This is a genomic window from Tabrizicola sp., from assembly GCF_041911175.1.
GTDB lineage: Bacteria > Pseudomonadota > Alphaproteobacteria > Rhodobacterales > Rhodobacteraceae > Tabrizicola.
In genome coordinates, this window is sequence record NZ_JAYRPN010000029.1 from 1 (window position 1) to 56,442 (window position 56,442).

Sequence of the window (56,442 nt, forward strand, 5' to 3'; positions counted from 1 at the left end):
CGCTTTGACCCTCACGCTCGGCGCCGGGGTCGATCCCGCCATGACCGGGGTCAAGCACCACGACCAGCGGGCCGCTCCCTTCCTTCCGTGGCGGCGGCAGTTCGGCGGCCTCGGGCAAGGCCCAGTCCGGCAAGTCCGGTCGCGCCGCCTCACGCGCGAAACTGGCCGCGTCGGTCGGCGCCAGAACCAGTTCGATCCGCGGATCGTCGCCGGTGACCATCTCGGCGCGCTCCACCTTCAGCGGGCCGGCCAGTTCCATGACCAGCCTCGACCAGCCCGGTCGGAAGGCCCCGGCCCGCAAGCTGACGCCCGGCCGCACCACTGCCAGCGCCTCGACCCCGCGCCAGTCGATCTCGCGCGCGTCGATCACGAGGCGCGGCGGGTTGTCCATCAACCGAAGCCGCCAGGGCACCGGCTGGCTGAGCGCCACCTTCAGCTCCAGCCCGCCATCCGCCAGCGCGACGATGCCCGACCGCAGCGGGTTCACCTTGGCAAGCGCCGACAAATCCTGTGCCGCAGCCGACAAGGCAAGCAAGAGCAGCATGAGAAGCGGGCGGAGCAAGGTCATCGCCGCCTTATCCCCGCTTGATCGGGCTTTGTAAATTCCCGCAGGGTGCCGAAAGCGCAAGGCTTCTGCTCTCGGGTTCCCTCCGACGAGGAACGACGTCGAACGCGGAGGATAGCCCCGCATCACGAAACGGCGAGCGGCTTGTCTTGCCCGGACCCCGCCCCTATCCTGCCGCGCGCCGCCAAGCCTGCGGCCCGCAATGGAGACCGCATGACCCGCCTCGCCCTCGGCCTGATCGCCGGCCTTGCCAGCCTTCCCGCCTTTGCCGAAGACCTGTCCAAGACCGACCCGGCTTCGGCCAGCACGATGTCCGAGGCCGAGCGCAAGGCCTTCCGCGACGAGGTGCGGGCCTATCTCCTCGATCACCCGGAAGTGCTGATCGAGGCGATGGACGTGCTGCAGAAGCGCGAAGAGGACGCGGCGCTGGCGCGCGACAGCCAGTTCATCACCACGAACAGCGACACCATCTTCGCCAATGCGAACGACTGGGTCGGCGGCAACCCGCAGGGCGACATCACGCTGGTGGAGTTCATGGACTATCGCTGCGGCTACTGCCGCAAGGCCTATTCCGAGGTCGATCAGCTGATCAAGACCGACGGCAACATCCGCTTCGTGGTCAAGGAATTCCCGATCCTGGGCGAGGCATCGACCCTGTCGGCGCAATTCGCCATCGCGCTGCGACAGTTGCATGGCGACGAGGCCTACGGCCGTGCGCATGACGCGCTGATGACCCTGCGCGGCGAACCCACCCCCGAAACACTGGCGCGGGTGGCCACCGATCTGGGCCTTGACCCAAAGCCGATTCTCGACCGGATGGGTGCGCCCGAGGTGCAGGCGGTGATCGCCGCGAACTACGCGCTGGCCGAGAAGATGGAGATCACCGGCACTCCGGCTTTCGTGCTGAAGGATACCGTGCTGCGCGGCTATGCGCCGCTGGAGACGATGCAGGACTTCGTCAAGGACGCGCGGTCGGACGGCTAGGCTGCTGGTCCGGCAACCGGAAAGGGCGGCCTCGCTGGCCGCCCCTTCGCATCATGCCTCGATGGCCGAGGGTTCCGGTCGCACCGCATGGACGACCCATAGGCCGACGCCCAGCGTCAGCAGCGCCATGCCGACCGTCGCGAAGGTGCCCGGCAATCCGAACCAGGCGACCAGCGGGGCCGACACCAGGGGCGACGCGAACTGGCCGAGGAAGAAAGCGGTGGTCAGCAGGCCCGACGCCCGCCCCCGCATCGACGCGGGCACCCGTTCCATGAACCATGTCGTATAGTTCGGCATCGAGATCCCCATCCCGAGCCCCGCGATCAGCGACCCCAGCAGCACGCCGCGCCAGTCCGAGGCCGTGGCATGGGCCAGGAAACCAAGGCCGATCAGTACGAAGGACAGCCCGAAGATCGTCATCGCGCTCAGCCGCGCCCGGATGCGGCCATACATCAGCGCGACCGGGGCCGAGACGGTGACGAGCGCCGCCATCAGCGCACCCACGACCAGCGGGCTTGTCACCCCCAGCGCCTGCAGATGGAACGGGAGCCGGGTGGGCGTGACGTAGAAGGCGGTCTGGAACAGGAAGGCCAAGGGCGCGATGAAGGCATAGGCGGCCCAGGGGAAGCGGTCGGCCGTGGTCTGCACCGCTCGCGGTCGGTCCCGCTCTGCCGCGATCCGGCGGGCATGGGGGCCAAGCGCAAGGAAGGCCAGTGCGGCGATGGGCAGGATCAGCCCGTAGACCGCGAAGGCGCCGCGCCAGTGATAGCTGGCCAAAAGGCCCCCGAGCAGCATGAAGACGATCCCCGCGCCCGAGATCGCCGCGCCCTGCATCCCCAGGAACCGCGCCCGCGCCGGGCCCTGCCACAGGTCGCTGGCCCAGGTCATCCCCAGGTTCATCGTCCCCGCCACGCCCAGCCCCAGCGCCAGCCGACCGGCCAGCATCCCCCACAGGCTTTCCGCCCAGAGACCCGAGGTGCCGCCGATGGCATAAAGCCCCGCCGTCAGCAGCAACAGCTTCTGCCGGTCCCAGCGGTCGATCAGCACGCCCATCAGGCCTGCGGACAGCACGATGGCGAGCGAGGGCAGCGTCACGATCAGCCCGGCCAGCGTGTCGATATGCGGGACGGCGGCATAATGCTCCCGCAGCCCCGGCAGCGACGAGGCGACCGTGGCATTGGCCATGATCGTCATCGACGCCAGCCCCAGAACCGCCCCTGTCACCGCCCGGCCTGGCGGCGCTTCGCGTGTCTCGCTCATCTCGCATCCCTCGATTTGTCTTGCCGAAGATGCGGTATTCCACCATCATGGACAAGGCAGCCATTCTTGCAAGGTGTGTCCAGAATCATGGACAATGATCTCGACCTCTCCGCCCTCCGCGGCTTTCGCACCGTCCTGCGCGAGGGGTCGTTCTCCGCCGCCGCCCTTGCCCTGCGGGTGCCGAAATCCACCCTCTCCAAGCGCGTCGCCGATCTTGAGGCGCATCTCGGTGTCCGGCTCATCGAACGCTCCACCCGCACCCTGCGCCCCACGCAGGAAGGCGAGGTTCTTGCCGCCCGCGCCGACCGGCTTCTGGGCGAGGCCGAGGATATCCGGCGCGCGCTTGGCGAATCCGGTGGCACCCCGCGCGGGCATCTGCGGCTGGCGGTGCCGCAATCCATTGGCAACACGCTGATCGGCACCATCGCCGCCGGGTTCCGCCGCCTTTATCCCGACGTCACGTTGGAGGTGCATTTCCTCGACCGCGCACCGGACCTGCTGGAGGAAGGCTTCGACGGCTGCATCCGCTTCGGGCCGCTGGAGGATTCCAGCCAGGTCGCCCGTCGCCTGCTGCACGGCCAGGCGATGCTGGTCGCCAGTCCCGACCTGCCCGGTCTGGACAAGCTGACGCGCCCCGAGGATCTGCGGCAGGTCCCGTTCGTCGGGCTTGCCGCGCCCTGGCCCGGTGGCCTGCCCTTGCAGAACGGCAGCGAAGAGGTGGTCATCCCGCACGACCCGCCCCTGCGCCTCGGCTCGCATCTGGCGGTCCGCGACGCGGTGCTGGCCGGGGCCGGGATCGCCGCCCTGCCCGGCATCGTCGCCCGCCCCAACATCGCTGCCGGACGGCTGGTGCAGGTGCTGCCCGACTGGTCCACGCCACGCAAGGCGATCTACTTCGTCTACCCCTCGGCCCAATCCGTCACCGCAAGGCTGCGCGCCTTCATCGACCATCTGGCGCGCGAACTCGGGGATGACTAGGACGCTCGTCGCAGACTTCGTCACTCCTCGCTCCGCCCTCCGACGAGAAGACGAAGTCGCACGAGGAGGCGTCCACCCTACTCCGCCGCGAGCTTCTCCGCCGCCTCGATCTCGGCGGCCTTCGCCTCGACCAGTCCGACGATGTGGTCCACCATCGCCGCGTTCGACAGCGTGTGGTCCTGCTTGCCGGCGAGGTAAACCATGCCCTTGCCCGCCCCGCCGCCGGTGAAGCCGATGTCGGTCATCAAGGCCTCGCCCGGGCCGTTCACCACGCAACCGATGATCGAGAGGGACATGCTGGTCGTCACATGCGCCAGCCGCTCCTCCAGCGCCGCGACGGTCTTGATCACGTCGAACCCCTGCCGTGCGCAGCTGGGGCAGGAGATGATCGTCACCCCCCGGTGCCGCAGACCCAGCGACTTCAGGATCTCATAGCCGACCTTCACCTCTTCCACCGGGTCCGCGCTCAGGCTGACACGAATGGTATCGCCGATCCCCATCCACAGAAGGTTGCCCAGCCCGATGGCCGATTTCACCGTGCCCGACACCAGCCCCCCGGCCTCGGTGATCCCCAGATGGATCGGCGCGTCGGTGGCATCGGCGAGCTGCTGATAGGCGGCGGCGGCGAGGAATACGTCACTGGCCTTCACCGAAATCTTGAACTCGTGGAAATCGTTGTCCTGCAACAGCTTGATGTGGTCGAGGCCGGATTCCACCATCGCCTCGGGGCAAGGCTCGCCGTATTTCTCCAGCAGGTGCCGCTCCAGCGACCCCGCGTTCACCCCGATGCGGATGGAGCAACCGTGGTCCTTCGCCGCCCGCACCACCTCGGCCACGCGTTTCGCATCGCCGATGTTGCCGGGGTTGATCCGCAGGCAGGCGGCCCCCGCCTCGGCCGCCTCGATCGCGCGCTTGTAGTGGAAATGGATGTCCGCAACGATCGGCACCGGGCTTTCGGCGACGATTTCCTTCAGCGCCCGGGTGCTTTCCACATCCGGCGTGGAAATCCGCACGATGTCGGCCCCCGCCAAGGCGCAGCGCTGCACCTGGTCGATGGTCGCGGCCACGTCCGAGGTGATGGTGTTGGTCATCGTCTGCACCGAGATCGGCGCGTCGCCCCCGACCAGCACCTTGCCCACGCGAATCTGCCGCGACATCCGGCGCTGGATGTTGCGCCAGGGGCGGACGGGATTGTGGGTCATCGGTCAGGCTCCGTTACATGCCGCCCGAACATAGGCCGCAAGGCAGGCGCGGACAATGGGCCCCGGCAATGGGTCGCGGCTTACTCCGACGCGTCCGGCGCAGGTGCAGGCACCACGTCCGAGGCATCCGCCGTGGCGAAATTCGCCAGGTCCTGATCCTTGGTCAGATCGGCCTGCGCGAAGCTCTGGGTCAGCGCCTCGGGCGACAGCGGGATATCCTTGGCGATCTGCGCCCCCGGCGCGGCGGGGCCATAGGCAACGCCATCGACGACGAAGTAGATCGACCCGGAATTGCCGGTGCGGAAGACTGCAGCGGTTTCCAGCGGCGGCACGGCATAACGCTCGCCCGCGTCCAGGATCTTCTCGAACAGCACGGTGCCGTCGGCGGCGTTGACCCGCACCCAGGACGGGCGCACGGCCAGGACCTCGACGCCTTCCTTGGCATCGGCGATCACCTGCACGTCGCTGCCGACCGCCTGGTCGATGGCGGCGTCGACGGAATCGGTTTCGGCCACTTGCGCCAGCACGCCGGTATCGCGCGGGTTGATCGCGGCAATCGGCCCATCGCGCGAGGTCAGGACCGGCACGTCCAGCGCTTGCGGACGATACAGGCGGTCCAGCACGTCATCGGTCGCGGTGCCTTCGGCGCTGGCGACGGCCTCGGCTGCCGGTTCGGCCGGGCGCGTGGCCACGACGTTCGGCGCGGCTGCCCCGGCATTCGCCAGCGGGTCGATCTGGGCCACCACGGTCGGCGCCTCATCGACCGGGGCCAACTGCACGCGCTGCACTTCCTGCAGCACCGACCAGCCACCATAGCCGATGGCGCCGATCAGCGCGACCAGCACGGCGATGGAGCCAAGCGCACCGGGCTCGATATGCGAGAAGATCGCCTCGCCGCGCGGGATGAAGCTGGCGTTCGGGTCGCCCAGCGGATCAGAAAATTCCGACCGCGCCCGCGCCTTGACGATCTGCTGTGGGGAAGCGGCGGCGGAAAGCCCGTGCGAAACCTGGTAGCCGGCCTCGGCACAGAAACGCTCGAAGGCCCATTCCGGGTCCATCGCCAGGTAACGGGCATAGGAGCGGACATAGCCTGCCACGAAACCGGGGGTCTCGAAGGCCGAAAGGTCGGCGTTCTCGATGGCGGCGATGTAGGTGGCCTTGATCTTCAGCTCGCGCTGGACATCCAGCAGCGATTTCCCAAGCGTGGCCCTTTCGCCGCGCATGAGATCACCAAGACGCAACTCGAAGTCATCAAAGCCCTTTGGCTTGTCTTCTTCGGTTGTCGAAGGTTTCGACCTCCAACCGATCATCAGCGCCCTGTCCCCTTGGTGCACTACTCAATCGTGGCCGCCTTCCCCAGCGACTCACATGTGTTCTATTCGCGAAACCCTATCACAGGACAAGGGCTTTTCCACGGGCCAAGCCGCTTTAGGCGACCTGTTCGGCGCGATTCAGCGCACAATGTGCCCAGAGCTTGTCCATCGCCCGGACCAGCGCCTCGATCTCGCCCGTGTCATGCACCGGCGAGGGGGTGAAGCGCAGCCGTTCCGTCCCGCGCGGAACGGTCGGGAAGTTGATCGGCTGGACATAGATGCCGTGGTCTTCCAGCAGCATGTCCGACAGCATCTTGCAGTGCACCGGGTTGCCGACATGGACCGGCACGATATGGCTGCCGTGGTCGATGATCGGCAGGCCCATCGCCTTGAGCCGGGTCTTCAGGATCTTCGCCTGGGCCTGGTGCTTCTCGCGCAGGGCGCGGCCACCCTCGCCCTTCAGGAAGCGCACGGAGGCCGCGGCACCCGCCGCCACGGCGGGCGGCAGCGAGGTGGTGAAGATGAACCCCGGCGCGTAGGAGCGCACTGCATCCATCATCCGGGCCGAACCCGCGATATAGCCGCCGAAGACGCCGAAGGACTTCGACAGCGTGCCATTGACGATGTCGATCCGGTGCATGTGCCCGTCACGTTCCGCGACGCCCGCCCCGCGAGGCCCGTACATGCCGACGGCATGGACCTCGTCCAGGTAGGTCAGCGCGTCGAACTCGGCCGCGAGGTCGCAGATTTCCCCGATCGGGCCGAAGTCGCCGTCCATCGAATAGATCGATTCGAAGGCGATCAGCTTCGGCGCCTTGGGATCGTCCTTTTCCAGAAGCTCGCGCAGATGGGCCACGTCGTTGTGCCGGAAGATCCGCTTCTCGCCCCCGCCGCGCCGCACGCCCTCGATCATCGAGGCATGGTTCAGCGCGTCGGAATAGATGATCAGGCCGGGGAACAGCACCCGCAGCGTCGACAGCGTCGCGTCGTTGGCGATGTAGGCCGAGGTGAAGACCAGCGCGGCCTCTTTCCCGTGCAGGTCGGCCAGTTCCGCCTCCAGCCGCTTGTGCCAGACCGTGGTGCCCGAGATGTTCCGCGTGCCGCCCGAGCCCGCCCCGGTCGCGTCCAGCGCCTCGTGCATCGCCGCCAGCACTTCGGGGTGCTGGCCCATGCCCAGATAGTCGTTGCCGCACCAGACGGTGATGTCCTTCTGGCTGCCGTCGGGCTTCGTCCACACCGCATGGGGGTATTGCCCCTGCGCGCGGGCAATGTCGATGAAGGTGCGGTAGCGTCCCTCGTCGTGCAGGCGTTGCAGGCTGGCGTCGATTGCGTCGTCGTATCTGGTCATCGGCCTCGGTCCCTTTTGCGGCGGTTCTGCCCGACCCACCGCTTTGGTGCCTTGATTTCGGTCAAACGTCCCGGCGATCCAAGGGGGCGAATTGTCACCCCTCCGGCCCCGGTCCCCTTTCCCCTTAGCGCAAGCCTCCCGCTCTGGACAGTCCCTACCTGCCTGCTAGGCTCTGTCCCGATCACATCCCGGAGAGTGCCATGACCCTCGACGCCGTCCTTTCCCGCATCGACGAAACCCTGCCGCAGTCGCTGGACCGGCTGATGGCGCTGCTGCGCATCCCCTCGATCTCGACCGATCCCGCCTACAAGGCCGATTGCGCCCGCACCGCCGACCATCTCGCCGCCGACCTGGCCAGCCTCGGGTTCGAGGCCCGCGCGGCGGCGACGCCCGGGCATCCGATGGTGGTGGCGCATGGCGGCGAGGGCAAGCGCCATATCCTCTTCTACGGCCACTACGACGTGCAACCCGTTGACCCGCTGGAGCTTTGGGACCGCCCCCCCTTCGACCCGGAACTGCAGGACACGCCGAAAGGCAAGGTCATCCGCGCCCGTGGCGCGTCGGACGACAAGGGCCAGCTCATGACCTTCATCGAGGCCTGCCGCGCCTGGAAACATGTCCACGGCACGCTTCCGGCCAAGCTGACCATCTTCCTGGAGGGCGAGGAGGAATCGGGCTCCCCCTCGCTCGTCCCCTTCCTGGAAGCGAACCGGCAGGAACTCAGCTGCGACCTTGCGCTGATCTGCGACACCGGGCTGTTCGAGGAAGCCACCCCCGCGATCACCACCATGCTGCGGGGTCTTGCGAAATCCGAATTCACCATCCGCGCCGCTGCCCGCGACCTGCATTCCGGCATGTATGGCGGACTGGCGCAGAACCCGCTGCACCTGATGGCGCGGCTGCTGGCGAATCTCCACGATGCGCAGGGCCGGGTGCAGGTGCCGGGCTTCTACGACGATGTCGACGAACTGCCCGACGCGCTGCGGAGCCAATGGCAGGCGCTGGCCTTCGACCACGCGGGCTACCTGGGCGACGTGGGCCTCTCCGTCCCCGCGGGCGAGCAGGACCGCACGCCGCTGGAGAAGATCTGGTCCCGCCCGACGGCCGAGGTCAACGGCATGTGGGGCGGCTACAATGGCGCAGGCTTCAAGACCGTGCTGCCCTCCGAGGCGCACGCCAAGGTGTCCTTCCGTCTCGTCTCGCGGCAGGACCCGGAGAAGATCATCGCATCATTCAAGACATGGGCAAAGGCGCAGATGCCCGCCGATTGCGAGATCGTCTGGGAGGGTGGCAGCGACGGCGCCCCGGCCTCGGTAATGGAAATCGCCGACCCGGCCTTCGAAGCCGCCCGTGGCGCATTGACCGAAGAATGGGGCCGCCCCGCCGCCTTCGTCGGCTCGGGCGGGTCGATCCCGGTGGCGGGCTATTTCAAGACCATCCTCGGCATGGATGCGATGCTGATCGGCTTCGGCCGCGACGACGACCAGATCCACTCGCCGAACGAGAAATACGACCTGGAAAGCTTCCACAAGGGCATCCGCAGCTGGGCCCGCATCCTGGCCCGCATCGCGTGATGCTTGAACTTCGCGACGCAAGACCTTCGGACGAAACGGATTTCCGGCACCTCTGGCAGGGGTTCTGCGACGGCTACGGCCTGACCCTGCCGGAAGAGGTCACCGCCTTCACCTGGGCGCGGCTGATGGACCCCGGCAACGCGCTGACCGCCCGGCTGGCGGTGCTGGATGGCGTGCCGCAGGGCTTCGCGATCCACCAGCACCACCCCTCGACCTGGGTGCTGGGCGACGACGGCTATCTGGAGGACCTGTTCGTTGCGGAAGCGGCGCGGGGCAAGGGCCTTGGCCGCGCGCTGATCGAGGACCTGATCGCCATCGGGCGCAGGAATGGCTGGCGCAGGCTCTACTGGCTGACCGAGATCGAGAACCAGACCGCCCGCAGGCTCTATGACCAGTACTGCGAGAACGACGGCCACATCCGCTACCGCATGACCCTCTAGGCGCACAGGCCGGGCGAAAAGTCTTCGAAGACTTTTGCAAATTCCTTCGAAGGAATTTGGCCCACCGCAACGAAAACGGGGACCCGAAGGCCCCCGTCTCCAGTCCTGCCGATGCGGTCAGCTTGCCTTCAGCGCGGTCGCTTCCTTCAGCGTGCCCTTCATCTCCCAGCTCACCACGACCTTCTCGCCGACCTTGAACGGCTTCACGTCATAGCCCGCAGGCAGGTGATAGGTCGTGCCATCCTCCAGCACCACCGTCATCGTCTTGGCGTCGATCGACTTGATCACGCCCGAGGTGTCGGTCGAAGCGGCCAGCACGGCAGTGCCAAGGCCAAGGCTTGCGATCAGGGCCAGGGGCAGAATGTTCGAACGCATGATGCGTCTCCTGTTTCAGGAACGGGATTTCCCTTCCGTTCCAGTCACTTCCCGGCGCGCCGGGCCTGTCGCGTCGATGGTTTCCCATCCGGCAGGCTCTGGCCGGGATGGCAGGACGCTACTCCCCCCGCCCCGGTCTGCGAAGGGGGGCTCACCGCAAGGTTCCGCGCCGTGACAGGCTGTGCTGCACTGCGGAACCGGCGGCTTCCTGCCGAGGGGCGGCGACGGTCCAACTCACGGGATTTCAGTCCCTTGCCCGAACCCGCCGGTCCTTCGCCCGCGCTTGCCCCCCTCACTGATCGCCAAAACAAATCACAGTCGGGCGAGCCGCGCGCGAGCCTAGTCACACAGCGTCCAGATGGTCCGGTTTCCGTCCGGGTAGTCCAGCACCAGGACCTGCCCCTGCCCGTCCGACTCGCGCCGGATCACTGCCGACTCGACCCAGTCCTCGCCGCCGCCGCTGACCAGAAGCGAGACCTCCACCCGGTCCGGCTCGCCCGGGAACTCGATCAGGTCGGTGACGGTCATTCCCCATTCCATGCCGAAGATCGTACCGTCCCTCACCGTGATCCGCTCGCCCATGCCGCAGGGCATGCCTTCGCTGGCGTAGATGCCGTCGAATCCGGTGGGCAGCGCCACCCCTTCTTCGGCCCGGGCCGGGGTGGCGCAAAGCAGGATGGCAAGGCAGGCAAAGCGGGTCATCTGGGCACTCCCGGGGATCATGGCGCAGGAATATCCGCCACCGCCCCGTCGGGCGAGGTTGGAAAACATGACCTTCACAGGAGAAGCTGGCGCGGTGGACGGGGCTCGAACCCGCGACCCCCGGCGTGACAGGCCGGTACTCTAACCAACTGAGCTACCACCGCGCGCTTGAGGGGGCAGATACGGGGTTGTCGGAAGGGCGTCAAGCGGGAAACGCGCGGCCTCGCACCCGTGCCGGAGCCTGCTCTGGCAAACGCAGGCAACAAGCGCCTCCCTCCCCCTCCGCGGGGAGGGCTGGGGTGGGGGGCGGCGGGTGAGAAGGCAGGCCGGATCGGTCAATCAGCCCTAACGCTTGCTGAACGCCCACAGCCAACCCGTTGGAATCATTGCACCCCAAGGGCCTGTCCCGCGTGGACATCCCTGCAGTCACTGGAAGGAAGGGAAGGCTGGCGCGGTGGACGGGGCTCGAACCCGCGACCCCCGGCGTGACAGGCCGGTACTCTAACCAACTGAGCTACCACCGCGCGTGGAGGGCGGGATAGACGCTTCCCCCGGGGGCGTCAATGGGGGAAGCGCGGGTTTTTCAGCGGTCAGGGGCGGGGATGAACTCGCCATCGTCGCCCGGAGGCAGTTTGAAGCGGCCGTGCTGCCAGTCCCCCGCACGCCAGGCTTCCTTGGCCGCCTCGATCCGCTCGCGCGAGGAGGCGACGAAGTTCCACCAGATGAAGCGCGGCCCGTCCATCGTGGCGCCGCCGAGGAGCATCACCCTGGCCCCCTGCGGGCCGGCCTTGACCGAGACCCGGTCGCCCGGCCGGAAGACCAGCATCCGCCCGGCCTCGAAGACCTGCCCGCCGGACGCGACCTCGCCCTCCAGGATGTAGACCCCGCGGTCCTCGTGGTCGTCGGGCAGCGGGATCGCCGCCCCCGGCTGAAGGCGGGCGTCGGCGTAGAAGACCTCGGAGGGCATGGCGAGATCGACCTTCTCGCCCCAGGCATGGCCGAGGATCAGGCGGACCTCTTTTCCCTCGCCCTCCAGCTCCGGCAGCGCGTCGCGGCCGAGATGGGTGAAACCGGCGGTGTCGTCCTCGCGGTCCTTCGGCAGCGCGAGCCAGGTTTGCAAGCCGAACATCGAGAGGGGGGCCTTGCGGGCCTCGCCATCCGTCCGCTCTGAATGGGTGATCCCCTGCCCCGCCAGCATCCAGTTGACCGCGCCGGGTTCGATCCAGGCATCGGTGCCCAAGGAGTCGCGGTGGTGAAGGCGACCCCGCAGAAGATAGGTGACGGTCCCGAGGCCCACATGCGGGTGGGGGCGGACGTCGATGCCGTCCCCGGTCAGGAACTCGGCCGGGCCCATCTGGTCGAAGAAGATGAAGGGGCCGACCATCTGACGCTGGGCCGAGGGCAGCGCGCGGCGGACCTCGAAGCCGCCGAGATCACGGGCGCGGGGGATGATGACGGATTCGATCTGGTCGACCTGGTTTCCGATCGGGATCGAGGGGTCGAGAAGCGGGTTCCACATGGGCTGTCTCCTTTGGGGGGAAGGTAGAGCCGGGGGGCAGGAATTTCATCCCGATCTGTCCGCGCGGAGGATGTGCGGGGGTGAACAGCATGGGGTGTCCACGGTGGACAGAATTTTCAGGCCCATTGAATCAATAGGTTGCCTGCGGACGTTCAGGATTGATTAACTTCTGGCCCGCCCCCCACTGCAAATGGACGAGGAAGAGGTATCGCGCCGCTGTCCTGCTCCGGGCGTCAAGACTCTTGAATTGCACGGACGAATAATATCGGATGGAGACAGAGAATCGGAAGGGACCGAAGTTGACCATCCGCCTGAACTTTCCCGAAGCGATCACCGAAATCGAGGACCTGCGCATTCCGCTGCCGGACGGGACGCGGCTTTCCGCGCGGGTCTGGATGCCGGAGGGTGCCGCCACCCGCCCGGTCCCCGCCGTGCTGGAATACATCCCCTACCGCAAGCGCGACGGCACCCTGCCCCGCGACGAGCTGATGCATCCCTATGTGGCGGGCCACGGCTATGCCTGCGTCCGGGTCGACTTACGGGGCAACGGCGACAGCGAAGGGCTGATGGAGGACGAATATTCCGCGCAGGAGTTGCAGGACGCCTGCGACGTGATCGCCTGGCTGGCCCGGCAGGACTGGTGCAGCGGGACCGTGGGGATGATGGGAAAAAGCTGGGGCGGGTTCAATTGCCTGCAGACCGCCTTCCTGCAACCCCCGGCGCTGAAGGCCGTCATCAGCGTCTATTCCACCACCGACCGTTTTGCCGACGACATCCACTTCAAGGGCGGCGCGCTTCTGGGCGAAAACTTCGGCTGGGGTTCGGTGATGCTGTCCTATAGCTCGCGGCCGGGCGACCCGGTGCTGCACACCCATTGGCGCGAGGACTGGCTGAAGCGGCTGGAGGCGCAGCCCTTCCATGCCCCCGGCTGGGCCAGCCACCAGAGCCGCGACGCCTATTGGAAGCACGGCTCGATCTGCGAGGACTGGGACCGGATGGTCGTGCCGGTCCTGTCCTTCGGCGGCTGGAACGACAATTACATGAACACGGTCGCCGCGCTGATGGAGAATGCGCGCGGGCCGGTGAAGGGGATCATCGGGCCCTGGGTGCATCAATACCCCCATACCGCCGTGCCGGGGCCGAAGATCGGCTTCCTGCAACTGGCGATCCGATGGTGGGACCGCTGGCTGAAAGGGGTGGAGAACGGGGCCGAGGCTGACCCCGCCTTCCGCGCCTATATGCTGCATTCCGCGCCGCCGAACCCCAGTGCCGTGCATCGCGACGGACACTGGATCGCCGAAGCCGAATGGCCGACACCGCGCGTCAGCCGCCGGGTGCTTATGGTGTCGGACGAAGGCCTTGGCGTGACGGGACCGCTGTCAGCCAGCGTCTGCACGCCACAGCATCTGGGGATGACGGCGGGCGAGTTCTTCCCGATGGGCCTCAACGCCGAAATGGCGGGCGACCAGCGGGGGGATGACGCGCTGTCAGTCTGCTTTGACGCCGCAACGCTGGCGGCCCCGCTGGAGCTGATGGGGGCGGCGAAACTGTCGCTGCGGCTGTCGTCGGACAAGCCGCTGGCGGTGCTTGTCGCCCGGCTTTGCGATGTGGCACCGGATGGGTCCTCGACCCGGATCGCGCATGGCATGTTGAACCTGTGCCATCGCGCTGACCGGGAACATCCCGAACCGATGCGGCCCGGCGTGCCGGAAGACATCACGCTGAGCCTTGACCAGATGGGCTATCGCGTGGCGGCGGGCCACCGGCTGCGGCTGGCCTTGTCGACGACCTACTGGCCCTTCGTCTGGCCAAGCCCCGAGGCGGCAACGCTGGCGATCACTTCGGCCAGCCTGGACCTGCCGATCCACCAGGGCACGGGCGAGGCGGAATGGACCCCTCCCCCGGCCGAGACGGCCGCGCCGTGGAAGCACCGGCTGCTGCGGACGGGCAGCGCCTCGCGCCGGATCGAGACGGATCTCATCGCAGGCCGTCATGCGCTTGTGGTCGAGGACGACCAGGGCGACCCGGAGAACCTGTCGCATGGCCTGATCACCGGCGAACACACCACCGAGCGCTGGGAGATCGGGGCCGATCCCCTTTCCGCGCGGGCCGGGATCACCTGGGAACAGCGGCTTTCGCGCGGCGACTGGCGGGTGAGGACACGGGCCGAAACCGTGATGACTGCGAGTGTCACCCATCTGAGGATGCAGGCGACCCTGACCGCCTGGGAGGGCGAGACGGTGATCTTCCAGCGCGACTGGGACGAGGAGGTGGAACGCAAGTTTGTGTGACGGTCCGCGAAAAAACGTTTGCCGGATGGCAGGGTTCGCGGTTTATTGATTGTCGAGTCAATAAAAGAATCCCCAAGACGGGGACCACATAGGGAGACGAAGATGAACGACAAGCACAACCAGCTTGACTGGATGGTCGCGCAAGCTGCCAAGGGCCGGATGACCCGGCGCGAGTTCGTGGGCCGCACCACGGCGATGGGCATTTCGGCGGGCCTCGCCTCGGCGCTGTTCGGCAAGGCCGCGCTGGCCGACGAACCGAAGAAGGGCGGCGTGATCAAGCTTGGCATGTCCGGCGGCGAATCGACGAACAGCCTCGACCCGGCGATCGCGCTGTCGGAAGTGCCCTACCAGGTGAACATGACCTGGGGCGAGATGCTGTGCGACGTTCACCCCGATGGCACGCTTGACCTGCGCATCGCCGAGGAGGTCTCGTCCTCGCCGGATGCGACGGAATGGAAGTTCAAGATCCGCTCGGGCGTGGAATATCACGGTGGCGGCACGGTGACGGCGGAAGACGTGGTGGCGACGCTGAAGCGGCACACCGACGAGAAGTCGCAATCGGGCGCGCTGGGGATCGTGCAGGGCATCACCGACATGAAGGCCGAGGGTGACATGGTCACGCTGAAGCTGAATGCGGCGAACGCCGACCTGCCCTACCTGATGGCCGACTATCACCTGATGATCCAGCCCGGCGGCGGGGTGGACAATCCGGCGGCGGGGATCGGGGCGGGGCCCTACCAGGTCGTCGTGAACGAACCCGGCGTGCGCCACACCTTCAAGAAGCACGCCAACTATTTCGATTCCACCATCGGCCATGCCGACGAGATCGAAATCCTGGTGATCAACGACAACACGGCCCGGACCGCCGCGCTGCAATCGGGCCAGATCCACATGATCAACCGGGTCGACCCGAAGATCGTGGAACTGCTGAAGGGTGTCGCCGGCGTGCAGATCAAGGCCGTCGCCGGTCGCGGGCACTATGTCTTCATCATGCATTGCGACAAGGCGCCCTTCGACAACAACGACATGCGGATGGCCCTGAAACTTGCGATCAACCGCGAGGAGATGGTGCAGAAGATCCTCGGCGGGCTTGGGTCGGTCGGCAACGACTTCCCGATCAACGCGGCCTATCCGCTGTTCGACAACACGATCGAGCAGCGCACCTTCGATCCGGCCAAGGCGGCGGAGCACTACAAGGCCTCGGGACACGACGGCAGCCCGATCATCCTGCGCACGGCTCCGGGCGCCTTCCCCGGCGCGGTGGATGCGGCGAACCTGTTCGCGGCCAGCGCGAATGCGGCGGGCATCCCGCTGCAGGTCAAGCTGGAGCCCGACGACGGCTACTGGTCGAACGTCTGGAACGTCGAGCCCTTCTGCGCGAGCTACTGGGGCGGACGTCCGGTGCAGGACCAGATGTACTCGACCGCCTACCTGTCGACCGCCGACTGGAACGACACAAAGTTCAAGAACGCCCGCTTCGACGAGCTTTTGCTTGCCGCGCGGGGCGAGCTGGACGAGGCCAAGCGCAAGGCCGAGTATTCGGAGATGGCGCATATCGTCCGCGACGAGGGTGGCTTGATCCTGCCGATGTTCAACGACTTCGTGGCCGGGGTCAGCGACGCCATCGCGGGTTGGGTCGACGATCCGAACGGCGAGCTGATGAACGGGCGCGCCCAGGTCAAGTGCTGGCTGGCCTGAGGCCGGGCCGGTGCATCCGATCCTGAAACTCGTGGTCCAGCGCGTTGCGCTGGGCCTCCTGCTGCTTCTGGCGGTGTCGGCGGTGATCTTCCTTGGCGTCGAGGCGCTGCCGGGTGATACCGCGCAGGCGATCCTTGGCCAGTCGGCCACGCCCGAAGCGCTGGCGAACCTGCGCGAGAAGATGGGGCTGAACCAGCCGCCGCTGACGCGCTATTTCCAGTGGCTCGGCGGTATCCTGACCGGCGACCTGGGCCATGCGCTGACCAACGGCGCCGATATTGCCGAAGCCATCGGGCAGCGTCTGGGCAACACGCTGTTCCTGGCCGGGTGCGCCGCCGTCATCGCGGTGCCGCTGGCGATCCTCTTGGGCCTGATCGCCGCGCGCTATGCCGGGAAATGGCCGGACAAGCTGATCTCGGGCATCACGCTGACCACGATCAGCCTGCCGGAATTCGTCGCGGCCTATTTCGTGATCTATCTCCTTACCCAACTGGTGCCGATCTTCCAGCCGGTCGCGATGGTCTTTCCCGGCATGGGCTTCTGGGAGAAGCTGCACGCCGTCGCCCTTCCGGTGATCGTGCTGGTGCTGGTGGTGCTGGCCCACATGATGCGGATGACGCGGGCGGCGATCCTGAACGTGATGCAGTCGGCCTATATCGAGACGGCGGAGCTGAAGGGCCTGTCGCCGATGACGATCATCTGGAAGCACGCTTTCCCGAACGCCATCGCGCCGGTCGTCAGCGTGGTGATGCTGAACCTGGCCTACCTTGTCGTCGGCGTCGTCGTGGTCGAGGTGGTGTTCGGCTATAACGCGCTGGGGCAGTACCTGGTCGACCATGTGACCAAGCGCGACCTGCCGGTGGTGCAGGCGGTGGGGCTGATCTTTGCCGCGGTCTACATCTTCCTGAACATGCTGGCCGACATCATCGGCATCCTGGCCAACCCGCGACTGAGGCATCCGAAATGAGGCTTCCGCTTTCCGCCCTCATCGGACTGGTCCTGACCGGGACCTTTCTGTTCATCGCGGTCTTTGGCTACTGGATCGCGCCCTACCCGATCGACGACAGCAGCGGCGGCCAGTGGGAAGGCTGGTCTGCCGCGCATTGGCTGGGCACCGACACCATCGGCCGGGATATCCTGAGCCGGCTGATCTATGGCGCGCAGGTCACCATCTTCGTGGCGCTGGCCTCTTCGATCCTCGCCTTCTCGCTGGGGGCCTTCCTTGGCTTTCTGGCGGCGGTCAAGGGTGGCTGGGTCGACCAGATCCTGTCGCGGATCGTCGACCTGGTGATGGCGGTCCCCTCGCTGATCGTGGCGCTGGTCCTGCTGTCGGTCCTGCCGTTGAACCTGACCGTGCTGATCCTGGTCATGGGCATTCTCGATTCGACCCGCGTCTTCCGCCTGTCCCGCGCGGTCGCCGTCGACATCGCCGTCATGGATTATGTCGAAGCGGCGAAGCTGCGGGGTGAGAAGGGCGGCTGGATCATCTTCCGCGAGATCCTGCCGAATGCCCTGTCGCCGCTGGTCGCCGAATTCGGGCTGCGCTTCATCTTCGCGGTCCTGTTCATCTCGACCCTGTCGTTCCTGGGCCTTGGGGTGCAGCCGCCGCTGGCCGACTGGGGCGGGATGGTGAAGGAAAACAAGGACGGGCTGATCTACGGCAAATCCGCCGCCCTCCTGCCCGCCGCCGCGATTGCCGCGCTGGCGATCAGCGTGAACCTGGTGGCGGACTGGATCCTGACCCGCACCTCCAGCCTGAAGGGAGGCCGCGGTGGCTGAACCATTGCTTCAGATCAAGGGCCTGGTGATCGAGGCCACCTCCTACCCGCCGGGCGAGCCGCCGAAGAACGTGACGCTGGTGCATGGGGTGGACCTGACCCTGCAGAAAGGCCGCGTTCTGGGGCTGATCGGCGAATCCGGCGCGGGAAAGTCGACCATCGGCCTCTCTGCCATGTCCTACGGGCGCGGCGGGGTGCGGCTGACCGGGGGCACGATCCACCTGAACGAGCGGGAAATCCGGCTGGCCTCGCACCGCGAGCTGCGGGCGCTTCGGGGGCGAGAGGTCACCTACGTCTCGCAGTCGGCGGCGGCCAGCTTCAACCCGGCGAAGCAGATCATGGAGCAGGTGATCGAGTCCTGCCTGTCGCATGGACTGTGCAGCAAGACGGAAGCCGAGGCGCGGGCACGCGGGCTGTTCAGGAAGCTGGGCCTGCCGAACCCTGACACGATCGGCAACCGCTATCCGCACCAGGTTTCGGGCGGGCAGCTGCAGCGCTGCATGACGGCGATGGCCTTGTGCCCGAAGCCCGACCTGGTGATCTTCGACGAACCGACGACCGCGCTGGACGTGACCACGCAGATCGACGTGCTGGCCGCGATCAAGGAGGCGATCCGGGATACCCATGTCGCGGCGCTGTATATCACCCACGACCTTGCCGTGGTGGCGCAGGTGGCCGACGAGATCATGGTGCTGCGCCACGGCCGGATGGTGGAACTGGGCGAGACCGGGCAGGTGATCCATGCGCCAACGCAGGACTATACCCGCGCGCTGGTGTCGGTCCGGGGGCTGGACCATAGCGAGAAAGCCCCTGCCCCGCCCGTCCTGCAGGTGCAGAACATCACCGCGCGCTATCGGGGGACGAACTTCGATGTGCTGAAGAACGTCTCGGTCGACCTTCCCGCCGGGCAGACTTTGGCGGTGGTGGGGGAAAGCGGATCGGGCAAGTCGACGCTGGCCCGCGCGATCACCGGGCTGTTGCCACCATCGCAGGGACGGATCACCTTTGCCGGGCGGTCCTTGTCGGCGGACCTGGCGGGACGCACGAAGGACGACCTGCGCGAGATCCAGATGATCTACCAGATGGCCGATACCGCGATGAACCCGCGGCAGACGGTGGGCACGATCATCGGGCGGCCTTTGGAGTTCTACTTCGGCCTCAAGGGGGCCGAGCGGGACCGGCGGGTGCAGGAGCTTTTGGACCAGATCGAGATGGGCAAGGGCTTTGCCGAGCGCTATCCGGCGGAACTGTCGGGCGGGCAGAAGCAGCGGGTCTGCATCGCGCGGGCGCTGGCGGCAAAGCCACGGCTCATCATCTGCGACGAGGTGACTTCGGCGCTGGACCCGCTGGTGGCGGACGGCATCCTGAAGCTTCTGCTGAACCTGCAGGCCGAGGCGGGGGTGGCCTATCTCTTCATCACGCATGACCTGGCGACGGTGAAGGCCATCGCCGACAAGATCGCGGTGATGTTCAAGGGCGCGGTGGTGCGCTACGGGCAGAAGTCGGACGTGCTGACCCCGCCCTTCGACGACTACACCGATCTGCTCTTGTCTTCGGTGCCGGAGATGGAACTGGGCTGGCTGGAACAGGTGATCGCGCATCGCAGGATGGAGAGCGCGGGGAATTGACCGGGCGCCGATTTCTTCGAAGAAATCGGACCGGAGCCTTTGAAGGCTCCGAAGCGGAATTTTCGAAAATTCCGTTTTCTGACAGATATATGTGAGGCGAACTTCAGACATGACCAAACTTCTTCTCATCATCCTGGACGGGGTGCCGTACCGGAACTGGCGGCGGCTGTTCGGCAACCTGGAAGGCTGGGTCGAACAGGGCCAAGCCCAGGTGCGGCGGATGCGGGCGGTGCTGCCCTCGACCTCGGCCTCCTGCTATGCCTCGATCCACACCGGGGTCCCGCCGCAGAAGCACGGCATCTGGGACAATGCGGGCATCCGGCGGCTGGAGTTTCCCGATGTGTTCAGCGAGCTGACGAAGGCGGGGAAGAAGACCGGGGCCGTCACGCACAGCTACTGGTCGGAGTTCTTCAACCGCGCGCCCTTCGACGTGGTGCGCGACATCGAATACGACGAGCCGGAGGGGCCGATCACCCACGGGCGGTTCCACACCATGCATGGCTATGGCCGCGCGAACCAGATGACGCCGTCGGACTACGACCTGTTCGGGACGCTCACGCGGCTGTGCGAGGTCAAGGGGATCGACTACGGCATCCTGCACACCTGCACGCTGGACAGCATGGGGCACCGCTTCTTCCATGACTGCGAGGAGATGGATCACGCCTGCTACCATCTGGACGGGGTGCTGGCGCCGTTCCTCCACCGCTGGCGGCAGGCGGGCTATGAGGTGATCGTCACCGCCGACCACGGGCAGGATGCGCGCGGGCATCATGGCGGGACCGGCGAGGATCAGCGCGACTTTGCGTTTTACTACTTTGGCGACAGTGGCTTGCCGGGCGAAGATGAAGTTCTGGATCAACTGGCGCTTGCCCCGTCGATCCTGGCGCGGATGGGCGTGCCGGTGCCCGACTCGATGACGGCGAAGCCCTTCCTCACCGCGTGATCGCGCTGCCCCGAGGCCACAACCGCAGGATTGTGCAGGACAGAGTGTCGCTCGCCTGTTGAAAGCCCCCGGCGCCTTGTGCAAGCTGGGGCCGAGGTTTTGGGGGACCTCCTGCATGTTCCGGTTTCACGTCGATCTCCTGGGCTCGTGCCGGGTCGCCCGCATCGCAACGGGCGAGGAGGTCGCGTTCAAGACGCGCAAGGCGCGCTGCCTGCTGGGGCTGCTTCTGTTGTCCCCCGGCCAGCGGATGAACCGGGAACAGCTGGCCTCGCTGTTGTGGGACCCCGCCCCGGAAGCTTTGGCGCGGTCGAGCCTGCGGCAGGCGCTGCGCGAATTGCGCGAGGTGCTGGGGCCGGAGGATGAGGATCTGGTCGAGGCGGACCGCTTCTCGGTCGCGCTGAAGGCCGCGGCCTTCGATCTGGACGTGCGGCGATTCCGCGAGTTGATCACCACCAGCGCGCATGACCAGAACGCGCTTCTCTCGGCGGCGGCGCTGTGGCAGGGCGAGCTCTTCGGGCCAGCGCATCCCAATGCACCGGTCTTCGAGGCCTGGCTGCAGATCGAGCGGTCGCAACTGCGGTCGGTGCTGACCACGGCGCTGACGGACGAGCTGGAAAAGCTGATCGCCACCAATGCCTTCGGAGATACGCGGGTGGCGGAGGAGCTGGTGCGGATCGAGCCCAGCCACGAGTTGGCGCATCAGTTCGTCATGCGCTTCCACGCGCTTCGGGGCGACCAGTCGGCGGCCTTGCGGCAGTTCGGCCTGCTGGAACAGGCGCTGGCGGAAGAACTGGACAGCGAGCCGAGCGAGGCGTCGCAGGAGCTGCTGGTCGCGATCAAGAGCGGCGAGGTGTCGTTGCCACGCGCGGCGGTGGCGACCCAGCCGAGCCGCGCGCCACTGACCCGCAGCGGCCCGCCGCGGATCACCATCCGCCCGCCGCTGACGCGGCATACGGACGCCAGCAAGGACTATCTGGGCGAAGGGTTTGCCTTCCTTGCGAAATCCTGCCTGTCGAAGTTCCGTTGCTGGATCGTGATCCCCTGGCCGTCCGCCGGGTTCGAGTCCGCCGCCGCCGTGGACTTCACCGCCGTGGGTGCCGCCATCGACGCGGATTTCGCGGTGGACTGCGTGCTGGACTGGCGCACGGGGACCGGCAAGCTGTTCGTCACGCTGATCGACTGCCGCGACGGCAGCGAGGTCTGGTCGCATCTGTTCCCGGTCGCGGAACACGAGTTGCAGGAGATCAGCTCGTCGGTCGCGGGGGCGGTGGCGGCGAACCTGGCGTCGCAGGTGAACCACATCACGTTGCTGCGCCACGCGCGCAGCACGCCGGGCAACCCGGTCGCCTATGACCTGTGGCTGAAGGGGCACCAGTTGTCGCGGCTGTGGTCGGCGGAAGCGGATGCCGAGGCCGAGGCGATGTTCCTGAAGGCCATCGAGCTGGACCCCGGCCTTGCGGGCAGCCACGCGAGCCTGGCGCAGGTCCTGTGCACCCGGAGCATGGTGCGGCCCGGCTATGCCAACCGCAAGGCCGACTGCGCCAAGGCCTTCAAGCACGCGCGCGAGGCCATCGCGCTGGACCCTTACGACCCGCGCTGCCACATCAGCATGGCCTGGAACTGGGCCATCGCACGGTCCCCGGAACGGGCGAATTCGCATTTCCGGCTGGCGGTGGACATGAACCCGCATGACGCGGAAACCCTGATCGCGGCGGCGAGTGGCCTCGGGTTCCTGGGCCATGCCGACGAAGCGAAGGACCTGGCGGCGCAGGCGGTGAAGCTGAACCCGATCTACCCGGAATACTACACCGCCTATCTGGCCGGGATTCACTTCATGGCGGGCGATCATGCCACGACCATCGCCACGGTCGAGAAATGCCCCGACGGCTTCCCCGATCTAGGGGTCTGGGCGATTGCCTCGTTCGCGCATCTGGGCCGGGGCGACCGGGCCGGGGCGGCCTATCGCACCTTCCGCCGCATCGCGCGGCAGATGTGGGACGGGCCCAACAGCCCCGACGAGGAAGCGCTGGAGACCTGGGTCGTCGACAGCCTGCCGATCTGCTGGCCCGAGGGTCGGCTCAGCCTGCAAAAAGGCCTGCGGCTGGCCCGCGACATGGCGGCGGAACACGCCTGACCTAGCGGCAGTGGCGCATGAAGTAGCGGGCGAGAAGCACCTTGAAGCGCACGTTCTGCGGGCCGCCGTAGCTGGGTTCGTCTTCGACCATCGGCGGGGTCTTCAGAAGCCCCGACCACGGCACCCGGACATGCATCCGGTTCGGGGTGTCGTAGACCGGGACGATTTCCACGCTGTCGGGGATTTCACCATCCGGCCCGGCGCCGGGACCGTCATAGCGGTAGCCGTTGGCATGCAGCCAGCCGCGGGTGTCGTCGTTGAACTTCTTCCATTCCGAGGTCGCCGTATCCTTGAAGGCCGATTTCGAGACCCGCATGATCGCCTCGCCCGTCGCGACCTGGTCGGCCAGCGCATCGCTTTTCAGCTTGAAGAACCCTACCATTCCGCCCTCGCTCCCTTGTTGTCGCCGGTCGCCACCTGTCCCGCGACCGACTATTCGGCGCCCCCGTGATGCCAACGTGAAATGCCCCGGCGCGCCACGGACTCCGGGCTTGATCGTTTCCGGCAACGGCCCTCCAATGCAAGCATGAAACTCACGCCCGCCGAAACGATTGCGCGGCTTGGCCATGCGCTTGAGCAGGACTTCCGGCTGCTGCCGCTTGAGGTCCCCGAGGCACCGCTGTTCCTGGCCATCGCCCTGCCGACCAACGAGGGCGTGACAGGATTGAAGCCGCGCTTGCCTGCCGGGCGCGGACTGACGACACAACAGGCGCTGCTGTCCGCCGGGGCCGAGGCGCTGGAACTGCGGGCAAGCCTGGCCCAGCGGCATCGGGACGGGCTGGAGTCTCTGCCCCGGCAGGACGGGCTGGCGATGGTGGAGGCGACCGATCTGCTCGACCGGGCAAAGGTGCGGGTTCCGGCGCAGGAGGTCTATCTGGATTGCGCCGCCGTCCTGGGCGAGCCCCTGCATCACGAGGCCAACTCCACCGGCTGCGCAGCGGGCATCGACCGCGAGGCCGCGCTGGCTGCGGCGCTGTGGGAATGCGTCGAGCGGGATGCGGTGGCGCTGTGGTGGCACGGGCGCCGCCCGGCGGCCAAGCTGCCGCTGGAGGTGATCGACGAACCGCAGCCCCGGCTATACTGGTGGCTGCACCAGCGGGCGCGTCGGACGATGCTCCTGGACCTGACCTCGGACATCGGGCTGCCGGTTGTGGGAGCGGTGTCGGCCGATGCCGATGGCCGGATGATCGCCACCGGAACGGCAGCGCGACCCCGGATTGCCGATGCGGCGCTGGCGGCGGTGACCGAGATGGTGCAGACCGAGGTGAGCCTGGACATGGCGCGCGAGGCCGGGGAGGCGGAGGCCCTGGGCTGGATCGGCCACGGATCGACCCGCATCCAGCCGCAGTTCCGGGCCGATGCCACGATGCGGGATCATGGCGGCCCGATGGCTGCGGAGGCGATCCTGGCGCGGCTGGATGCGCTTGGCCACCGGGCGCTTGCCGTGGACCTGACCCTGCCGGAGGACCCGCTGCCCAGCGTCCGCGTGCTGGTGCCGGGGCTCTGCGCCATGCGCGGGCGGATCGCGACGCCGCGCTTTGCCCGGCTCTGCCCGGATGCCCCCGGCCCTGCCCTGCCCGAGCCCTACTGACCCCGCCCGAAGGACCAAGGATGCCGATCACCAGCACGCATGACCTGCTTGACCGGACCGGGCGCTCGCCGGTGCCGCTGGCGCGGTCGCACTACTGCTATCTGTTCCCGCAGCTGGCGGAAGACCCGCTGGTCGGCTGCGTGACCGGGACCACCCCCCGGCAGACCTGCGACCGGCTGCGCGCCTTCGAGGTCGCCTCGCGCATCCCGTTGAGCGGAATGCCGGTGCTGCAGATGCGTCTGCCCGCCGCCTATACCTATTTCGGCCAGTTCATGAACCACGACATCTCGGCCCCGGTGGGCGATGTCGTCACCCAGGGCGGCTGGACTCCGGCGGCGGGCGTCATCGGCACGGTCGACCCGCCGGGGCTGGACCGGAACCGCCGCGCGAGCCCGGCGATCATCCTGGAGAACCTGGCCAACGAACACGAGGCCCCGCTGACCCTTTCGAGCCTCTATGCCGGGGGGCCGGACAGCGCCGACCCCGAAGTGCGGGCGCTGTATGAGCCGGACGGCAAGCGGTTCCGGCTGGGGCGGACCCGCCGCGAGCTGGATCGGGTGTTCACCGATCTGATGCTGGACCCCGCGCGGGTGATCCGGGCCACCGGCGCCCCAGACCTGCCGCGCGGTGCGGGCAAGGCCCTGGTCGCCGACCGGCGGAATGACGAGAACCTGATCCTGAGCCAGTTGCACCTGGCGCTGATGCTCTTGCACAACAAGGCGGTCGCGGCGCTGGAGACGCAGGTCGCCGACCCGGCGCGCTGCTTTGCCGGGGCGCGCGACCTTGTGACCCGACACTATCACTGGCTGATCCTGCATGACTACCTGCCGCGCCTGCTGTCGCCCTCGGTCCTGACCGGCCCCTTGGCGCGGCGACCGGTGCGGCTGGCCAACGCCCGTCGCGTGCCGCTGGAATTCACCACCGCCGCCTTTCGTTTCGGGCATTCGATGGTCGGCTCGGCCTATGATTTCAACGCGAATTTCGGGCTGAACGGGCGTATTTCGGAGACGGGGGCGACGCTGGAGGACCTGTTCGCCTTCACCAGCCGCAACAACATGCAGTCCGATGCGCCCGAGACGCTGGCGCTGCCCGATCACTGGGTCATCGACTGGGCCCGGATGACCCGCCTGCTGCCACCAAGGGCCAACGGCGCGCCGCGCGGCTTTGGCAGTGCCGAGCGGATCGACCTGACCTTCGCGCGCGACATGCTGAACCTGGTGGGCGAGTCGAACGTGGCGGTGCATGGCTCGATCCTGTTCCGCAATCTGATGCGCGGGTTTCACCGGCGCATTCCGCTGGGCCAGCGCCTCTCGGAGCAATACGGCGTCGCTCCTCTGGCCGATGCGGACGTGGGCATGGCCCTGCCGGATCAGCCCGTTACCGTGCCGGGCGGAAAGAGCCTGCGCGACACTGCCGCCGGACTGGGGTTCCTGCGCGACACTCCGGCCTGGCTCTACTTCCTGTGCGAGTCGCGGGTGCGCGAGAATGGCGAGCGGATTGGTCCGACGGCCAGCCACATCATCGCCGACACGATCACCGGCCTGGTCCGGCTGAACCCGGATTCCTTCCTCAACCGCGAGGGGGGCGGCTGGCATCCGCGCGACAGCATCCTGGGCGGGAGCGAAGGCCGCGGGCTGACCACCTTGCGCAAGCTGTTGCTCTTTGCCGTGCGCGACAGCGCCGGGGCTGATCCCGGCTGAGGTCCGGCGCAAAACTGCCACGATGCCGCGTGTTCGGGTGAGGCTTTCCATCACCCCGCCCGCGCCCTCTGGACAGGCGGGCGGATTCGATTCATAGACGCCCGCGATGCGGACAGTGCCGTTTCGCAGGCGAGAGCCCGCCGCTTTCCGTTCCTTTGTTCCAGCAAAGAAGACCCGCCATGACCGCCGAAACGCCCTTTGTCCTGCCCCGCTTCGCCGTGCTGGCTGCCACGCTGGCCCTGGCGGCCTGCGCCAGCGGCAACAGCCCGATGCAGCTGTACCCGCTGCAGGGCCCCATCGCTGACAAGGACCCGACGCTGGTGATCCAGGCGACGGCGAAGAACACCACCAGCACTTCGGGCGACCTGAGCTTCCGCCTGCCCGAGCACGGCAAATGCACCGGCACCTGGTCCTCGCTGACGCCGCGCACGGTGTCGAACACCAAGGGCCTGGCGCTGACCTGGCGCAAGACCGGCGGCGAACTTGGCAAGGAGACCGAGACGGTCGCGGGCGTGAACAACGGCGAGATCTATGCCGTCTGCGGCGACGGCACGCGGGTGCAGGGCACTTTCGTCATCGGCTCCGGGACGGCCAGCGGCACGGGCCAGGCGTCCGACACCAACGGCAACGTCTACAAGCTTCTGTTCTAGGCCCGCAGCGCGTCGTCCAGCACGGCGCGGACCTTGTCGCCCGGAACGTCGTCGGCAACGAAGGCCTGGCCGATCCCGCGCGCGAGGATGAAGCGGAGCTTCCCGTCCACCACCTTCTTGTCCTGACCCATCAGGGCGATCAGGGCGTCGGACCCCGGCAGATCGCCCGGAATGTCGCGGATATCGGTCTTCATCCCCATCGCCTTCAGATGCGCGCGAACGCGGCTGGGGTCTTCCTGGCTGCACAGACCAAGGCGCGAGGAGAGTTCAAAGGCCAGCGCACAGCCGATGGCGACGCCTTCGCCGTGCAGCAGGCGGTCGGAATAGCCGGTGGCCTTTTCCAGCGCATGGCAGAAGGTGTGGCCGAGGTTCAGAAGCGCACGCTCGCCCTCTTCCGTCTCGTCGCGGGAGACGATCCCGGCCTTCATCTCGACCGAACGGGTCACGGCGCGCAGACGGGCGACCGCATCGCCTGCGCGGATCGCCGGACCCTCGGCTTCCAGCCAGTCGAAGAAATCGGCGTCGCCGAGGAGGCCATATTTCACCACCTCGCCGTAGCCGGACAGGAAGTCGCGTTCGGGCAATGTGGAGAGCACGTCGATGTCGGCCAGCACCAGACTCGGCTGGTGGAAGGCACCGACAAGGTTCTTGCCCTGTGCAGTGTTGATCCCGGTCTTGCCGCCGACCGAGCTGTCGACCTGCGCCAGCAGCGTGGTCGGCAGTTGCACGAAGCGCACGCCCCGGCGCAGGATGGCCGCCGAAAAGCCCACCAGATCACCGATCACCCCGCCGCCCAAGGCGAGGACCACATCCTTGCGCTCGACCTTTTGCTCCAAAAGCCATTCGGTCGCACGGGCGAGGTTCTGCCAGTTCTTCGTCCCCTCTCCCGCCGGAAGCGCCAGCGAAGTGGAGGCGATCCCCTCGGCGTCCAGCGCTGCGGTCAGGGCCGCCAGATGCCGGTCGGCGACGGTTTCGTCCGTCACCACCGCCACGCGCTTGCGGCGCAGAAGCGGCGCGATCTCGGCCCCGGCGCGCGCCAGAAGGCCCTGGCCGATCCGCACCTCGTAAGAGCGTGCGCCCAGGTCAACCGCAACTCTGTTCAAGATCAGACCTCCAGCACATCCGGTCGATGTTTCAGCGCCTCGACCACCCGGCTGGCCATTTCCTCGACCGAGCGTTCGGCGGCGCTTTCCACCACGATATCGGCCTGCGCATAAAGCGGGTGTCGACGCTCGTAAAGCTCGCGCAGGGTCTCGCGCGGGTTGGCGGTGCGCAGAAGTGGCCGCGTCGTCTTGTGGCGGACGCGCTGCCAGAGAAGATCGAGGTCGGCTTTCAGCCAGACCGAGACACCGACATCATGGATCAGGCTGCGGTTCGTCTCGGCCAGGAACGCCCCGCCGCCGGTGGACAGGACGCAAGGCGTGCCGCGCAGGAGACGGCCGATCACCTCGGTCTCGCGGGCGCGGAAGAAAGGCTCGCCGTCGCGTTCGAAGATTTCGGCGATGGTGCGGTTGGCGGCACGGACGATTTCCTCGTCGGAATCCTTGAACTCCACCCCCAGCTGGCGGGCAAGGGCGGTGCCGACGGCCGTCTTGCCAGCCCCCATCATCCCCACGAGGACGACCGTCTTCGCCAGTCTGGACATCGCTCTCCGTTTCGTGACCTTCGGGCAAGGACTTGCCGAAGCGAATTCCTTCCCTCTCAATGGCGTGAACTTTCCCCGAATGCTATATACATTCGCAACGCAACCTGCGGTGGCCGCCCCGAGGGGCGGACAGGCGCAGCAAGAAAGCCGGTCGGACCAAGCCGACCGGGACAAGACCGAGGAAGGGCATTCGGATGGGTCGGATCATCAAGGCTTTGGTGGTGCTGGTGATTTTGGGCTTCATCGCCTTGACGGGCTATGCCTATCTTGGAAACCTGGAGCCGCAACAGAGTGAAGTGACGAAGCCCGTGGTGTTGAATGCGGACTAGTGCGGTCGGGCTTCTTTCCCTGCTCTGCCTTGCCGGGCCGCTCGCCGCGCAAGAGGGGAAATCCTCTGGCGGGCCACTGTCGGCGATCGACTGGCTGTCGGAATCCGTCGCGACCCCGGTTGCTGCAGGAACCTCGGCACCGGCACCCGTGATCGACGAGCCGCCGGTGACCAAGGCCGGAGGGGCGCTGCCCGCGACGGTCACCACCTCGGCGCTGGACGGGCCGTCGCCGGACGGCGTGGGGTTGATCGCGCCGAAGGTCTCGGGCCTGCCGCATGACCTGTGGGGCGTGGGGCTGACGCATGAGATCGCGGAACGGCTGGTTTCGCACCCGGATGACGACCTGCCCGCCTTGCGGCAATTGTTCCTGACGCTGCTGCTGGCCGAAGTGGCGGCCCCGGTCGATGCCGATGGCAAGGGTGAGCTGTTGCAGGTCAGGATCGACAAGCTTCTGGCGCTTGGCGCGCTGGAGCAGGCGGCGGCGCTGATCCAGGCGGCCGGGACGCCCTCGCCCGAGCTGTTCCGCCGGGCCTTCGACGTGGCGCTCTTGACCGGGGCGGAGGATCGGGCCTGTCAGTTCATGGCGGAGGAGCCGCATCTGGCGCCCACCCTGCCCGCGCGCATCTTCTGCCTGGCGCGGTCGGGTGACTGGGATACGGCGGCGCTGACGATCCGCACCTCGAAGGCCTTGAACCAGATCACGGCGGATCAGGAGGCGCTGCTGTCGCGCTTCCTCGACCCCGATCTCTACGAGGGCGACCCGGTGCCGAAGGCGCCCGACCCGGTCACGCCGCTGGACTGGATGATGTATGCCGCCATCGGCGAGCCCTTGCCGACCGAGGGGCTGCCCATCGCCTTTTCCTATGCCGAGCTTGGCCCCCGTGCCGGCTGGAAGGCGCAGGTCGAGGCGGCAGAACGGCTGACGCGGGCGGGGACGATCCCGCCGAACGTGATCCTCGGGCTGTACACCGAGCGCGACCCGGCGGCATCCGGCGGAGTCTGGGACCGGGTGGCGGCGTTCCAGGCCTTCGAGGCGGCGATCTCGTCGGGTGACGCAGCGCGGGTGGCGGCGACGCTGCCCGAGGCCTGGGCGAAGATGCAGGAGGCGGAGCTGGAGGTGCCCTTCGCCACGCTCTTCGGCAAGCCGTTGCAGGAGATGGCGCTGACCGGCGAGGCGGGCGACATCGCGCTGCGGGTGGGGCTGTTGTCGCCCTACGCGGAAACCGTGGCCAGGAAGCGGAAGCCCGCCACGGCAGAAGAGGCCTTCCTGCTGGCGCTGGCGGCGGGGGACCCGAGCCTGGTCCTGCCGCCCGACAGCCTGGGCCGGGCGATCGCGGCGGCCTTCCGCGAACCCACGCCCTCGACCGAGGCGAAGGCTTTGCTGGACGGCAACCGCAAGGGCGAGGCGATCATCGTGGCCATCGACAACATCGGGCGCGGGGTGCAGGGCGACCTGCGCGGGGTGACCGAGGGCCTGTCATTGCTGCGGCTGGTGGGGCTGGAAAGCGTCGCGCGGCGCACGGCGCTGGAGCTGATGATCCTGGAACGGCGGGGCTAGAACCATGCCCGAGCCAAAGGCGAGCCGGTGGATTTCGACCTTCCTCGACGCGCGGGCGGCGGAGTTGGGCGCGGCGCGGAATACGCAGCTGGCCTATGGCCGTGACCTTCTGGACTTCGCCGACTGGCTGGCGCGGCGGGGCCTGGGGTTCGTGGATGCGGGGCGGGAGGCGGTGGAGGACTATCTGGTCCATTGCGACGCACAGGGCCTGTCCAAGGCCACCCGGGCGCGGCGGCTGTCCTCGATCCGGCAGCTTTACCGTTTCGCCTTCGAGGAAGGCTGGCGCAAGGACAACCCCGCCCTGCGGCTGACCGGGCCAGGGCGGTCGAAGAGCCTGCCGAAGACGCTGAGCGAAGCCGAGGTGACGCGGCTGATGGAGGCGGCGCGAACCCGTGCGCGCAATCCGGCGGATCGGCTGCGGGATACGGCGCTGTTCGAGCTGCTTTACGCGACCGGCCTTCGGGTCAGCGAGCTGGTCGGCCTGCCGGTCGCTGCCGTGCGGGGCGATCCGCGGATGATCCTGGTCAAGGGCAAGGGAGCCAAGGAGCGGATGGTGCCGCTGTCCACCCCTGCCCGCGCGGCGGTGGCGGGTTGGCTCAAGCATCGCGATGCCGAGGAGGAGGCGGGGCGCAAGGCGGGTCGTGCGCTGTCGCGCCATCTGTTTCCGGGTGATGGGCGCGACGGTCATCTGACCCGGCAGTATTTCCACACGCTCGTCAAGGACGTGGCGGTGCTGGCGGGGATTTCCCCTGCCAGCGTGACGCCGCATGTGCTGCGCCACGCCTTCGCGACGCATCTCTTGGCGCATGGGGCGGACCTGCGGGTGATCCAGACTTTGCTGGGCCATGCCGATCTGGCGACGACCGAGATCTACACCCATGTCCTCGACGACCATCTGAAGGACCTGGTGCTGACCAGACACCCGCTGGCGCGGAAGGGCTGAGCCGATGGCAAGCGATCCCTCCGTTCCTCAGACTTCCAACCCGCTCCGCCGACTGCTGCGCTTCTTCCGGTCGACAAGCCATGAAAGCGCGATGGAGGCCCTGCGCGACGACATCGCCGGGGCCATCGCCATCGGCCATTCCGGCGGCGCGATGGAGAAGGACGCCCGCGACCGGCTGCTCGGTGCCCTGGACCTGTCGCACCGCACGGTGGACGAGATCATGCGCCACCGCCGCCAGATCGAGATGATCGACGCCGACCTGCCCCCGGGAGAGATCATCAGCCGCGTCCTTGCCTCGCCCTACACGCGGCTGCCGATCTTCCGCGACAGCGACGACACTATCCTGGGCGTGGTGCACGCGAAGGACCTGTTGCGCGAGGTGGACCGGCTGGTCCGGGGCGAGGAGGCGCAGGGGATCGCGGCACTGGACATCGTGAAGGTGGCGATGAAGCCCTATTTCATCCCCGAGACCACGACGCTGGACGAACAGATGCGCGCCTTTCTGGCGCGGCGCACCCATTTCGCGCTGGTCGTCGACGAGTATGGCGCGTTGCAGGGGCTGATCACGCTGGAGGACATCCTGGAAGAGATCGTCGGCGACATCACCGACGAGTTCGACGTGGTGAGGAAGGACGAGGGGCTGACGCCGCTGGAGGACGGGTCCTGGCTGATCGACGGGGCGATGACGATCCGCGACCTGAACCGGGCACAGGACTGGCACCTGCCGGACGACGAGGCGAACACCCTTGCAGGCCTGGTGATCCACGAGGCGCAAATGATTCCAAACGAGGGCCAGGTCTTCAGCTTCCACGGCTTCCGCTTCGAGGTCGTCGGCAAGCGGGAAAACCGGATCACCCGGCTGAAGCTGCGCCCGCTGTGACGGGTCAGGCCGACCGCGCCATCGCAGCCGGGCGGGCGCCCGACGCCCAGTCGGCCAGCGCCGCGCCGAAGGCCTGGAACAGCGGGCGCGAGACGGGATCGTTGCCCGCGTTCCATTCCGGGTGCCACTGCACCGACAGGGTAAAGCCCGGCGCGTCCTTGACATAGATCGCCTCGGGCGTGCCGTCCGGGGCCAGCCCGTCGATCACGACCCGGCAGCCGGCCCGGGCGATGCCCTGGCCATGCAGCGTGTTGGTCATCACCTCGCGCGCGCCCATCAGTTTGTGGAACACCCCGCCTTCGGTGAAGGTGACGCTGTGGCGGAGCGCGAAGCATTCTTCCAGCGTGCCGTCGGGCGGCATCCGGTGGTTCATCCGGCCCGGCAGGTCGCGGATTTCGGGGTAGAGCGTGCCGCCGAGGGCCACGTTCACCTCCTGAAAGCCGCGGCAGATGCCGAGGAAGGGCTGGCCCCGGTCGACGCAGGCGCGGATCAGGGGCAGGGTGATCGCGTCACGGCTGCGGTCGAAGGCGCCGTGGGCGGGGGTTTCCTCCTCGCCGTATTCGCTGGGGTGGACGTTGGGGCGGCCCCCGGTCAGGAGAAACCCGTCGCAGAGGTCAAGGAGTTCCTCGACCCCGACATAGCGCGGGTCGGAGGGGATGATCAGCGGCACCGCACCCGCGACCTCGGCCACGGCGGCGGTGTTCATCGTCCCGCTGGAATGGGCGGGATAACTGTTGTTCATCAGATAGCTGTTGCCGATGATGCCGACGACCGGCCGCTTGCACTTGACCACCTTGACCGCACCCCTGCTGTCACTCTGCTGCGACCATACGCCCCGAATGTGACCCCGAAAAGGCCCTGACGCCGCCCCGGCGCGCACAGATCGGCTTCGGTCGTGCACATCTGCGGGACAATCGGCGGGGTGACGGGCATCCGCTCACGCGGAAATGAGTTTCCTTCCCACGGTGGAAGGTCGGCAGGAAGGGCGCGCACATCAGATGGAGAACCAAGATGCTGAAGACCCTGACCCTTGCCGTCGCGCTGGTCGCCCCCCTGCCCCTCTTCGCGCAAGAGACGACGGGCCATGAGGGCCACATGATGGGCGACATGGGCCCTTCCTCGATGGCCTTCATGGAAGCCAACGACCGGATGCACGAGAACATGATGATGGAATACACCGGCAACGCCGATGTCGATTTCATCAAGGGCATGATCCCGCACCATCAGGGCGCGGTCGAGATGGCGAAGATCGTGCTGGAACATGGCACCGACCCCGAGGTCCGCAAGCTGGCCGAGGGGATCATCGCGGCGCAGGAAAGTGAGATCAAATGGATGCAGGACTGGCTGGCGAAGAACGGCGGCTGAGGATCAGCCCCGCCGCCGCAGGTAGTCCTCGGCGATCGTGATCAGGCGCGGGCGGGACATTTCCGGCCCGTGCCCGCCGATGGCCAGGCGGAAGTCGATGCTCCGCAGCCGGTCCATCGTGCGCAGGTAGTCCGGGATCGACGCGCCCGGCAGGTCGTCGAGGATCTCGTCGTCGTAGATCGCATCGCCGGTGAGGAAGAGGCCGTCGGCTTCGTCCAGAAGCCCGATGCCGCCCGGCGAATGGCCGGGCAGGTGCAGGACGGTGAACTGCCGGTCGCCGAGGTCGATCCGGTCGCCGTCCGCCAGCGTTCCGGTCAGGGGCGCGGGGCGGAGGGTCCAGTCGGCGATGCCCCAGCCCGGCGCGGGCAGCGTGGTCACGACATCGGGCCAGCCGCGGAATTCATCGGCAAAGGTCTCGACCCCCGGCTGACCGGCGAATCCGGCGGCTTCGGAGGCATGGCCGAAGCGTTCGGCAAAGCCGTGGAAGCCGCCGATATGGTCGACATGGGCGTGGCTTGCCACCGCGACGACGGGTTTGGCCCCGAGCGGTAGCGCGGGGCGGAGGGGGAGGAGGCCGCAGCCGAAGTCGAACTGCAGGTCGCGGTCGCGGCCAAGCACGGTCACCATGCTGGCGCGGAACATCGGGTCGACCGCCGGTTCCAGCGTCACGAAGACCCCGGGGTCCAGCGCGCGGGTGTGGAACCAGCCGGTCACGCCCCTTTCGCCACCACCTGCGCCGCTGCCGCCAGCGCGCCTTCCCCATGCGGGATGCCAAGGGCGGTCATTCCCGCCTCCATCACCGCCAGCGCGCCCAGCGTCATATGGGCGTTGACATGGCCCATGTGCGCGACGCGCAGGAAGCCGTGGTAGGCCGGATCGGTCGAGGGCGCCATGCCGAGGCCGATGCCGAGGGTCACGCCCGCCTTCGTCTCGCACCAGTCCCGCAGCCGGGTGGCATGGGGGGCGCCGAAGCGGGCGGCGGTGACCGACCAGCCGCGATGGCGCGGGTCGGCCACGTTCATCCCGATGGCCGGGTTGCCCGCGGACCAGGCGTCGAAGGCGGCCCAGACCGTGCTGGCCAGCGTGTGGTGGCGCTTCCAGACCTGCGGCAGGCCCTCTTCCCGGATCATGTCCAGCGCCTCGCGCAGGCCGTAGAGATGCGCCGTGGGCGCGGTGCCGTCCCAGATCTGCCAGAACTCCTCCGCCTCGGCGCGGGGGCCCCAGGCCCAGTAGGGGGTTGCAAGGTCCGACTTGCCGCAGCGCAGGCGGGCGGCTTCCGAGAACCAGATGAAGGCCATGCCGGGGGGCGTCATCAGGCCTTTCTGGCAGGCGCCGACCATCACGTCGACGCCCCAGTCGTCCATGCGGAATTCGTCGCAGCCAAGCGAGGCGATGCAGTCCACCGCCAGCAGCGCGGGATGGCCCGCCGCGTCGATGGCCGCGCGCAAGGCCGGGATGTCGGTCTTGATCGTGCTGGCGGTGTCGACATGCGTGGTCAGGACCGCCTTGATCTGGTGCCGGGTGTCGGCCCGAAGCGCCGCCTCGACCTGCCCCATGTCCGCAGGCGAGGATTTGCCGAAGTCCAGCACCTCGACCTCGATCCCCATCGCGCGCGCCGAATTGGCCCAGCTGAGGCCGAACTGCCCCACCGCCAGCACCAGCGCCTTGTCGCCCTTCGAGAACAGGTTGGCGTTCGCCGCCTCCCAGCCCGCATGGCCGTTGCCGATGTAGATCGCGACATGGCCCGTCGTCCCCGCCAGGCTGCGCAGGTCGGGGAAAAGCGATGCCACCATCTCGATCAGCGGGCCTTCGTAGATGTTGGGCGAGCCCTTGTGCATCGCGCGCAGCACGCGGTCGGGGATCACCGAGGGGCCGGGGATGGCCAGGTAGGGGCGACCGTTGGCAAGGCTCATGCGTCTCTCCTTCGCTTGGACACATGGCTAGGCTGGCCCGCGCCCAGCGTCAATGCGGCCCGGCTTGAGGCGGCCCGGCTTTCCCGCTAAACCCCGGTTGCACCATGACGAAGGCCCGCCCCTTGCCCCCTGCCCGCGCCTATACCTCCCGCGAGCTGTTCGGCCGCTTCTGGCGCAGCTACCTGCGGCCGTATCTGCCGGTCATGCTGGTCGCTTTCCTGGTGATGATGATCGAGGGGTCGACCCTTGGCCTTCTGTCCTACATGCTGGAGCCGCTGTTCGACCTGGTCTTCGCCAAGGGTGGCAGCCATGCGCTGGCCTGGGTTGGTGCGGCGATCCTGGCGCTGTTCATCGTCCGCGCCATCACCTCGATCATCGGGCGCTGGCTGCTGGGATGGGTCAACCAGCACGCCGCCGGGACGATGCAGGTCGACCTGGTGCGCCACCTCCTGACGCTGGACGCGGGGTTCTTCGTCGAAAACTCGCCCGGCAAGCTGATCGAGCGGGTGCAGGGCGACACCATCGCCGCGCAGGGCGCCTCGACGCTGGTGATCGGGGGGATCGGGCGCGATCTGATCTCGCTCGTCGGGCTCTTCGTCGTCGCGCTGAGCATCGACCCGGGCTGGACCGCCGCCGCGCTGGTCGGAGCGCCGCTCCTGCTGCTGCCCGCGCTGGTGCTGCGGCGTTATCTGCGGCGCAAGGCCACGCTGACCCGCGAGCAGTCCGGCCTGCGGGCGACGCGGCTGGACGAGATCTTCCACGGCATCCAGGCGGTCAAGCTGAACCGGATGGAGGACTACCAGACCTCTCGCTTCCAGCGGATCGTCAACACTATTCTGCGCGCCGAGGTGAAGACGGCGCTTGGCCGGGCGGCGATGCCCGCGCTGGTCGATGTGATCACCGGGATCGGCTTCTTCGCCGTGCTGATGCTGGGCGGTCGCGAAGTGGTGGCGGGCGAACGCACGACGGGCGAATTCATGTCCTTCTTCACCGCGATGGCGCTGACCTTCCAGCCGATCCGGCGGCTGAGCGACCTGGCGGGCCAGTGGCAGGTGGCCGAAGCAAGTCTGGAACGCATCTTCACCCTGCTTGACACCCGGCCCTCGGGGCAGAGACCGGCAGAAAGCCGTGCCGTTCCTGCCCCTGGCGCCCCGGAAATCCGTTTCGAACAGGTCAGCTTCGCCTATCCCGACCGCCCGGTGTTGCAGGACCTGAGCTTCACCGCCGAGGCGGGCAAGGTCACTGCGCTGGTGGGGTCGTCCGGCGCGGGCAAGTCGACCGTCTTCCAGCTGATCGCGGCGCTGATCGAGCCGCAGGCAGGCCGCATCCTGATCGGAGGGGCCGATGTGCAAGAGTTGAGCCTGGCCGACCAGCGCGGGTTGCTGGCGTCCGTCTCGCAGGATGCGGCGCTCTTCGACGAGACGCTGCGCGAGAACCTGCTGCTTGGCCGCACCGACCGCGACCCGACCCGGCTGGCGCAGGTGCTGGCGGATGCCGAGGTGACAAGCTTTACCGCCGCGCTGCCGCTGGGTCTTGAGACGCCGGTTGGCGCGCGCGGCTCGGCGCTGTCGGGCGGGCAGCGGCAGCGGGTGGCCATCGCCCGGGCTCTCCTGGCGGATGCGCCGGTGCTGCTTCTGGACGAGGCCACCTCGGCGCTGGACACCCGGACCGAGGCCGCGGTGTCCGCCGCCCTTGCGCGCGCCGAGGCTGGCCGCACGACGCTGGTCATCGCGCACCGGCTGTCGACCGTGAAAGGGGCGGACAAGATCATCGTGCTGGATCATGGCCGTCTGGTCGAGGAAGGCACCCATGACAGCCTGATGGCGCTGAAGGGGCTTTACGCGCAGCTGCAAGAGGCACAACTGCGTGACTGAGGCTTCCGCCCGCCGCGCCCTGCCCCTAGGATCATGCGCATGACGCACGACCGCACGATCTGGAGCCTGACCGGCAAGGACGCCCTGACGTTCCTGCAAGGCCTTGTCAGCAACGACCTGCGGGTGCTGGAGGGCGGGCCGGGGATCGTCTGGACCGCGCTCCTCACGCCGCAGGGCAAGTATCTGGCGGATTTCTTCGTGGTGCGCCGGGCGGGGGACGAGCTTCTGGTCGATGTCGCCTCGCCCCTGGCCGCCGACACGCTGCGGCGGCTGACGATGTATCGCCTGCGGGCGGATGTGCAGATCGCGCCGTCGGACCTGACGGTAACGCGGGGCCTTGGCGAGAGGCCTGCGGGTGCCCTGCCCGATCCCCGCCATCCGGCGCTTGGCTGGCGGCTCTATTCCTGCGAGCCGATGGCCGTTCCGGCGGTCGACTGGGATGCGATCCGGGTGGCGAACCTGATTCCCGAAAGCGGGATCGAACTGGTCCCGGACGACAGCTACATCCTGGAAGCCGGGTTCGAGCGGCTGCATGGGGTCGACTTCCGCAAGGGCTGCTATGTCGGGCAGGAAGTCACCGCCCGGATGAAGCACAAGACCGAGCTGCGCAAGGGTCTGGTGCGGGTGAGGATCGAGGGCACGGCCCCGGTGGGGAGTGACATCCTTGGCACAGACGGCAAACCCGCAGGCACGCTTTTCACCCAGAGCGGCGGCTTCGCGATTGCCTATCTGCGCCATGACCGTGCGCAAGGGGAATTGCGGGCAAGTCAAGCCCGTCTTTGGGCGGATTGACCGGGCTGCCCTCGCTACGGCAAGAATATCCTAACCAAACGTTGCAATTTCCCCCCAGCCCCCTAAATATCGGGACTGGTCCGGGGTTGGACCGACTAGATGATGACAGATGACGCAAAAGCCATGCAGTTGGTGCATAGCAGTCATTCCAAACGGGTAGCCCCCGAATCATGATCAAATCGTTACAACCCTCGGACGCTGAGGAATTACAAGAGCAAGAAAAAAGGAAAAGCCGATGCTCGATACCATCGACAGCACCGCCTTCAACTTCGAGCAGGGCCAGCGCGCGCGCAAGCTGTTCGCGGCCGTCGTGCTTGCGGCTCTGGATGACGCCATTGCCGACGACAAGAAATACGGCAACGGCCCCGACCAGATCGCCCGCTGGGCGCGGTCGCGCGACGGGCGCGAGGTTCTGTCCTGCGCCGGGATCGACCCGAACGAGCGCGTGGTCAAGGGACTGATGGAATTCGTCGCCAAGGGCGTGCGCACTTCGGTCGCGCTGTCGCGCGAGGAATCGGAACGCCGTCACGCGCTGGAGCTGGAACAGGCCGAAGCCGCCTGAGCCGAAGCCACAGGCAAAGCCGATTGCGCGCCCCACGGGGCGCGTTTTCATTTGCGGGAGGGGCAGGTTCAGTCGAGGTCGCGCGCAACCAGCGCCCGGTTGATCTCGGCCCGGACCAGCTTGCGGACGTTGCGGGTGATGCGCTCGCCGAGCGATCCCTGCAGCTCTTCCCGGATCATCTGGCGCACGATCTCTTGCAGCGCCGCCTCGTCCAGCACGGCCAGCGGCGTGCCGTCGGCATCGAGGATTTCAGTCGGCATCCGTTGCGCGGTGCCACCTTCGCCGCCATCGTCCACACCGCGCGCCACCGGCGCATCGCCGTCGAGGTCGGCGGCGAGGGGATCATCTTCCAGGAGTTCTGCCGCCACGTCGCGCAAGGGCGGCGATGGCGCATCGTCGTGGTCGCCATCATCGACCTCGTCGGGGTCCTGCATCGAACCGGATGCCAGCCGGGCCGCCAGATGCTCGGCCCGGCGCCGCAGCGGGATGAAGGGGACCGGCTCGTCCTCGACCCATTCACCGTCGACCTGCGCCCAGGTCTCCGGCTCGGCCTCTGCCTCGATCTGGGGGGCCTGTCCGGCCAAGGTTTCCGCAGGCGCAACCTCCTGCGGCGGCAGCAGGACTTCGGCCTCCTCGGCGCCGAGGGCGACTTCGCCCAGCGACACGACTTCGGGCGCGGCCCAGATCTCGTCTTCCCAATCGGCCTCGATCAGCTCGACCGCAGGCTCTTCCGCGGCAGGTTCAGCCGCATCCACCGCCGGGGGCGGGGGTGGCTCGGGAACCGCGTCCGGGAGGATTTCAGGCGCCGCTTCGGCGGTCGGCGCCACCTCTGGCACCGGCACGTCCAGGATCAGCGTCGACAGCGGGCTGATCTCGGACACGACGCGCAGCGCGGGCGTCAGCAACAGGCGCTCTGCCGACAGGTCGCGCGTCGTCCGGCGCGGGCCCTGCTCGTTCGACACGAGCCGCCGTACCGAGGATACAACGTCCTCGATCTCTTCGGAACTCAAGGGGCCCACCATCAGGGACTTCCGCTCGCCTGCGCTTCCTCAAGGCTTCAACTTACTGCGCCAAGCCAATGCAAAGCAACAGAAATCGCGGAATGCGGCAAAGGGTGCGGCGTCAGTTGCCGATCTTTTCCAGAATCCGGTCCAGCTTCTTGCCCTGCGCGCTGTGCGACGGAGCCTTTTCGACCGCCCCGTAATAGGCATCGGGGTCGTAGGTCGGAATGCCAAGTTGCAGATGCTCGACCGTCAGAAGCCCCATCGTCGCCAGCACCTGATAGACCGCGACATAGCGTTGCGCCTCGGCCTCGAGCCGCGCATTGCGGGCGTCCAGCAGCTCCTGCTCGGCGTCCAGCACGTCGAGCGTGGTGCGGGTGCCCGCCGCCGCCTCCTCGCGCACGCCGTCGAAAGCGGCCTGCGCCGCGCGGATCTGCAGGTCGGACGCCTCGATCGAAGCCGAAGCCACCGCGAGGTTGGCCCAGGCCACACCCACGTTCTCGACCACGCCCACCGCCGTCTGCTGCAGGGCCGCGCGCGCGGCATCCTTGCCGGCCAGCGCCTTGCGTTGCAGCGCCGACAGGCGGCCGCCGGCATAGAGCGTCTGGCTCATGGTCAGCCCGACACTGGATGACTGCATGTCCTCGTCATCGGTGGAAAGCTTGACGCCGCCGCCGATGGTCGGCATCCGTTCGGCCTTCGCCGCCTCGACCTGGAAGTCGGCCACCGTCACCTGATGCTGCGCCTGGCGGATCAAGGGATGCGTTCCGCGCGCCACGCCCTGCGCCTCTTCCATCGTGCGCGGCAGGGCGGGCGCCTTCGGCAGCGCCGCCAGCTTGCCGGGATAGGCGCCGGTCGCGGCCTTGTAGGCCTCGCGCGCGATCATCAGCTGGCCCTGCGCCGCCGCAAGCGCCGCGCGCGAAGCCGCCAACCGCGCCTCGGCGATGGAGACATCGGTGCGGGTGATCTCGCCCACATCGAAACGGTCCTGCGCGGCACGCAGTTCCTGGGTGATCAGCCGAAGGTTGCTTTCCCGCAGCGACACCACATCCTGCGCCAGCCGCACGTCGACATAGGCCTGCACGGTGGCGAGCAGCACGTTCTGTTCGACCTGGATCAGCGCCTGCCGGGTGGCGAGCACGCTTTCCTTGGCGATCTCGATCCCCAGCTTGCGGCGACCGAAATCGATCAGCGTCATTTCGGCTGACAGCACGAGCGACGCCGAGAGCCCCTCGACGACGGCGGTGCCGCCGGCCGTGCTGACATCGGCCCGCGCCCAGCCCGCCTGGGCGGTATAGGCCACCACCGGACGCAGGGTCGACACCGCGACCGCGACATCCTCGTCCGCAGCCCGCAGCACGGCGCGGTTCTGGTCCAGCAGGTGCGAATTCTTGTAGGCCGCGACCAGCGCATCGGCGAGCGTCTCCGCCCGCGCACCCGGTCCTGCCGCCAGTGCGAACACCGCAACGACTGCCGATTTCAGCCAAGCTCGCATCTTGCACCGCCTCATCAGGGCCCGCCGTCACCTGCCGCGGGCATTTCTCTTGGTCCGGGCCGGACCGGCCCGCCCCGGACTGGGTCCTAGAGCGTGAAGCCCTGCGCCTTGCGGAAGCCGGGAAGGACCGGGGCCGCCGCGTTGAACACCGGGCGCCAGGTCATCCGGCCGTCGATCTTGTAGCCGATCTTCGCGGTGCCGACCGCGCCGTCCATGAAGACCGCGCCGATCCGCCCGCCGTCCTTCAGCTGCGCCAGAACGGAGTCGGGCATCACCTCGACGCCGCCCTCCAGCGTGATCACGTCATAGGGCGCGCATTTGGCCGCGCCGTCGACCAGCCGGGCCGTGACCACGACCGCATTGTCCACGCCCTCTTCCGACAGGATGCGCTGCGCGTCCGCGGCCAGTGCCTCGTCCTCTTCGACCGCGACGACCGTTTCGGCCAGTCGCGCGATGACGGCGGCCGAGTAGCCAAGCCCGCAGCCCAGATCAAGGACCAGTTCGCCCGGCTGCACGTCGAGCGCGTCGAGCAGCTTGGCCAGCGTCCGCGCCTCCAGCACCACGCGACCGGGGGCCAGCGGCAGGTTCTCGCCGACATAGGCCGCTTCGCGCTTGTCGTCGGGCACGAAGGTTTCCCGCGGGACGGTGAGCATCGCGTCGATGATCGGGAACTTGGTCACGTCCGAGGGGCGGACCTGAGTATCCACCATCATCACGCGGCGGGCGGCGAATTCGCTCATTCTGAACTCATCGGTCTGATTGGCATCAGCCGGAGTCTTGCCACAGAACCGGGGGTGCCGCAACCGGCCTTCGGTTTATTTTCATGCCTTTGGCTGCGGCAGGTGCGGGGCGTCAGCCTGCTTCCCCGGCGTCAGGTTTCCAGCCGACCGCCCGTTCGCCCAATTGCCGGAACTTGTCGGAAATCTGCGTCAGCCGCCCGCGCCATTCTGGCTGCGGCTCCTGCCCCTCGGTCACGTTGAAGAAGACCTGCATCATGCAGGCCAGCTCGAAAGGCTCGATCACGGCGGCCTTCACGGCCCAGGCGAAGATCAGCGCGAAGAGGAAGGTCCCGCCCGACGCCTCGCCCGGCAAGAGCCAGACCAGGCCCGCCGCCGGGGCAAGCATCAGCACGAAGACCAGCGCCGCCAGAACCCAGCCGATCAGGGTCAGCCAGGCCGCGTTCACCAGCATCGCCCGCCCGTTCTGCGCATAGAGCACCAGCCCGTCATGCGCGGCCTCCCAGGCGTTCTCCGACCGGCTGCGGATGGCATGGGCCAGGATCACCTCGTCCACCAGCCCGACCGCGACCTTCAGATAGGCCCGCACCGCCCCCATGACCTGAGCGAGACCGGGGATCGGCAGGATCGTCATCACCCCTTCGACCAGCCCGGAGATCAGGGCGATGACCGCCTTGACCAGCCGGTCCAGCGCGAAAAGCGCCGAGGCCTGGCCGAAGCGTTCCGTCACCACCGACCGGGCATAGGCGATCTGGCCCTGACCATAGGGCAACGGGCGGCCGTCGAGGTATTCCACCATCACCGCGATCTGCCCAGCCTTGACGATGTAAAGCAGGTAGTCGCGCAGGAAGAAGATCACCCCCGCCGCCAGAGAAAAACCCGCCACCCCGCCCCATATCGTGCTGGAGGCGCGGAACTCCTCGTCACTCAGAAGCCCGATGCCATAGCCCGCCCCGGCCCCTGCCCCGGTGGTGATGACCAGCGCGGCGGCTATTCCGAAATAGACCAGCGCGCGGAAGATGAGGAAGGGCGCGGTGCGGATCATCAGGCCCAAGGCCCTGGCAATGCTGAAATCCCACATGGGTCCTGCTTTCAAATACCTGTCCCGAAAATGCCGCGAGAACCGCAGCGAAACAAGCCACCGCGCCAGAAACAATCCGATGTCGGTCTGCCCCTTCACCAAGTCTTCAGACTTCGAGTCGATGCTGACCTTGCAGAACAAAGGAGGACCAGATGGCCGCTTCCCACCTTTCCCTCGCCGACGAGCTTGCCGATATCCGGGCCGAGATCGCCCGCTTGCAACAACGCGAAACCCGCCTGCAGCGGCTCGCCGACGACATGCCCGCCATCCCGGTCTTCCGCCGCGGCTGGCCGATGATCCGCAAGCCCGCTACCGCCGCGCTTTCGGCCTGAGATCAGCCCTCGATCAGCGCCGTCACGCGGGCCACGCCTTCGGTCACAAGGCCCGCGTCCCCCCGCGCCTCGACGTTCAGCCGCAGCAGCGGCTCGGTGTTCGAGGCGCGCAGGTTCATCCGCCAGTCGCCGAAATCCAGGCTCAGGCCATCGGTCCGGTCCGTCGAGCGCGCGTCCGGTGCCAAATCGGTTTCGACCCGTTTCACCACCAAGGGCAGGTCCGTCACGCGGAAGTTGATCTCGCCCGAGGAGGGGAAGTCACGCCGCATCGCGCCGACCATCTCGGTCAGGCTTCTCCCGGACTGCGAGGCTAGGCGGGCCACCATCAGCCAGGGGATCATCCCGGAATCGCAGGCCATGAAGCCGCGAAAATAGTGATGTGCGCTCATCTCGCCGCCATAGACCGCACCCTCGCGACGCATGGCGGCCTTCAGGAAGACATGGCCGGTGGGGGCGAGGACCGACCTTCCCCCGCCCTTGGCGACCGCATCCTGCACCGCCCAGATCACGCGCGGGTCGTGGATGATCGTCGCACCGGATTCCTGCGCCAGATGGGCCGAAGCGAGCAAAGCCACCACGTGTTCGCCGTCGACGAAGCCGCCCGCGCCGTCGAAGAGGAAGCAGCGGTCAAAGTCGCCGTCGAAGGCCACCCCGAAATCCGCCCCCGCCGCCCGGACCGCCGCCGCCGTCGCCGGGCGGTTTTCGGGCAGGAGGGGGTTCGGAATGCCGTTCGGGAAACTGCCATCCGGGTCGTGGTGCATCCTGACCAGGTCGAGCTTGGCACCGCGCGCCGCCAGCCCCTCGGCCAGCGCGTCCAGCGCCGGGCCCGCCGCGCCGTTTCCGGCGTTCACGACCAGCCGCAGCGGCCCGATCCCCTGCCCCACCAGCCCCGCGACATGCGCCACATAGTCCGCGCGGACGCCGGAGCGATCCTCCCGCGACCCGCCGGGGGCCACGGGCAAGTCCTCATTGCCTTCGGCCTGCGCCCTGATCCTTGCGAAATCCGCATCCGGCAGCGGCACCGCGCCCCGGCCCACCAGCTTCATGCCGTTGTATTCGCGCGGATTGTGCGAGGCGGTCACGCAGATCCCGCCGCCCGCCCCGAGATGCGCCGTGGCGAAATACATCTCCTCGGTCCCGGCCATCCCGAGGTCCAGCACCCGCACCCCCGACGCGACCAACCCCGCCGCGACCGCATCGGCCAAGGCGGGTGAGCTTTCGCGGCAGTCGCGCGCCAGCACCACGGCATCGGCGCCCGTCACCGTGGCGAAGGCCCGGGCAATGCGATGGGCGATGGCTTCGGTCAGGTCCGTCCCGAGACGACCGCGGATGTCATAGGTCTTGAAGGCGCTCATGGGCGTGAAAGGATCATCCCCGCGCGCCGTAGTAAAGCCCCACGACATGCTCGGCTTCGGCGAAGAACAGCCAGCGCGCGGCGAGTGCCCCCGCCAGATGCACCGCCGCCGCCAGCGCGATTCCCCAAGGGCCGGGGGGCAGGAGAAGGATCACCGCCGGAAGCACGGAGGCGAGGACCAGCGCGATCTTGCGCAGCTTGGCCGCATGTTTCCGGCCCACCACGAAGATCATCTCGCGTTTCAGGTAGTTCCCCGCCGTATGCGCCGGGTCCAGCACCGAGGGCAGGCCCAGCCGGTCCAGCCCCGTCGCCGTGCCCAGCGTCTGCCCGGCCTTCGCGAAAGCCCCGTCGCCGACATGCCAGACCGCCAGCAGCACCACCCCCACCGCCAGCAGCGCAAGCGGCGCCCAGGGCTGGCCGGACAGCGTGGCGCCCCCCGCCACCGCGAAGCTCAGGAACATCACCGGCGTCAGCCAATGGTGCCAGCGCGGCACGGCCTTGATCTGGGTATAGATCATCGCCGTGGTGAAGACCGTTCCCAGCGCCAGCAGGCCGCCGATCTGGCCCACCAGCTGCGGCAGCCCGAGGCCAAGGATGCCCGACAGCGCCACGGGGGCGAGCAGCAGCAGCGTGACCACCGAAGCCCAGGCCTCACGCGAAAGCCAGCTGGTGCGCCACTGGGTGAAGGCCTTCAGCGCGTTCTTCGGATTGCCGAGGTGGAAGGTCGAGGCCATCAGCCCGGCGACCGCCAGCCCGTAGCCGAGGCCCCAGAGGAAGAACGCCGCCCAGCCCGAGGGCATCAGCGCGCCCCAGCCGAGAAAGGCGAGGAAGCCGAAGCCCAGCCCCGAGAGCGTGGAGAAGAGGATGACCGAAGGTGCGGGATGCATTCAGATCTTCCCCAGCATCCGGTCGAGCCAGCCGGCGATCCCGGTGACCTTCAGGTCCAGCAACGGTTCGAGCGGGCTGGCCGCACCCGCCCCCTTCTTGCGCGGCGGCAGATATTTGTTGGTGGGCCCGGTCCCCATGCCCGGCATCAGGTCATAGCCACCGCGCTCGGCCACCAGCTTCGACACATGGCTCGCCGGGTCCGCGAAATCCCCGAAGTGCCGCGCGTTGGTCGGGCAGGTCCGCACGCAGGCCGGTTCGCGGTCTTCTTCCGGCAGATTGTCGTTGTAGATGCGGTCGACGCAGAGCGTGCATTTCTTCATCACCCCTTGGGCCGCATCCATCTCGCGCGCGCCATAGGGGCAGGCCCAGGCGCAGAGGCCGCAGCCGATGCAGGCGTCCTCGTTCACCAGCACGATCCCGTCCTCGGCCCGCTTGTAGCTGGCCCCGGTCGGGCAGACGATGACGCAGGGCGCGTTCTCGCAATGCAGGCAGGAGCGGGGGAAGGTCACCACCTGCGCCGGGCCATCGGGGACCGCGACCTGGTAGGAATGCACGCGGTTCAGGAAGGTGCCGGAAGGGTTGGCGCCGTAGGGGTCCTGGTCGGAAAGCCCGATCCCGGCGTCGTTCCAGCCCTTGCAGGCGGTGACGCAGGCCTGGCAGCCGACGCAGGTGTCGAGGTCGATCACCAGTCCGAGGCGCTTTCCGGTGGCGTTCGGGAGCGCGGTCATCGCTCCGCCTCCGCCAGGCCCAAGAATTTTCGAAAATTCTTGGCAAAGTTCTTCGAAGAATTTTGGCGGCCCCCACCGGCGCGTGGCGGGTCGGGGAGTTCGGGGAAGCCGGGCTCTGCCGTCCCCCTCGGATGATCAGCCGCCGCCACCCGCTCCACCCGGACGCGCTGGTCGAACCAGGCGGCCTGGCCGGTGACGGGATCGGAGTTCGAGAGCCGCCCCCCCTTCTCCGGCAGAAGCTCGGAGATCAGGTGGTTCAGCAGGAAGCCGGTCGTGGCCTCGGGCGCATCCGGCGACAAGGCCCAGGCCCCCTTGCGCTTGCCGATGGCGTTCCAGGTCCAGACGGTGTTATCGTTCAGCGCGGCCATGTGGGCGACCGGAACGACGATGGTCCCGGCCCGCGAGGACACCCTTGCCCAGTCACCGGGCTGGAATCCCTGTGCCTCCCAGATCTTCGTCGGCAGATACAGGTAGTTCCGCCCCTTGATCTGCCGGAGCCAGGCGTTCTGGCTGCCCCAGCTGTGGTACATATCCATCGGGCGCTGGGTCAGGGCGTGGACCGGGTAGCCAAAGGCCGCATCCTCGTCGCCATAGGGCGCGTACCAGACCGGCAGCGGGTGCATCGCCTCTTTGAGCCGCTCGCGCAGATGGTCCGGCGGCTGACGCGGGCCGAAGCCTTCCGCGGCCAGCTGGAACCGGCGCATCGGCTCGGACCAGAGGCTGAAGAGATAGGGCTGCGGTGTCTCGAAAAGACCCAGCTTCACCGCCCAGTCCTGGTAGGCCGCGTTCCAGGGTTTGTAGAAGGCCGCCTTCTCCGGCACATGCGCCTGGCAGAAGGCGCCGTTCGCGATGTAGCGCTGCATCTGGTCGGGGTTCGGCGCGCCCCGCCCGGTCGCCTCGCCATTGCCCCGGAAGCCCATCAGCGGGCCGACGCCCGGACGGCGCTGGTGGTTGACGATGTAGTCGGCGTAATCCGCGTATTTCGCCGTGCCGTCCTCGTTCACCATCCCCGGCAGTCCCAGCCTTGCGCCGAGGTCGAGGAGCACCGACTGGAAGCAGCGCACCTCGCGGTCGGGCTCCAGCACCGGCCAGCGGATCGCATCCCCCGCCGCGTCGGGTTCGGAGATCGGGCGGTCGAGGAGGCTGATGCAGTCGTGGCGTTCCAGATAGGTCGTGTCGGGCAGGATGAGGTCGGCATAGGCCACCATCTCGGAGGCATAGGCGTCGGAATAGATGATCCGGGGGATCAGATAGCCCCCATCCTCGCCGGTCTCGGTCAGCATCTCCATCACGCGGGCGGAGTTCATCGAGGAATTCCACGACATGTTGGCCATGTAGAGGAAGAGCGTGTCGATCCGGTAGGGGTCGCCCGCATGGGCGTTCGGGATCACCATGTGCATCAACCCATGGGCCGAGAACGGGTTTTCCCAGGAAAACCCCTTGTCGATCCGGGCGGGACTGCCATCGGGCAGCAGGCAGAGGTCGTCGGGCGAGCGGACATAGCCCAGATGCGGGCCGGTCAGCGGCTTGCCCGGGGTGGTCACGAAATGCGGCGTCGGATGCGCTTCGATGGGCTTCGGGTAAGGCGGTTTCAGCCGGTAGCCGCCGGGGGTTTCCAGACTGCCGAGCAGGATTTGCAGCAGGTGCAGGGCGCGGGCGGTCTGGAAGCCATTAGAATGCGCCGAGATGCCCCGCATGGCGTGGAAGCTGACCGGGCGGCCGGGCATGTTCAGGTGTTCGTTGCCGCGGAAATCCGTCCAGGGGCGGTCGAGAGTGATCGCCTGGTCGAAGGCGACCGACGCCAGTTCCGCCGCGAGTTGCCGGATGCGCTCCGCCGTCACCCCGCAGCGCGCGGCCACCGCTTCCGGTGCATGGTCGGGCTTCAAGTATTCCTCGACCATGTGGCGGAACACCGTCCGGTGCCCCTGCCATTCGGCCCCGAGGTCGGGCTGCACCCCCTTGCCATCCCAGGGCGCGGGATGCCCGGTGCGGCGGTCGATCACGAAAGGCTGGCTTTCGGCGTTGCGGACGAAAAGGCCCTTCTCCGGACCTTCCGCTTCGTTGAGGAGAAGCGGCGCGTTCGTCCATTGCGCGAGGTAGTCGAGGTCGATCTTCCCCGCCTCCAGCAGGCAATGGATCAGCGACAGGATCAGCAAGCCATCCGTCCCCGGCGTGATCCCGATCCAGTCGTCGGCCACCGCCGAATAGCCGGTCCTGACCGGGTTGACGCTGATCACCCGCGCGCCGCGTGCCTTCAGCTTGCCGATGCCGATCTTGATCGGGTTCGAGTCATGATCCTCGGCCACGCCGAACATCACGAAGAGCTTCGTCCGGTCCCAGTCCGGCTGACCGAATTCCCAGAAGGCCCCGCCGATGGTGTAGATGCCGCCCGCCGCCATGTTGACCGAACAGAACCCGCCATGCGCGGCATAGTTCGGCGTGCCGAAATTCTGCGCCCACCAGCCGGTGAGGGACTGCGACTGATCGCGCCCGGTGAAGAACGCGAGCTTCTCCGGCGCCGTCTCGCGCAGGGGTTTCAGCCATGACACCGCCGTCGACAGCGCCTCTTCCCAGCTGATCTCCTCGAAGGCCCCCGACCCCCGCGGCCCGACCCTCCGCAACGGCGCTTTCAGGCGCGAGGGCGCCGTGACCTGCATGATCCCCGAGGCGCCCTTGGCGCAGAGGACGCCCTTGTTGATCGGATGGTCGCGGTTGCCCTCGATATAGGCGACCTTGCCCGACTTCAGATGCACGTTGATCCCGCAGCGGCAGGCGCACATGTAGCAGGTGGTCTGTCGGACCTCGTCCGAAACCTCGCGCTGCGTCTCCACCCTTGGCTGGTTCACACGCCCTCCCCGGCCATCAGGCCCTGCGCCTCCAGCGCAATCTGGCGTTCCTCGTCGGCGGGCACAACAAGGATAACGACACGCGATGTCGGGGAGTGCAGCACGGTTTCGTTCCGGGCATTGGCGGAAAGGTCGGGAGATACTCCCAGATAGCCAAGACCCGACAGGATTTCCTTCCGCATCCAGGCATCGTTCTCGCCGATGCCGCCGGTGAAGACCACCGCATCAAGTCCCCCCATCGCGGCCACCATCGACCCGGCATGACGCAGGGCCCAATAGGCGAAATGGTCCAGCGCAAAGCGCGCCTCGGGGGTCCCCGCCGCATGCAACGCACGCATGTCGCTGGCCCCGCCGAGGCCGAGCAGACCGCTCTGCCGGTTCAGGATGCGCCCCGCCGCCTCCACCCCATGCAGCGCGGCCAGCCGCAGCACCGCATTGCCGTCGATGGCGCCGGTCCGGGTGCCCATCGTGAGACCGTCCAGCGGCGAATAGCCCATCGTGGTCGCAACCGAATGCCCGTTCACTATCGCCGCCAGCGAGCAGCCGTTGCCCAGATGACAGGCCAAGAGCCGTTCGGGAAACGGGCCACGCTGGCGCAGGATCCGCACGAGCGCCGCGAAGCTGATGCCGTGAAAGCCGTAGCGGCGGAGGCCGAGGGCGCGCTCCGCAGGGGGCAGCGCATAGGTCGTGGCGACCTCGGGGTTGGTTGCGTGAAACGCCGTGTCGAACGACGCATATTGCGGAAGGTCGGGCGCCAGCGCCGCAACCGACTGGATACCCACCAGATTCCCCGGATTGTGCAGCGGCGCCAGCGGGACGCAGGCCTCGATCTGGTGCAGGACCTCGGGCGTCACCCGGCAAGTGGCGGTCAGGCTTGCCCCGCCATGCACCACCCGATGCGCAGCGGCGGTCAAGCGGTGCAAGGGGACGCCCGCCTGCGCCAGTCCGTCGCGCATCGCCGCGCGGTGCCCATCCGGCCCGATCTCGGCGACAAAGGCTTTCGCGACCTCCCGTTCGCCATCGAAGACCTTCAGCTTCAGCGAAGATGAACCGGCGTTCACGATCAGCCACATCAGATGAGCGCCTTGCCCAGACCCAGCGCCGCCAACCCGGCCAGAAGGATGATGGCGAAGCGGCGGAAATCCTGCGGATCGGTGCCGAAGAAGTGTCGCCCGCCCAGCCAGTTGGCAAACAGCGTGACCGGCAGGGCCAGCAGCGCGGCCCAGAGCGTGTCCCATGTGACCAGCCCCGCCAGCCAGTAGAGCGGCGCGGAGTAGAGGTCGAGCAGAGGGAAATAGGCGATCAGCGTGGCCCGGAACACCGCCGCCGGCATCGGCTGCGCGGCGAAGAAGGCCGCCAGCGGCAGCCCCCCCATCCCCGGTGCGTTGGCAAGGCCGGAGATCACCCCGGCCACCCCGTTCGGCGGGCCGCCCCTGACCTCGGACGACAGGCGCCACCCGGCCAGCAGCACCATGCACATGACCAGCACATAGCCCGAAATCACCGCCCTCGCGGTATTCTCGCTGACCCCGGTGAGAACCCAAAGCCCCAGCGGCAAACCGAGCGCCGCACCGCCAAGCAGCCAGACGACCCGTTTCCAGTCCACGTTCGGCCCGGCGCCCTTGGCCGCCTGGAGCGACATCGTCGTTTCCAGAATGACAACAACGGCAACGAAGTTCAGAGGATTGGTGACAAGGCTGGAGGCCGCGATCAGCAGGGCCGAGAAGCCGAAACCCGAATAGCCCCGGACGAAGCCTGCCACCAGGCAGGCCACCGCCAGCCAGGCCAGCGCGCCGGGGCCAAGGTCATAGGGCATGACGTGTCCAGTCTAAAATTTTTCGCCGAAAAATTTTAGACCCGCTCATCCCGCCACCTGCGGCCGCATGTCGGCCTTCGAGATCCCCGCCACCTCGACCGGCTTTTTCATCGCGTCGCGGCGGAAGGGCTCGCCCAGTTCCTGGTTGATCAGCGCCTCGATCAGCGTGGTCTTGCCCGCCGCCTGGTCCGCGATGGCCTTGTGCAGCGCTGCCGTCAGCTCCTCCATCGTCCGCGCCTGCACGCCCTGCAAGCCGCAGGCCTTGGCGATCCCGGCGTAGGACACATCGGTGTCGAGTTCCGTGCCGACGAAGTTGTCGTCATACCAGAGCGTCGAGTTCCGCTTCTCGGCCCCCCACTGGTAGTTGCGGAAGACGACCATCGTGATCGCGGGCCATTCCTTGCGGCCGATGGCGGTCAGTTCCGTCACCGCGATGCCGAAGGCGCCGTCGCCCGAGAAGCCGACGACCGGCGTGTCCGGGCAGCCGATCTTGGCGCCGATGATCGACGGCAACCCATAGCCGCAGGGGCCGAAAAGCCCCGGTGCCAGGTACTTGCGCCCCGCCTCGAAGGACGGATAGGCGTTGCCGATGGCGCAGTTGTTGCCGATGTCACTGGAAATGATCGCCTCTTTCGGCAGCGCGGCCTGGATCGCGCGCCAGGCCATCCGGGGGCTCATCCACTCCGGCTTGGCTTTGCGGGCGCGTTCGTTCCAGGTCGTGCCGGGATCGTCCTGTTCGTGGTCCATGCCGGACAGCGCCTGCGCCCAGGCGGATTTCTTCTGCGCGATCATGGCCTTGCGGTCCGCCCGCCCGGCATCGCCTGCGGTCTTCGACAGACGCGCGAGGATGCCTTCCGCCACCTTCCTCGCATCGCCGACGATCCCCACTGTCACCGGCTTGGTCAGGCCGATCCGGTTCGGGTTGATATCGACCTGGATGATCTTCGCCTCTTTCGGCCAGTAGTCGAGGCCATAGCCCGGCAGGGTCGAGAACGGGTTGAGCCGCGTGCCAAGCGCCAGCACCACGTCGGCCTCCCGGATCAGTTCCATCCCCGCCTTGGACCCGTTGTAGCCCAGCGGACCCGCGAACAGCGGATGCGAGCCGGGGAAGGCGTCGTTGTGCTGGTAGCCGACGCAGACCGGCGCGCTGAGGCGTTCGGCCAGCGCCATCGAGGCCGGGATTGCGCCGCCGATCACCACGCCCGCGCCGTTCAGGATCACCGGGAACTTCGCGGTGGACAGAAGCTGTGCCGCCTGCGCCAGCGCCTCCTCGCCACCCGAGGGCCGCTCGAACTCCACCACGGCGGGCATCGCCACGTCGATGACTTGCGTGAAGTAGTCGCGCGGCATGTTGATCTGCGCCGGGGCCGACTGGCGCTTGGCCTGCAGGATGACCCGGTTCAGGACCTCGGCCACGCGCGAGGGGTCGCGGACCTCTTCCTGATAGCAGACCATGTCCTTGAAGAGCGCCATCTGCTCGACTTCCTGGAAACCGCCCATGCCGATGGTCTTGTTGGCGGCCTGCGGCGTGACCAGCAGCAAAGGCGTGTGATTCCAATAGGCTGTCTTCACCGCCGTCACGAAGTTGGTGATCCCTGGCCCATTCTGGGCAATCATCATCGACATCTTCCCCGAAGCGCGGGTGAATCCGTCCGCCATCATCCCGCCCGAGCCTTCATGGGCGCAGTCCCAGAAATGGATCCCGGCCTTGGGGAACAGGTCCGAGATCGGCATGAAGGCGCTGCCGATGATGCCGAAGGCATGTTCGATGCCGTGTAGCTGAAGGACCTTAACGAAGGCTTCCTCGGTCGTCATCTTCATCGCGTGTCTCCATGTCCCATGCGGCCCGATAGGGCCAGTCCAGCGCACCCTATCGCCACGCCCAACACCAGCTTAGGGCCAGTTTCATCAGCCCGGTAGGGCCAGTGCCCTGGCGATCCGCGCCACGCCCTCCGCAACGCGCTGCGGCGCGATGGAGGAATAGGCGAGGCGATAGTAGTTCCGGGGGCCGTCCCCGGCGAAGAAGGCGCGGCCGGGTTCGATCAGCACGCCGTCGGCGCGGAGCCGGAGCGCCAGCGCCTCGGTATCCACGCCCTCCGGCGCACGCATCCAGAAGGACGAGCCGCCGAAGCCGCCCTGCCCCGCGATTTCCAGCCCTTCCGCCGCCAGCGCCTCGGCCATCAGCTGACGGCGGCGGCGGTAGGCGTTCTTCATCCGGTTGACGAGAGCGTCGTAATGGCCGAGGCCAAGGAAGTAAGCCATCGTCCGCTGGATGTGGCCGGGCGGGTGCTTCAGCATCAAGCCGCGCAGGGCCCGCGCCTCGGCGATGAAGCCGGGGGGGCCGACGAGATAGCCAAGACGCAGGCCGGGGAAGACCGATTTCGAGAAGCTTCCGGCGTAGATCACCCTGCCCCCCCGGTCGAGCGACTTCAGCGCGGGGGCGACGGGTTTCAGGAAGGACATCTCGAATTCGTAGTCGTCCTCGACGATGACGAAGCCTTTCGCTTCGGCGGCCTCCAGAAGCGCCACGCGCCTTTCCACCGGCATGGTGGCGTTGGTCGGGCACTGGTGTGATGGGGTGGTGAAAACCACATCCGCTTCAAGGCCTTGCACGGGCAAACCCTGTGCGTCGACATCCACCGGAACGGCGGTGGCGCCGGTTGCCGCGACGATGGCGCGCCAGGCCGGGTAGCCGGGATTCTCGACAGTGGCGCTACGACCGGGGCCAAGGAGCGCGTTGGCGGCGATCCAGAGCGCGTTCTGCGCGCCGAGCGTCAGAAGGACCTCGTCCTCCCGCGCGGCGATGCCTCGTCTTGGCAGGATGGTGCGGAGCAGTTCCTGCACCAGCAGCGGGTCGTCGCGTTCGTAATAGTCGGAGGTCAGGGCGGCGAAGTCGCGCTTTCCCAGCGCGCGCAGGGCACATTGCCGCCAGTTCTGGTGGTCGAAGAGCGTCGGGTCGGCCTGGCCATAGATGAAGGGCCAGGGGTAGCGGTCCCAGTCCTCGGGGCGGTCGACCTTGGGGACGCGCGTGAAGCGGCCCTGGGTCAGGCCCTTGAAATCGATCGCGTCGGCGCGGGGTTCGGCTTGCGGGAATTCGGGGGCCAGCGGCGCGGTGTCCGAAACGAAATAGCCCGAGCGCCCGGCAGAGGTGAGGTAATCCGACGAAACGAGGTCGGCATAGGCCAGCGTCACGGTGATCCGGCTGACGCCGAGATGTTCGGCAAGGCCCCGGGAGGATGGCATCCGGCTGCCAGGGCGAAAGCGGCCCGCGAGGATGCCTTGCGTCACCATCGCCCGGATCTGCTGTTGCAGCGATCCGCTGGCACCAGGGGTCAGGTAGAGGGCTTCGACGGGGATGCTGGCCATGAGTCCAGATTAAGGGGTTGGGAACGCTGGAGCAATGGCGGGGTTCGGGGCCTTTGGGGTCATGTGGAACCCGTCTGGAAACCGTATGGAAAGCGGCCATACGCGCGTATGGGGGGTGGGGCGTTAACCATGCAGGGCGAATCGACCGGGCATGGCCGAAGTCGCCCGTTGAGGCATGACGCAATCGGAGGCCCCGGTGCCGGGAACCGCGCCTTGTCCGGGCCGCGCCGCTGCTAGGCTGCCCTCCGCAGCGCCACGACGCGAGTGGAAGGGACCGGACCCGTGACCAAGACCTATGCCATCCTTGGCCTTGCCATCCTGGCCGAGGTGATCGCCACAACGGCGCTGTCGCGGTCGGCCAGCTTCACACGGCTCTGGCCTGCCGTCATCACGGTGGCGGGCTATGCCATCGCCTTCTGGCTGTTGACCTTTCCCCTCAGGGTCATGCCAACCGGGATCGTCTATGCGATCTGGTCGGGGATGGGGATCGTGCTGATCAGCTCGGTCGCCTGGATCTGGTTTCGCCAGAGCCTCGACACGCCTGCGCTGATCGGCCTGGGGCTGATCATCGCCGGGGTTCTGGTGGTGAACCTGTTCTCGAAGTCGCTGACGCATTAAGCGCAAAAGCAAAAGGGTGCCCCTCGCGGGACACCCTTCCTGCCCTTGAAGGGCAATGGTTCAGCCAAACACCTTGGTCAGCGCCTTGTCGATCGCGCCGGTGATCGCGTCGATGTCGTCCGCCGTGGCGATCAGCGCGGGCGACAGGCACAGCGTGTTGTTCAGCCCCGGCACCGAGCGGTTGGTCATGCCGATGATCACGCCCTGCGCATTGCAGTCGGCGACCACGGCGGCGACCTTCTTCTCGTCCATCGGCTCCTTGGTCTTGCGGTCGGCCACCAGTTCCGCGCCGCAGAAGAGGCCCGCGCCGCGCACGTCGCCGATGACCTTGTGCTTCTCCATCAGTGCGTTGAGGTTGGCGAGGGTGCGTTCCCCCATGCGCAGCGTGTTGTCCAGAAGCCCCTCGTCCTCGATGATCCGCATGTTCTCCAGCGCGGCCGCCGGGCCGGAGGCGCAGCCGCCGAAGGTCGAGATGTCGCGGAAATAGCTCAGCGGATCGCCGGCATCGTCCTTGAACATCTGGAACACCGCCTCCGTGGTCACGGTGCAGGAGATCGCGGCATAGCCCGAGGCCACGCCCTTGGCCATCGTCACGAAGTCGGGCTTGATGCCGTAGTTCTGGTAGCCGAACCAGACACCCGTGCGGCCGACACCGCAGACCACTTCGTCGATGTGCAGCAGGATGTTGTATTTCTTGCAGATTTCCTGCACCCGCTCCCAGTACCCTTTCGGAGGGACGATCACGCCGCCGCCTGCGGTCACGGGTTCAAGCACGATGGCGCCCACGGTATCGGGGCCTTCGCGCAGGATCACTTCCTCGATGGCATCCGCCGCCCGCTGGCCGTAGTTCTCCACGTCCCACTGCTTGCGGTATTCCAGGCAGTGCGGGACCATGACGAAGCCGTCCGGGTAGGGCCCGTATTGCACGGCGCGTTCGGCCTGACCCGAGGTCGCCAGCGCGCCGATGGTGGTGCCGTGATAGTCCCGCTCGCGGTACAGGATCTTCCACTTCTTGCCGCCGTGGTGCCGATGCGCGATCTGGCGCACCATCTTGTAGACCTTCTCGTTCGCTTCCGACCCCGAGTTGGAATAGTAGACCCGGCTCAGCCCCGGCATCTTCGAGATCAGCTTCTCGGCAAAGAGCGCGCCGGGGATCGAGCCGCCGACGCCGGCGAAATAGTTCATCTTGACCAGCTGGTCGCGCACCGCGTTGGCGATGCTTTCCCGGCCGTAGCCGACGTTCACCGTCCAGACCGCGCCGGAGACCGCGTCGATGTATTCCTTGCCACGGGCATCCCAGACCCGCATGCCCTTGCCTTCGACGATGACGCGGGGATCGACGGTCTCGAACTGCTTGTGCTGGACGAGATGGTGCCAGACATGGGCGCGGTCGGCCTCGACCACGCGGCTCATGTCGTTCATTCCGCTGATGCCTTCCATTGGCCTGTTCCTTTCGATGGCGTTTTGCGCGGCAGTATCGGAGATCGGGCGCGTCGGGCTTAGGACCAGAGTAGCGCCGCCGATAGGGCCAGTCAGGCGCGGTAGTGGTCGCGGTACCAGTCGACGAAGCGGCCAAGGCCGGTGGCGAGGTCGGTCTGCGGCCGGAACCCGGTGAGACGGTGCAGCAGCGAACAGTCGGCCCAGGT

At 67.6% G+C, this 56,442-nt stretch carries 50 protein-coding genes, 2 tRNA genes and 2 pseudogenes (1 of these 54 only partly in view); 24 read left to right on the plus strand and 30 right to left on the minus strand.

All coding sequences use genetic code 11. The features are described from left to right. Positions 1–568: pseudogene (locus tag ACE3P6_RS03525) on the minus strand (N-acetylmuramoyl-L-alanine amidase); the annotation flags it as partial. Between the two features lie 210 nt (positions 569–778). Here ACE3P6_RS03525 and ACE3P6_RS03530 point away from each other — a divergent pair. After that, the gene (locus tag ACE3P6_RS03530; RefSeq protein ID WP_374391671.1) at positions 779–1,549 is read left to right on the plus strand and encodes a DsbA family protein; all 771 of its coding nucleotides are present in this window, start codon (positions 779–781) and stop codon (positions 1,547–1,549) included. Positions 1,550–1,600: 51 nt separating this feature from the next. Here ACE3P6_RS03530 and ACE3P6_RS03535 read toward each other — a convergent pair whose 3' ends face one another. Then, the gene (locus ACE3P6_RS03535) at positions 1,601–2,809 is read right to left on the minus strand and encodes an MFS transporter (RefSeq protein WP_374391673.1); all 1,209 of its coding nucleotides are present in this window, start codon (positions 2,807–2,809) and stop codon (positions 1,601–1,603) included. A gap of 87 nt (positions 2,810–2,896) precedes the next feature. Here ACE3P6_RS03535 and ACE3P6_RS03540 point away from each other — a divergent pair, with 87 nt between their 5' ends. Next, a complete protein-coding gene (locus ACE3P6_RS03540; protein ID WP_374391674.1) occupies positions 2,897–3,787 on the plus strand; it encodes a LysR family transcriptional regulator in 891 nt (296 codons plus the stop codon). 77 nt (positions 3,788–3,864) lie between these two features. Here the strand turns inward: ACE3P6_RS03540 and ispG are convergent, their stop codons facing one another. The 3 genes from ispG to hemA all read right to left on the minus strand — a co-directional run bounded on the left by ispG (position 3,865) and on the right by hemA (position 7,650). Next, entirely contained in the window at positions 3,865–4,989 is a 1,125-nt protein-coding gene (gene ispG / locus ACE3P6_RS03545) for a flavodoxin-dependent (E)-4-hydroxy-3-methylbut-2-enyl-diphosphate synthase (protein ID WP_374391676.1), read from the minus strand. Positions 4,990–5,069: 80 nt separating this feature from the next. Next, positions 5,070–6,299, minus strand: coding sequence for a helix-turn-helix domain-containing protein (locus ACE3P6_RS03550; RefSeq protein WP_374391678.1), 1,230 nt, complete (start codon positions 6,297–6,299; stop codon positions 5,070–5,072). Between the two features lie 118 nt (positions 6,300–6,417). Next, the gene (gene hemA / locus ACE3P6_RS03555; RefSeq protein ID WP_374391679.1) at positions 6,418–7,650 is read right to left on the minus strand and encodes a 5-aminolevulinate synthase; all 1,233 of its coding nucleotides are present in this window, start codon (positions 7,648–7,650) and stop codon (positions 6,418–6,420) included. Between the two features lie 200 nt (positions 7,651–7,850). Between hemA and ACE3P6_RS03560 the strand changes: the two genes are divergently transcribed. After that, positions 7,851–9,224 (plus strand): M20/M25/M40 family metallo-hydrolase, encoded by a 1,374-nt coding sequence (locus tag ACE3P6_RS03560; RefSeq protein WP_374391681.1) that lies wholly within the window; start codon positions 7,851–7,853, stop codon positions 9,222–9,224. Then, positions 9,224–9,664 (plus strand): N-acetyltransferase family protein, encoded by a 441-nt coding sequence (locus tag ACE3P6_RS03565; protein ID WP_374391683.1) that lies wholly within the window; start codon positions 9,224–9,226, stop codon positions 9,662–9,664. Before ACE3P6_RS03560 ends, ACE3P6_RS03565 begins: the two co-directional genes overlap by 1 nt. A gap of 117 nt (positions 9,665–9,781) precedes the next feature. Here ACE3P6_RS03565 and ACE3P6_RS03570 read toward each other — a convergent pair whose 3' ends face one another. The 5 genes from ACE3P6_RS03570 to ACE3P6_RS03590 all read right to left on the minus strand — a co-directional run bounded on the left by ACE3P6_RS03570 (position 9,782) and on the right by ACE3P6_RS03590 (position 12,260). Next, positions 9,782–10,039 carry a DUF1344 domain-containing protein gene (locus ACE3P6_RS03570; protein ID WP_374373551.1) on the minus strand — a complete coding sequence of 86 codons (258 nt, stop codon included), beginning with the start codon at positions 10,037–10,039 and terminating at the stop codon, positions 9,782–9,784. Positions 10,040–10,378: 339 nt separating this feature from the next. Continuing rightward, a complete protein-coding gene (locus tag ACE3P6_RS03575) occupies positions 10,379–10,741 on the minus strand; it encodes a hypothetical protein (protein WP_374391685.1) in 363 nt (120 codons plus the stop codon). 87 nt (positions 10,742–10,828) lie between these two features. Beyond that, positions 10,829–10,905: transfer RNA gene (locus ACE3P6_RS03580), tRNA-Asp, on the minus strand. 283 nt (positions 10,906–11,188) lie between these two features. Continuing rightward, positions 11,189–11,265, minus strand: a tRNA-Asp gene (locus ACE3P6_RS03585). A 59-nt stretch (positions 11,266–11,324) separates the two neighbouring features. Next, complete coding sequence (locus ACE3P6_RS03590) at positions 11,325–12,260, minus strand: pirin family protein (protein ID WP_374391687.1); 936 nt, start codon at positions 12,258–12,260, stop codon at positions 11,325–11,327. Between the two features lie 299 nt (positions 12,261–12,559). Here ACE3P6_RS03590 and ACE3P6_RS03595 point away from each other — a divergent pair, with 299 nt between their 5' ends. From ACE3P6_RS03595 to ACE3P6_RS03625, 7 genes are all read left to right on the plus strand, one after another. Next, positions 12,560–14,551: a CocE/NonD family hydrolase gene (locus ACE3P6_RS03595; RefSeq protein WP_374391689.1), complete on the plus strand. Its 1,992-nt coding sequence runs from the start codon at positions 12,560–12,562 to the stop codon at positions 14,549–14,551. Between the two features lie 102 nt (positions 14,552–14,653). After that, positions 14,654–16,249 (plus strand): ABC transporter substrate-binding protein, encoded by a 1,596-nt coding sequence (locus ACE3P6_RS03600; protein WP_374391691.1) that lies wholly within the window; start codon positions 14,654–14,656, stop codon positions 16,247–16,249. Between the two features lie 10 nt (positions 16,250–16,259). Further along, a complete protein-coding gene (locus tag ACE3P6_RS03605) occupies positions 16,260–17,216 on the plus strand; it encodes an ABC transporter permease (RefSeq protein WP_374391692.1) in 957 nt (318 codons plus the stop codon). Further along, complete coding sequence (locus ACE3P6_RS03610; protein WP_374391694.1) at positions 17,213–18,028, plus strand: ABC transporter permease; 816 nt, start codon at positions 17,213–17,215, stop codon at positions 18,026–18,028. Before ACE3P6_RS03605 ends, ACE3P6_RS03610 begins: the two co-directional genes overlap by 4 nt. Next, a complete protein-coding gene (locus ACE3P6_RS03615) occupies positions 18,021–19,655 on the plus strand; it encodes an ABC transporter ATP-binding protein (RefSeq protein WP_374391696.1) in 1,635 nt (544 codons plus the stop codon). Before ACE3P6_RS03610 ends, ACE3P6_RS03615 begins: the two co-directional genes overlap by 8 nt. Positions 19,656–19,764: 109 nt before the next feature. Continuing rightward, positions 19,765–20,598: an alkaline phosphatase family protein gene (locus tag ACE3P6_RS03620; RefSeq protein WP_374391697.1), complete on the plus strand. Its 834-nt coding sequence runs from the start codon at positions 19,765–19,767 to the stop codon at positions 20,596–20,598. Between the two features lie 115 nt (positions 20,599–20,713). Next, the gene (locus ACE3P6_RS03625) at positions 20,714–22,732 is read left to right on the plus strand and encodes a BTAD domain-containing putative transcriptional regulator (RefSeq protein WP_374391699.1); all 2,019 of its coding nucleotides are present in this window, start codon (positions 20,714–20,716) and stop codon (positions 22,730–22,732) included. A gap of 1 nt (position 22,733) precedes the next feature. Here the strand turns inward: ACE3P6_RS03625 and ACE3P6_RS03630 are convergent, their stop codons facing one another. Beyond that, positions 22,734–23,114 carry a hypothetical protein gene (locus ACE3P6_RS03630; protein WP_374391701.1) on the minus strand — a complete coding sequence of 127 codons (381 nt, stop codon included), beginning with the start codon at positions 23,112–23,114 and terminating at the stop codon, positions 22,734–22,736. A gap of 144 nt (positions 23,115–23,258) precedes the next feature. Between ACE3P6_RS03630 and ACE3P6_RS03635 the strand changes: the two genes are divergently transcribed. From ACE3P6_RS03635 to ACE3P6_RS03645, 3 genes are all read left to right on the plus strand, one after another. Continuing rightward, a complete protein-coding gene (locus ACE3P6_RS03635; RefSeq protein WP_374391702.1) occupies positions 23,259–24,323 on the plus strand; it encodes a YcaO-like family protein in 1,065 nt (354 codons plus the stop codon). A 20-nt stretch (positions 24,324–24,343) separates the two neighbouring features. Continuing rightward, positions 24,344–26,023 carry a peroxidase family protein gene (locus ACE3P6_RS03640; protein WP_374391704.1) on the plus strand — a complete coding sequence of 560 codons (1,680 nt, stop codon included), beginning with the start codon at positions 24,344–24,346 and terminating at the stop codon, positions 26,021–26,023. Positions 26,024–26,202: 179 nt separating this feature from the next. Next, positions 26,203–26,673 (plus strand): hypothetical protein, encoded by a 471-nt coding sequence (locus tag ACE3P6_RS03645; RefSeq protein WP_374375791.1) that lies wholly within the window; start codon positions 26,203–26,205, stop codon positions 26,671–26,673. On the opposite strand, the gene aroB is transcribed toward ACE3P6_RS03645, so the two are convergent. Together aroB and ACE3P6_RS03655 are read right to left on the minus strand one after the other, a co-directional pair. Continuing rightward, complete coding sequence (gene aroB / locus ACE3P6_RS03650; RefSeq protein WP_374391706.1) at positions 26,670–27,776, minus strand: 3-dehydroquinate synthase; 1,107 nt, start codon at positions 27,774–27,776, stop codon at positions 26,670–26,672. The two genes, ACE3P6_RS03645 and aroB, sit on opposite strands and share 4 nt — an antisense overlap. A 2-nt stretch (positions 27,777–27,778) precedes the next feature. After that, positions 27,779–28,378 (minus strand): shikimate kinase, encoded by a 600-nt coding sequence (locus tag ACE3P6_RS03655; protein ID WP_374391708.1) that lies wholly within the window; start codon positions 28,376–28,378, stop codon positions 27,779–27,781. A 134-nt stretch (positions 28,379–28,512) separates the two neighbouring features. Here ACE3P6_RS03655 and ACE3P6_RS03660 point away from each other — a divergent pair, with 134 nt between their 5' ends. The 4 genes and pseudogenes from ACE3P6_RS03660 to ACE3P6_RS03675 all read left to right on the plus strand — a co-directional run. Next, entirely contained in the window at positions 28,513–28,647 is a 135-nt protein-coding gene (locus tag ACE3P6_RS03660; protein WP_374375782.1) for a hypothetical protein, read from the plus strand. Beyond that, positions 28,637–30,205: a hypothetical protein gene (locus tag ACE3P6_RS03665; RefSeq protein WP_374391710.1), complete on the plus strand. Its 1,569-nt coding sequence runs from the start codon at positions 28,637–28,639 to the stop codon at positions 30,203–30,205. Before ACE3P6_RS03660 ends, ACE3P6_RS03665 begins: the two co-directional genes overlap by 11 nt. A gap of 4 nt (positions 30,206–30,209) precedes the next feature. After that, entirely contained in the window at positions 30,210–31,148 is a 939-nt protein-coding gene (locus tag ACE3P6_RS03670; protein WP_374391712.1) for a site-specific tyrosine recombinase XerD, read from the plus strand. A 91-nt stretch (positions 31,149–31,239) separates the two neighbouring features. Then, a pseudogene (locus ACE3P6_RS03675) lies at positions 31,240–32,028 on the plus strand (transporter associated domain-containing protein); the annotation flags it as partial. 4 nt (positions 32,029–32,032) lie between these two features. Here ACE3P6_RS03675 and ACE3P6_RS03680 read toward each other — a convergent pair. After that, a complete protein-coding gene (locus ACE3P6_RS03680; protein ID WP_374391714.1) occupies positions 32,033–32,821 on the minus strand; it encodes a gamma-glutamyl-gamma-aminobutyrate hydrolase family protein in 789 nt (262 codons plus the stop codon). Positions 32,822–33,039: 218 nt separating this feature from the next. Here ACE3P6_RS03680 and ACE3P6_RS03685 point away from each other — a divergent pair, with 218 nt between their 5' ends. Continuing rightward, entirely contained in the window at positions 33,040–33,393 is a 354-nt protein-coding gene (locus ACE3P6_RS03685) for a DUF305 domain-containing protein (RefSeq protein WP_374375772.1), read from the plus strand. 3 nt (positions 33,394–33,396) lie between these two features. Here ACE3P6_RS03685 and ACE3P6_RS03690 read toward each other — a convergent pair whose 3' ends face one another. Next, positions 33,397–34,107, minus strand: coding sequence for an MBL fold metallo-hydrolase (locus ACE3P6_RS03690; RefSeq protein ID WP_374391716.1), 711 nt, complete (start codon positions 34,105–34,107; stop codon positions 33,397–33,399). Beyond that, complete coding sequence (locus tag ACE3P6_RS03695) at positions 34,104–35,306, minus strand: alanine--glyoxylate aminotransferase family protein (RefSeq protein WP_374391718.1); 1,203 nt, start codon at positions 35,304–35,306, stop codon at positions 34,104–34,106. The genes ACE3P6_RS03690 and ACE3P6_RS03695 overlap by 4 nt, the downstream gene beginning before the upstream one ends. Before the next feature lie 104 nt (positions 35,307–35,410). On the opposite strand from ACE3P6_RS03695, the gene ACE3P6_RS03700 reads away from it, so the two are divergent. From ACE3P6_RS03700 to ACE3P6_RS03710, 3 genes are all read left to right on the plus strand, one after another. Then, entirely contained in the window at positions 35,411–37,180 is a 1,770-nt protein-coding gene (locus tag ACE3P6_RS03700) for an ABC transporter ATP-binding protein (protein ID WP_374391720.1), read from the plus strand. A 33-nt stretch (positions 37,181–37,213) separates the two neighbouring features. Beyond that, positions 37,214–37,972, plus strand: coding sequence for a folate-binding protein YgfZ (locus ACE3P6_RS03705; protein ID WP_374391722.1), 759 nt, complete (start codon positions 37,214–37,216; stop codon positions 37,970–37,972). Positions 37,973–38,207: 235 nt separating this feature from the next. Then, positions 38,208–38,534, plus strand: coding sequence for a DUF6280 family protein (locus ACE3P6_RS03710; RefSeq protein WP_294970280.1), 327 nt, complete (start codon positions 38,208–38,210; stop codon positions 38,532–38,534). A 68-nt stretch (positions 38,535–38,602) separates the two neighbouring features. On the opposite strand, the gene ACE3P6_RS03715 is transcribed toward ACE3P6_RS03710, so the two are convergent. The 4 genes from ACE3P6_RS03715 to ACE3P6_RS03730 form a co-directional block, all read right to left on the minus strand. Then, positions 38,603–39,544: a hypothetical protein gene (locus tag ACE3P6_RS03715; RefSeq protein WP_374391724.1), complete on the minus strand. Its 942-nt coding sequence runs from the start codon at positions 39,542–39,544 to the stop codon at positions 38,603–38,605. Positions 39,545–39,656: 112 nt separating this feature from the next. Next, a complete protein-coding gene (locus tag ACE3P6_RS03720; protein WP_374391726.1) occupies positions 39,657–41,030 on the minus strand; it encodes a TolC family outer membrane protein in 1,374 nt (457 codons plus the stop codon). Positions 41,031–41,116: 86 nt separating this feature from the next. After that, on the minus strand, positions 41,117–41,770 hold the full coding sequence (locus ACE3P6_RS03725) for a protein-L-isoaspartate O-methyltransferase (RefSeq protein ID WP_374391728.1): 654 nt from the start codon (positions 41,768–41,770) through the stop codon (positions 41,117–41,119). A 112-nt stretch (positions 41,771–41,882) separates the two neighbouring features. Continuing rightward, on the minus strand, positions 41,883–42,848 hold the full coding sequence (locus ACE3P6_RS03730) for a hypothetical protein (RefSeq protein ID WP_374391730.1): 966 nt from the start codon (positions 42,846–42,848) through the stop codon (positions 41,883–41,885). Between the two features lie 152 nt (positions 42,849–43,000). On the opposite strand from ACE3P6_RS03730, the gene ACE3P6_RS03735 reads away from it, so the two are divergent. Beyond that, positions 43,001–43,180 (plus strand): hypothetical protein, encoded by a 180-nt coding sequence (locus ACE3P6_RS03735; RefSeq protein WP_374391732.1) that lies wholly within the window; start codon positions 43,001–43,003, stop codon positions 43,178–43,180. A 2-nt stretch (positions 43,181–43,182) separates the two neighbouring features. Here ACE3P6_RS03735 and ACE3P6_RS03740 read toward each other — a convergent pair whose 3' ends face one another. From ACE3P6_RS03740 to ACE3P6_RS03775, 8 genes are all read right to left on the minus strand, one after another. Further along, positions 43,183–44,535: a phosphomannomutase gene (locus ACE3P6_RS03740; protein ID WP_374391734.1), complete on the minus strand. Its 1,353-nt coding sequence runs from the start codon at positions 44,533–44,535 to the stop codon at positions 43,183–43,185. A 13-nt stretch (positions 44,536–44,548) separates the two neighbouring features. Next, positions 44,549–45,421 carry a dimethyl sulfoxide reductase anchor subunit family protein gene (locus tag ACE3P6_RS03745; protein WP_374391736.1) on the minus strand — a complete coding sequence of 291 codons (873 nt, stop codon included), beginning with the start codon at positions 45,419–45,421 and terminating at the stop codon, positions 44,549–44,551. Further along, on the minus strand, positions 45,422–46,150 hold the full coding sequence (locus ACE3P6_RS03750) for a 4Fe-4S dicluster domain-containing protein (RefSeq protein ID WP_374391738.1): 729 nt from the start codon (positions 46,148–46,150) through the stop codon (positions 45,422–45,424). Continuing rightward, positions 46,147–48,996 carry a molybdopterin-dependent oxidoreductase gene (locus ACE3P6_RS03755; protein ID WP_374391739.1) on the minus strand — a complete coding sequence of 950 codons (2,850 nt, stop codon included), beginning with the start codon at positions 48,994–48,996 and terminating at the stop codon, positions 46,147–46,149. The genes ACE3P6_RS03750 and ACE3P6_RS03755 overlap by 4 nt, the downstream gene beginning before the upstream one ends. Next, complete coding sequence (locus ACE3P6_RS03760; protein WP_374391741.1) at positions 48,993–50,069, minus strand: acetate/propionate family kinase; 1,077 nt, start codon at positions 50,067–50,069, stop codon at positions 48,993–48,995. Before ACE3P6_RS03760 ends, ACE3P6_RS03755 begins: the two co-directional genes overlap by 4 nt. Beyond that, on the minus strand, positions 50,069–50,812 hold the full coding sequence (locus tag ACE3P6_RS03765; RefSeq protein ID WP_374391743.1) for a TSUP family transporter: 744 nt from the start codon (positions 50,810–50,812) through the stop codon (positions 50,069–50,071). Before ACE3P6_RS03765 ends, ACE3P6_RS03760 begins: the two co-directional genes overlap by 1 nt. 45 nt (positions 50,813–50,857) lie before the next feature. Then, positions 50,858–52,633, minus strand: coding sequence for a sulfoacetaldehyde acetyltransferase (gene xsc / locus ACE3P6_RS03770; RefSeq protein ID WP_374391745.1), 1,776 nt, complete (start codon positions 52,631–52,633; stop codon positions 50,858–50,860). An 87-nt stretch (positions 52,634–52,720) separates the two neighbouring features. Continuing rightward, on the minus strand, positions 52,721–54,178 hold the full coding sequence (locus ACE3P6_RS03775; RefSeq protein WP_374391747.1) for a PLP-dependent aminotransferase family protein: 1,458 nt from the start codon (positions 54,176–54,178) through the stop codon (positions 52,721–52,723). 282 nt (positions 54,179–54,460) lie between these two features. On the opposite strand from ACE3P6_RS03775, the gene ACE3P6_RS03780 reads away from it, so the two are divergent. Further along, positions 54,461–54,796 (plus strand): SMR family transporter, encoded by a 336-nt coding sequence (locus tag ACE3P6_RS03780; protein ID WP_374391748.1) that lies wholly within the window; start codon positions 54,461–54,463, stop codon positions 54,794–54,796. 60 nt (positions 54,797–54,856) lie between these two features. Here ACE3P6_RS03780 and tpa read toward each other — a convergent pair whose 3' ends face one another. After that, the gene (gene tpa, locus ACE3P6_RS03785; RefSeq protein WP_374370797.1) at positions 54,857–56,236 is read right to left on the minus strand and encodes a hypotaurine--pyruvate aminotransferase Tpa; all 1,380 of its coding nucleotides are present in this window, start codon (positions 56,234–56,236) and stop codon (positions 54,857–54,859) included. A gap of 92 nt (positions 56,237–56,328) precedes the next feature. After that, positions 56,329–56,442, minus strand: partial view of an SDR family NAD(P)-dependent oxidoreductase gene (locus ACE3P6_RS03790; protein WP_374391750.1) — the 3' portion only. 900 nt of this gene lie beyond the right edge of the window; only the last 114 of its 1,014 coding nucleotides appear in the window; its start codon lies off the right edge, out of view; it ends in the stop codon at positions 56,329–56,331.

Bases quoted from the DNA above. Each gene is read 5' to 3' on its own strand.
- ACE3P6_RS03725 (WP_374391728.1), bottom strand. From the start codon at position 41,770: ATGAGCGAATTCGCCGCCCGCCGCGTGATGATGGTGGATACTCAGGTC.
- ACE3P6_RS03685 (WP_374375772.1), top strand. From the start codon at position 33,040: ATGCTGAAGACCCTGACCCTTGCCGTCGCGCTGGTCGCCCCCCTGCCC.
- ACE3P6_RS03560 (WP_374391681.1), top strand. From the start codon at position 7,851: ATGACCCTCGACGCCGTCCTTTCCCGCATCGACGAAACCCTGCCGCAG.
- ACE3P6_RS03630 (WP_374391701.1), bottom strand. From the start codon at position 23,114: ATGGTAGGGTTCTTCAAGCTGAAAAGCGATGCGCTGGCCGACCAGGTC.
- ACE3P6_RS03735 (WP_374391732.1), top strand. From the start codon at position 43,001: ATGGCCGCTTCCCACCTTTCCCTCGCCGACGAGCTTGCCGATATCCGG.
- ACE3P6_RS03535 (WP_374391673.1), bottom strand. From the start codon at position 2,809: ATGAGCGAGACACGCGAAGCGCCGCCAGGCCGGGCGGTGACAGGGGCG.
- tpa (WP_374370797.1), bottom strand. From the start codon at position 56,236: ATGGAAGGCATCAGCGGAATGAACGACATGAGCCGCGTGGTCGAGGCC.
- ACE3P6_RS03665 (WP_374391710.1), top strand. From the start codon at position 28,637: ATGCGGACTAGTGCGGTCGGGCTTCTTTCCCTGCTCTGCCTTGCCGGG.
- ACE3P6_RS03775 (WP_374391747.1), bottom strand. From the start codon at position 54,178: ATGGCCAGCATCCCCGTCGAAGCCCTCTACCTGACCCCTGGTGCCAGC.
- ACE3P6_RS03750 (WP_374391738.1), bottom strand. From the start codon at position 46,150: ATGACCGCGCTCCCGAACGCCACCGGAAAGCGCCTCGGACTGGTGATC.
- ACE3P6_RS03700 (WP_374391720.1), top strand. From the start codon at position 35,411: ATGACGAAGGCCCGCCCCTTGCCCCCTGCCCGCGCCTATACCTCCCGC.
- ispG (WP_374391676.1), bottom strand. From the start codon at position 4,989: ATGACCCACAATCCCGTCCGCCCCTGGCGCAACATCCAGCGCCGGATG.
- ACE3P6_RS03670 (WP_374391712.1), top strand. From the start codon at position 30,210: ATGCCCGAGCCAAAGGCGAGCCGGTGGATTTCGACCTTCCTCGACGCG.
- ACE3P6_RS03565 (WP_374391683.1), top strand. From the start codon at position 9,224: ATGCTTGAACTTCGCGACGCAAGACCTTCGGACGAAACGGATTTCCGG.
- ACE3P6_RS03570 (WP_374373551.1), bottom strand. From the start codon at position 10,039: ATGCGTTCGAACATTCTGCCCCTGGCCCTGATCGCAAGCCTTGGCCTT.
- ACE3P6_RS03765 (WP_374391743.1), bottom strand. From the start codon at position 50,812: ATGCCCTATGACCTTGGCCCCGGCGCGCTGGCCTGGCTGGCGGTGGCC.
- ACE3P6_RS03620 (WP_374391697.1), top strand. From the start codon at position 19,765: ATGACCAAACTTCTTCTCATCATCCTGGACGGGGTGCCGTACCGGAAC.
- ACE3P6_RS03540 (WP_374391674.1), top strand. From the start codon at position 2,897: ATGGACAATGATCTCGACCTCTCCGCCCTCCGCGGCTTTCGCACCGTC.
- ACE3P6_RS03575 (WP_374391685.1), bottom strand. From the start codon at position 10,741: ATGACCCGCTTTGCCTGCCTTGCCATCCTGCTTTGCGCCACCCCGGCC.
- ACE3P6_RS03705 (WP_374391722.1), top strand. From the start codon at position 37,214: ATGCGCATGACGCACGACCGCACGATCTGGAGCCTGACCGGCAAGGAC.
- ACE3P6_RS03625 (WP_374391699.1), top strand. From the start codon at position 20,714: ATGTTCCGGTTTCACGTCGATCTCCTGGGCTCGTGCCGGGTCGCCCGC.
- ACE3P6_RS03740 (WP_374391734.1), bottom strand. From the start codon at position 44,535: ATGAGCGCCTTCAAGACCTATGACATCCGCGGTCGTCTCGGGACGGAC.
- ACE3P6_RS03590 (WP_374391687.1), bottom strand. From the start codon at position 12,260: ATGTGGAACCCGCTTCTCGACCCCTCGATCCCGATCGGAAACCAGGTC.
- ACE3P6_RS03720 (WP_374391726.1), bottom strand. From the start codon at position 41,030: ATGCGAGCTTGGCTGAAATCGGCAGTCGTTGCGGTGTTCGCACTGGCG.
- ACE3P6_RS03610 (WP_374391694.1), top strand. From the start codon at position 17,213: ATGAGGCTTCCGCTTTCCGCCCTCATCGGACTGGTCCTGACCGGGACC.
- ACE3P6_RS03530 (WP_374391671.1), top strand. From the start codon at position 779: ATGACCCGCCTCGCCCTCGGCCTGATCGCCGGCCTTGCCAGCCTTCCC.
- ACE3P6_RS03760 (WP_374391741.1), bottom strand. From the start codon at position 50,069: ATGTGGCTGATCGTGAACGCCGGTTCATCTTCGCTGAAGCTGAAGGTC.
- ACE3P6_RS03600 (WP_374391691.1), top strand. From the start codon at position 14,654: ATGAACGACAAGCACAACCAGCTTGACTGGATGGTCGCGCAAGCTGCC.
- ACE3P6_RS03745 (WP_374391736.1), bottom strand. From the start codon at position 45,421: ATGCATCCCGCACCTTCGGTCATCCTCTTCTCCACGCTCTCGGGGCTG.
- ACE3P6_RS03695 (WP_374391718.1), bottom strand. From the start codon at position 35,306: ATGAGCCTTGCCAACGGTCGCCCCTACCTGGCCATCCCCGGCCCCTCG.
- ACE3P6_RS03550 (WP_374391678.1), bottom strand. From the start codon at position 6,299: ATGATCGGTTGGAGGTCGAAACCTTCGACAACCGAAGAAGACAAGCCA.
- hemA (WP_374391679.1), bottom strand. From the start codon at position 7,650: ATGACCAGATACGACGACGCAATCGACGCCAGCCTGCAACGCCTGCAC.
- ACE3P6_RS03730 (WP_374391730.1), bottom strand. From the start codon at position 42,848: ATGTGGGATTTCAGCATTGCCAGGGCCTTGGGCCTGATGATCCGCACC.
- ACE3P6_RS03710 (WP_294970280.1), top strand. From the start codon at position 38,208: ATGCTCGATACCATCGACAGCACCGCCTTCAACTTCGAGCAGGGCCAG.
- ACE3P6_RS03635 (WP_374391702.1), top strand. From the start codon at position 23,259: ATGAAACTCACGCCCGCCGAAACGATTGCGCGGCTTGGCCATGCGCTT.
- ACE3P6_RS03660 (WP_374375782.1), top strand. From the start codon at position 28,513: ATGGGTCGGATCATCAAGGCTTTGGTGGTGCTGGTGATTTTGGGCTTC.
- ACE3P6_RS03640 (WP_374391704.1), top strand. From the start codon at position 24,344: ATGCCGATCACCAGCACGCATGACCTGCTTGACCGGACCGGGCGCTCG.
- xsc (WP_374391745.1), bottom strand. From the start codon at position 52,633: ATGAAGATGACGACCGAGGAAGCCTTCGTTAAGGTCCTTCAGCTACAC.
- ACE3P6_RS03645 (WP_374375791.1), top strand. From the start codon at position 26,203: ATGACCGCCGAAACGCCCTTTGTCCTGCCCCGCTTCGCCGTGCTGGCT.